Annotated in this window: 55 protein-coding genes and 1 pseudogene (2 of these 56 cut by a window edge); 28 read left to right on the top strand and 28 right to left on the bottom strand. The window is 73.1% G+C overall.

The features are described 5' to 3' along the window. Positions 1-40: the 5' end (the start) of a sensor histidine kinase KdpD gene (locus AD017_RS27070; protein ID WP_060575990.1), read on the bottom strand. The gene continues 992 nt to the left of window position 1, outside the view; the window shows 40 of its 1,032 coding nt (coding positions 1-40); its start codon is at positions 38-40; its stop codon lies beyond the left edge, outside the window. Continuing rightward, positions 37-735: a response regulator transcription factor gene (locus AD017_RS27065; RefSeq protein ID WP_060575989.1), complete on the bottom strand. Its 699-nt coding sequence runs from the start codon at positions 733-735 to the stop codon at positions 37-39. Before AD017_RS27065 ends, AD017_RS27070 begins: the two co-directional genes overlap by 4 nt. 165 nt (positions 736-900) lie before the next feature. On the opposite strand from AD017_RS27065, the gene AD017_RS27060 reads away from it, so the two are divergent. The 4 genes from AD017_RS27060 to AD017_RS27045 are packed head-to-tail and all read left to right on the top strand — an operon-like array spanning position 901 to position 4,018. Further along, a complete protein-coding gene (locus AD017_RS27060; RefSeq protein ID WP_060575988.1) occupies positions 901-2,169 on the top strand; it encodes a molybdopterin-dependent oxidoreductase in 1,269 nt (422 codons plus the stop codon). Next, positions 2,169-2,630, top strand: coding sequence for a hypothetical protein (locus AD017_RS27055; protein ID WP_010244032.1), 462 nt, complete (start codon positions 2,169-2,171; stop codon positions 2,628-2,630). The genes AD017_RS27060 and AD017_RS27055 overlap by 1 nt, the downstream gene beginning before the upstream one ends. After that, positions 2,627-3,325, top strand: coding sequence for a DUF2064 domain-containing protein (locus tag AD017_RS27050; RefSeq protein WP_082539092.1), 699 nt, complete (start codon positions 2,627-2,629; stop codon positions 3,323-3,325). Before AD017_RS27055 ends, AD017_RS27050 begins: the two co-directional genes overlap by 4 nt. A 27-nt stretch (positions 3,326-3,352) precedes the next feature. Next, positions 3,353-4,018, top strand: a complete 666-nt coding sequence (locus AD017_RS27045) for a class I SAM-dependent methyltransferase (protein WP_060575987.1) — start codon at positions 3,353-3,355, stop codon at positions 4,016-4,018. A 12-nt stretch (positions 4,019-4,030) separates the two neighbouring features. Here the strand turns inward: AD017_RS27045 and AD017_RS35540 are convergent, their stop codons facing one another. From AD017_RS35540 to AD017_RS27000, 10 genes are all read right to left on the bottom strand, one after another. Continuing rightward, complete coding sequence (locus tag AD017_RS35540; protein ID WP_168170474.1) at positions 4,031-4,192, bottom strand: hypothetical protein; 162 nt, start codon at positions 4,190-4,192, stop codon at positions 4,031-4,033. A gap of 129 nt (positions 4,193-4,321) precedes the next feature. Further along, positions 4,322-5,944, bottom strand: coding sequence for a sulfatase (locus tag AD017_RS27040; RefSeq protein ID WP_060575986.1), 1,623 nt, complete (start codon positions 5,942-5,944; stop codon positions 4,322-4,324). After that, the gene (locus AD017_RS27035; protein WP_060575985.1) at positions 5,941-6,765 is read right to left on the bottom strand and encodes an ATP-binding cassette domain-containing protein; all 825 of its coding nucleotides are present in this window, start codon (positions 6,763-6,765) and stop codon (positions 5,941-5,943) included. The genes AD017_RS27040 and AD017_RS27035 overlap by 4 nt, the downstream gene beginning before the upstream one ends. Next, positions 6,762-8,591, bottom strand: a complete 1,830-nt coding sequence (locus tag AD017_RS27030; RefSeq protein ID WP_227012602.1) for a dipeptide/oligopeptide/nickel ABC transporter permease/ATP-binding protein — start codon at positions 8,589-8,591, stop codon at positions 6,762-6,764. Before AD017_RS27030 ends, AD017_RS27035 begins: the two co-directional genes overlap by 4 nt. After that, positions 8,588-9,529 (bottom strand): ABC transporter permease, encoded by a 942-nt coding sequence (locus tag AD017_RS27025; RefSeq protein ID WP_060575983.1) that lies wholly within the window; start codon positions 9,527-9,529, stop codon positions 8,588-8,590. Before AD017_RS27025 ends, AD017_RS27030 begins: the two co-directional genes overlap by 4 nt. 30 nt (positions 9,530-9,559) lie before the next feature. After that, positions 9,560-11,032 carry an ABC transporter substrate-binding protein gene (locus AD017_RS27020; protein WP_145984079.1) on the bottom strand — a complete coding sequence of 491 codons (1,473 nt, stop codon included), beginning with the start codon at positions 11,030-11,032 and terminating at the stop codon, positions 9,560-9,562. A 267-nt stretch (positions 11,033-11,299) separates the two neighbouring features. Next, complete coding sequence (locus AD017_RS27015; protein WP_060576642.1) at positions 11,300-12,223, bottom strand: formylglycine-generating enzyme family protein; 924 nt, start codon at positions 12,221-12,223, stop codon at positions 11,300-11,302. A gap of 106 nt (positions 12,224-12,329) precedes the next feature. Then, the gene (locus AD017_RS27010) at positions 12,330-13,181 is read right to left on the bottom strand and encodes a sugar phosphate isomerase/epimerase (protein WP_010244051.1); all 852 of its coding nucleotides are present in this window, start codon (positions 13,179-13,181) and stop codon (positions 12,330-12,332) included. A gap of 59 nt (positions 13,182-13,240) precedes the next feature. Next, a complete protein-coding gene (locus AD017_RS27005) occupies positions 13,241-14,263 on the bottom strand; it encodes a Gfo/Idh/MocA family protein (protein WP_082398957.1) in 1,023 nt (340 codons plus the stop codon). Further along, positions 14,260-15,087, bottom strand: a complete 828-nt coding sequence (locus AD017_RS27000; RefSeq protein WP_060575981.1) for a sugar phosphate isomerase/epimerase — start codon at positions 15,085-15,087, stop codon at positions 14,260-14,262. The genes AD017_RS27005 and AD017_RS27000 overlap by 4 nt, the downstream gene beginning before the upstream one ends. Positions 15,088-15,288: 201 nt before the next feature. Between AD017_RS27000 and AD017_RS26995 the strand changes: the two genes are divergently transcribed. From AD017_RS26995 to larC, 4 genes are all read left to right on the top strand, one after another. Then, a complete protein-coding gene (locus AD017_RS26995; RefSeq protein WP_060575980.1) occupies positions 15,289-16,473 on the top strand; it encodes a Gfo/Idh/MocA family protein in 1,185 nt (394 codons plus the stop codon). 116 nt (positions 16,474-16,589) lie between these two features. Next, positions 16,590-17,591 carry a LacI family DNA-binding transcriptional regulator gene (locus AD017_RS26990; RefSeq protein ID WP_060575979.1) on the top strand — a complete coding sequence of 334 codons (1,002 nt, stop codon included), beginning with the start codon at positions 16,590-16,592 and terminating at the stop codon, positions 17,589-17,591. A gap of 86 nt (positions 17,592-17,677) precedes the next feature. Continuing rightward, the gene (locus AD017_RS26985) at positions 17,678-19,066 is read left to right on the top strand and encodes a mannitol dehydrogenase family protein (protein WP_060575978.1); all 1,389 of its coding nucleotides are present in this window, start codon (positions 17,678-17,680) and stop codon (positions 19,064-19,066) included. A gap of 3 nt (positions 19,067-19,069) precedes the next feature. Further along, positions 19,070-20,284 (top strand): nickel pincer cofactor biosynthesis protein LarC, encoded by a 1,215-nt coding sequence (gene larC / locus AD017_RS26980; protein WP_060575977.1) that lies wholly within the window; start codon positions 19,070-19,072, stop codon positions 20,282-20,284. Positions 20,285-20,291: 7 nt separating this feature from the next. Here larC and larB read toward each other — a convergent pair whose 3' ends face one another. Continuing rightward, a complete protein-coding gene (gene larB, locus AD017_RS26975) occupies positions 20,292-20,969 on the bottom strand; it encodes a nickel pincer cofactor biosynthesis protein LarB (RefSeq protein WP_010244065.1) in 678 nt (225 codons plus the stop codon). Next, a complete protein-coding gene (larE, locus tag AD017_RS26970; RefSeq protein ID WP_060575976.1) occupies positions 20,966-21,832 on the bottom strand; it encodes an ATP-dependent sacrificial sulfur transferase LarE in 867 nt (288 codons plus the stop codon). The genes larB and larE overlap by 4 nt, the downstream gene beginning before the upstream one ends. 123 nt (positions 21,833-21,955) lie before the next feature. On the opposite strand from larE, the gene AD017_RS26965 reads away from it, so the two are divergent. Continuing rightward, on the top strand, positions 21,956-22,963 hold the full coding sequence (locus AD017_RS26965) for a LacI family DNA-binding transcriptional regulator (RefSeq protein ID WP_010244069.1): 1,008 nt from the start codon (positions 21,956-21,958) through the stop codon (positions 22,961-22,963). On the opposite strand, the gene AD017_RS26960 is transcribed toward AD017_RS26965, so the two are convergent. Beyond that, positions 22,942-24,216 carry a lactate racemase domain-containing protein gene (locus AD017_RS26960; protein ID WP_082538310.1) on the bottom strand — a complete coding sequence of 425 codons (1,275 nt, stop codon included), beginning with the start codon at positions 24,214-24,216 and terminating at the stop codon, positions 22,942-22,944. The genes AD017_RS26965 and AD017_RS26960 overlap by 22 nt on opposite strands. A 99-nt stretch (positions 24,217-24,315) precedes the next feature. Here AD017_RS26960 and uxaC point away from each other — a divergent pair, with 99 nt between their 5' ends. Next, positions 24,316-25,728: a glucuronate isomerase gene (uxaC, locus tag AD017_RS26955; protein WP_060575975.1), complete on the top strand. Its 1,413-nt coding sequence runs from the start codon at positions 24,316-24,318 to the stop codon at positions 25,726-25,728. Between the two features lie 163 nt (positions 25,729-25,891). On the opposite strand, the gene AD017_RS26950 is transcribed toward uxaC, so the two are convergent. From AD017_RS26950 to AD017_RS26905, 10 genes and pseudogenes are all read right to left on the bottom strand, one after another. Further along, complete coding sequence (locus AD017_RS26950; RefSeq protein WP_060575974.1) at positions 25,892-27,349, bottom strand: amidase; 1,458 nt, start codon at positions 27,347-27,349, stop codon at positions 25,892-25,894. Next, the gene (locus AD017_RS26945; protein WP_139316779.1) at positions 27,346-27,594 is read right to left on the bottom strand and encodes a hypothetical protein; all 249 of its coding nucleotides are present in this window, start codon (positions 27,592-27,594) and stop codon (positions 27,346-27,348) included. The genes AD017_RS26950 and AD017_RS26945 overlap by 4 nt, the downstream gene beginning before the upstream one ends. Continuing rightward, positions 27,594-28,019: a nitrile hydratase accessory protein gene (locus tag AD017_RS26940; protein WP_060576639.1), complete on the bottom strand. Its 426-nt coding sequence runs from the start codon at positions 28,017-28,019 to the stop codon at positions 27,594-27,596. The genes AD017_RS26945 and AD017_RS26940 overlap by 1 nt, the downstream gene beginning before the upstream one ends. A 5-nt stretch (positions 28,020-28,024) precedes the next feature. Beyond that, positions 28,025-28,642, bottom strand: coding sequence for a nitrile hydratase subunit alpha (gene nthA, locus AD017_RS26935; protein WP_010244083.1), 618 nt, complete (start codon positions 28,640-28,642; stop codon positions 28,025-28,027). 50 nt (positions 28,643-28,692) lie between these two features. Next, a complete protein-coding gene (gene nthB / locus AD017_RS26930) occupies positions 28,693-29,376 on the bottom strand; it encodes a nitrile hydratase subunit beta (RefSeq protein WP_060575973.1) in 684 nt (227 codons plus the stop codon). 68 nt (positions 29,377-29,444) lie between these two features. After that, on the bottom strand, positions 29,445-30,917 hold the full coding sequence (locus tag AD017_RS26925; RefSeq protein WP_010244087.1) for an ABC transporter substrate-binding protein: 1,473 nt from the start codon (positions 30,915-30,917) through the stop codon (positions 29,445-29,447). A gap of 16 nt (positions 30,918-30,933) precedes the next feature. Continuing rightward, a complete protein-coding gene (locus AD017_RS26920; protein WP_010244089.1) occupies positions 30,934-31,293 on the bottom strand; it encodes a helix-turn-helix transcriptional regulator in 360 nt (119 codons plus the stop codon). A gap of 73 nt (positions 31,294-31,366) precedes the next feature. Beyond that, on the bottom strand, positions 31,367-32,905 hold the full coding sequence (locus AD017_RS26915) for an amidase (RefSeq protein ID WP_060576638.1): 1,539 nt from the start codon (positions 32,903-32,905) through the stop codon (positions 31,367-31,369). Between the two features lie 33 nt (positions 32,906-32,938). After that, positions 32,939-34,032 (bottom strand): annotated as a pseudogene (locus AD017_RS26910) (IS630 family transposase). Between the two features lie 144 nt (positions 34,033-34,176). Then, a complete protein-coding gene (locus tag AD017_RS26905; protein WP_060575972.1) occupies positions 34,177-35,694 on the bottom strand; it encodes a S10 family peptidase in 1,518 nt (505 codons plus the stop codon). A 166-nt stretch (positions 35,695-35,860) separates the two neighbouring features. On the opposite strand from AD017_RS26905, the gene AD017_RS26900 reads away from it, so the two are divergent. From AD017_RS26900 to AD017_RS26880, 5 genes are all read left to right on the top strand, one after another. Then, a complete protein-coding gene (locus AD017_RS26900; RefSeq protein WP_060575971.1) occupies positions 35,861-36,823 on the top strand; it encodes a LysR family transcriptional regulator in 963 nt (320 codons plus the stop codon). Positions 36,824-37,087: 264 nt separating this feature from the next. Then, on the top strand, positions 37,088-38,392 hold the full coding sequence (locus AD017_RS26895) for an ABC transporter substrate-binding protein (protein ID WP_060575970.1): 1,305 nt from the start codon (positions 37,088-37,090) through the stop codon (positions 38,390-38,392). After that, a complete protein-coding gene (locus tag AD017_RS26890; RefSeq protein WP_060575969.1) occupies positions 38,389-39,315 on the top strand; it encodes a carbohydrate ABC transporter permease in 927 nt (308 codons plus the stop codon). The genes AD017_RS26895 and AD017_RS26890 overlap by 4 nt, the downstream gene beginning before the upstream one ends. Continuing rightward, positions 39,305-40,105 (top strand): carbohydrate ABC transporter permease, encoded by an 801-nt coding sequence (locus tag AD017_RS26885; RefSeq protein ID WP_060575968.1) that lies wholly within the window; start codon positions 39,305-39,307, stop codon positions 40,103-40,105. The genes AD017_RS26890 and AD017_RS26885 overlap by 11 nt, the downstream gene beginning before the upstream one ends. A 1-nt stretch (position 40,106) precedes the next feature. Next, a complete protein-coding gene (locus AD017_RS26880) occupies positions 40,107-41,201 on the top strand; it encodes an ABC transporter ATP-binding protein (protein ID WP_060575967.1) in 1,095 nt (364 codons plus the stop codon). 67 nt (positions 41,202-41,268) lie between these two features. Here AD017_RS26880 and AD017_RS26875 read toward each other — a convergent pair whose 3' ends face one another. Further along, on the bottom strand, positions 41,269-42,060 hold the full coding sequence (locus tag AD017_RS26875) for an MBL fold metallo-hydrolase (RefSeq protein ID WP_227012601.1): 792 nt from the start codon (positions 42,058-42,060) through the stop codon (positions 41,269-41,271). 541 nt (positions 42,061-42,601) lie between these two features. Here AD017_RS26875 and AD017_RS26870 point away from each other — a divergent pair. The 3 genes from AD017_RS26870 to AD017_RS26860 all read left to right on the top strand — a co-directional run bounded on the left by AD017_RS26870 (position 42,602) and on the right by AD017_RS26860 (position 45,117). Next, positions 42,602-43,315: a response regulator transcription factor gene (locus tag AD017_RS26870; RefSeq protein WP_060575965.1), complete on the top strand. Its 714-nt coding sequence runs from the start codon at positions 42,602-42,604 to the stop codon at positions 43,313-43,315. Next, complete coding sequence (locus AD017_RS26865) at positions 43,315-44,589, top strand: HAMP domain-containing sensor histidine kinase (RefSeq protein WP_060575964.1); 1,275 nt, start codon at positions 43,315-43,317, stop codon at positions 44,587-44,589. Before AD017_RS26870 ends, AD017_RS26865 begins: the two co-directional genes overlap by 1 nt. Positions 44,590-44,691: 102 nt before the next feature. Next, positions 44,692-45,117 (top strand): hypothetical protein, encoded by a 426-nt coding sequence (locus AD017_RS26860; RefSeq protein WP_060575963.1) that lies wholly within the window; start codon positions 44,692-44,694, stop codon positions 45,115-45,117. Positions 45,118-45,142: 25 nt separating this feature from the next. Here the strand turns inward: AD017_RS26860 and AD017_RS26855 are convergent, their stop codons facing one another. Further along, positions 45,143-46,069 carry a LysR substrate-binding domain-containing protein gene (locus AD017_RS26855; protein ID WP_060575962.1) on the bottom strand — a complete coding sequence of 309 codons (927 nt, stop codon included), beginning with the start codon at positions 46,067-46,069 and terminating at the stop codon, positions 45,143-45,145. 141 nt (positions 46,070-46,210) lie between these two features. Between AD017_RS26855 and solA the strand changes: the two genes are divergently transcribed. The 5 genes from solA to AD017_RS26830 are packed head-to-tail and all read left to right on the top strand — an operon-like array spanning position 46,211 to position 51,560. Further along, on the top strand, positions 46,211-47,395 hold the full coding sequence (solA, locus tag AD017_RS26850; RefSeq protein ID WP_060575961.1) for an N-methyl-L-tryptophan oxidase: 1,185 nt from the start codon (positions 46,211-46,213) through the stop codon (positions 47,393-47,395). A gap of 29 nt (positions 47,396-47,424) precedes the next feature. Then, positions 47,425-48,747, top strand: a complete 1,323-nt coding sequence (locus tag AD017_RS26845) for an aromatic ring-hydroxylating dioxygenase subunit alpha (RefSeq protein ID WP_060575960.1) — start codon at positions 47,425-47,427, stop codon at positions 48,745-48,747. Further along, positions 48,744-50,183 (top strand): aldehyde dehydrogenase family protein, encoded by a 1,440-nt coding sequence (locus AD017_RS26840; protein WP_060575959.1) that lies wholly within the window; start codon positions 48,744-48,746, stop codon positions 50,181-50,183. Before AD017_RS26845 ends, AD017_RS26840 begins: the two co-directional genes overlap by 4 nt. Positions 50,184-50,193: 10 nt before the next feature. Next, entirely contained in the window at positions 50,194-51,132 is a 939-nt protein-coding gene (locus AD017_RS26835; protein ID WP_060575958.1) for a PDR/VanB family oxidoreductase, read from the top strand. Then, a complete protein-coding gene (locus tag AD017_RS26830) occupies positions 51,129-51,560 on the top strand; it encodes a cupin domain-containing protein (RefSeq protein ID WP_060575957.1) in 432 nt (143 codons plus the stop codon). The genes AD017_RS26835 and AD017_RS26830 overlap by 4 nt, the downstream gene beginning before the upstream one ends. A 9-nt stretch (positions 51,561-51,569) precedes the next feature. On the opposite strand, the gene AD017_RS26825 is transcribed toward AD017_RS26830, so the two are convergent. Beyond that, positions 51,570-51,794 carry a DUF3072 domain-containing protein gene (locus tag AD017_RS26825; RefSeq protein WP_010231609.1) on the bottom strand — a complete coding sequence of 75 codons (225 nt, stop codon included), beginning with the start codon at positions 51,792-51,794 and terminating at the stop codon, positions 51,570-51,572. 109 nt (positions 51,795-51,903) lie between these two features. Here AD017_RS26825 and ligD point away from each other — a divergent pair, with 109 nt between their 5' ends. The 5 genes from ligD to AD017_RS26800 form a co-directional block, all read left to right on the top strand. Beyond that, positions 51,904-53,868 (top strand): non-homologous end-joining DNA ligase, encoded by a 1,965-nt coding sequence (gene ligD, locus AD017_RS37535; protein WP_349675481.1) that lies wholly within the window; start codon positions 51,904-51,906, stop codon positions 53,866-53,868. 5 nt (positions 53,869-53,873) lie between these two features. Continuing rightward, a complete protein-coding gene (locus AD017_RS26815) occupies positions 53,874-54,647 on the top strand; it encodes a glycerophosphodiester phosphodiesterase family protein (RefSeq protein WP_060575956.1) in 774 nt (257 codons plus the stop codon). Between the two features lie 43 nt (positions 54,648-54,690). Next, positions 54,691-56,007: an MFS transporter gene (locus tag AD017_RS26810; RefSeq protein WP_060575955.1), complete on the top strand. Its 1,317-nt coding sequence runs from the start codon at positions 54,691-54,693 to the stop codon at positions 56,005-56,007. Positions 56,008-56,253: 246 nt separating this feature from the next. Next, complete coding sequence (locus AD017_RS26805; protein ID WP_060575954.1) at positions 56,254-56,595, top strand: RNA polymerase-binding protein RbpA; 342 nt, start codon at positions 56,254-56,256, stop codon at positions 56,593-56,595. A gap of 77 nt (positions 56,596-56,672) precedes the next feature. Beyond that, positions 56,673-57,003, top strand: partial view of a DUF885 domain-containing protein gene (locus tag AD017_RS26800; protein WP_060576636.1) — the 5' end (the start) only. It continues 1,412 nt past the right edge of the window; 331 of the gene's 1,743 nt are visible here — the first part of the coding sequence; its start codon is at positions 56,673-56,675; its stop codon lies beyond the right edge, outside the window.

Below are 57,003 nucleotides of genomic sequence, written 5' to 3'. Positions count from 1 at the left end.
GCGCGGCCGAGGCCGCCTCCAGCAGCTCGTCGGGCGTCATGGCCGGTCGGCAGGGTCGTAGCGGTAGCCGGTCCCCCAGATCGTCGCGATCCGCCGCGGCCGGTTCGGGTCGATCTCGAGCTTCTCCCGCAGACGTCGGACGTGGACGGTCACGGTGGACTGGTCGCCGTACTCCCAGCCCCACACCTCGGCGAGCAGCTCGGTCCGGGTGAAGGCACGCCCGGGATGGGCCACCAGGAACGCCAGCAGGTCGAACTCGCGGCCGGTGAGCGCGAGCGGGACACCGTCGAGGTGGGCCCGCTGCCCGGAGCGGTCGACGACGAGGCCGCCGTCCACGACCGGGCCCACGCTCGCCGCCTCCGGCGCCGACCGGCGCAGGACCGACCCGATGCGCAGGACCAGCTCGCGCGGGCTGAACGGCTTCACGACGTAGTCGTCCGCCCCCAGCTGGAGGCCACGAACCCGATCCTCCTCCTCACCGAGCGCCGTGAGGACGACGATCGGCAGCTGCGGGCGGCGCGCCCGCAGCTCCCGGCAGACCTGCAGGCCGTCCATCCCGGGCAACATGAGATCGAGCACGACCGCGTCCGGTGCGTGCTCGACGGCCCACCACAGCCCGGCCCGGCCGTCGGCGACCTCGAGCACGCCGTACCCGGCGTCGCCGAGGTAGCGGCGGATCACCTCACGCACGGTGTCGTCGTCCTCGACCACGAGCACCCGGGACGCCGACGGCATGGTGCCAGCCTAGGTCGTCGCGGCCGGGCCGGGCGTCACCGTCACCGTTCGGTAAGAAGTCCGCGCGGCACGAAGTCTTAGGGCTTTCTTACGAGATCGTCCGGCGCACCTCCGGGAACGCGATGCCTGCCTAACGTCCGGCGGCGACCCGCACTGGAGGACGTCGTGACACTCTCCCCCCATCGGCCCCGCTTCCGGAGCCCGCTCCGTGGTCCCTGGCTGACCTCGGTCCTCGGCCTGGTCCTGCTCGTCGGGCTGCCCGTCGTGGTGGTCACCGGGCTGCTCGACCACGTCGCCTACGGGCCTGGCCAGGGCATCCCGGGCGACGTCGGTCTGCTCCGGCTGCCGATCACCGAGTTCCCTACCGACCCCGCGTGGCTGTTCCGGCTCACCCAGGGGCTGCACGTCGGTCTGGGTCTGGTGCTGATCCCCGTCGTGCTGGCCAAGCTGTGGTCGGTCATCCCACGGCTGTTCGAGCGGCCGCCGGTGCGCAGCATCGCCCACCTCCTGGAGCGGGGTTCGGTGCTGCTGCTGGTCGGCAGCATCCTGTTCGAGACCGTCACCGGCGTCCTGAACATCCAGTACGACTACGTGTTCGGCTTCAGCTTCTACACCGCGCACTACCTGGGCGCGTGGGTGTTCATCGGCGCGCTCGTGGCACACCTCGTGCTGAAGCTCCCGACGATGGTGCGGTCGCTCCGTTCCCGCTCGCTGCGGACCGAGCTGCGGACGCCGCTCGCGGACACCCGGCCCGAGGAACCCGACGGGCACGACGGGGAGCCCGGCCTGGTCCCGACCGATCCCGCCGACCCGACCATGAGCCGACGGGGCGCGCTGGCGCTGGTCGGGGGCGGCTCGCCGCTGGTCGGGCTGCTGACCGCGGGCCAGACGATCGGTGGTCCGCTGCGGGACCTCGCCGTCCTGCTGCCCCGGGGGCGGGTGCCCGAGGGGATCCCCGGCAACGACTACCCGGTCAATCGCACCGCGGCCGCCGCGGCGATCGGTCCGGAGATGACGGGGGCGCGGTGGCGGATCGAGCTGACCGGTGGCCCGGCCGCGCTCCGCTACACGCGCGACGAGCTGCTCGCCGGGGTCGACGGCCTGCCGCTGCACACCGCCAGGCTGCCCATCGCGTGCGTCGAGGGCTGGTCGACCGTCGAGACGTGGACGGGGGTGCGGCTGCGTGATCTCGCCGCCCGTGCGAGCGTCCCCCGGCCCGGGTCGTCGTTCGTGGACTCCCTGGACGCCGGGCCGTTCGGGCGGGTGACGCTCACCGCGGCCCAGACGCTGCACGAGGACGCGCTGCTCGCGCTCCGGGTCAACGGGCACGACCTGAGCCTCGACCACGGCTTCCCGGCCCGGGTGATCGTGCCCTCGACCCCGGGCGTGCACTGCACCAAATGGGTGCGTTCGATCGACTTCCGGGAGGCCTGATGCGTGGGTTCCGAGCCCGCTACGGAGCCGGTCCGGGGCACCTGGCCCTGATGCTGGCCTGCCTCGCCCTCGCTGCGTACGCGGCGTCGTTCCTGCTCGGCGATCCGTCCGCGCTACGGATCGTGATCTGGTTCGTCGGGGCGGCGGTCGTGCACGACCTGCTGCTGTACCCGCTCTACGCGGCGGGCGACCGGTCGCTGACCGCGCTGCTCCCCCGCCTCCCCCGGCACGCGGTGCCGCTGGTCAACCACGTGCGCGTCCCCCTGCTGGGGGCCGGGCTGACGTTGCTGCTCTTCCTGCCCGGGATCGTCCGAACCGCCGAGCCGACCCACCTCGCCGCCACGGGTCTCGACCAGCAGCCCTACGCCGCGGCCTGGGGCGCCCTGGTGGCCGTGCTCGTGGCGACCTCGGCCCTCGTCTACGCCGTCCGCGTGCTGCTGGCGCGGCGGAGCCGGTCGTGAGCACCCCGGCGGCGCCGCCGCGCGCGGCGGTGCTGGTGCTGGCGAAGGCACCCGAACCCGGACTGGTCAAGACCCGCCTCTGCCCGCCCGCGACACCCGGACAGGCCGCCGGGATCGCGGCCGCCGCGCTGCTGGACACGCTCGACGCCACCACGCGCGTCCCGGGGTCGGCCACGGTGGTGGCACTCGCCGGGGACATCGGCCGAGCCGTCCGGGCGGACGCCCTGCGCCGCCGGCTGGGCCGGACGATGCGGATCGGCCAGTGCGGCGACGCGCTCGGACCGCGCATCGCGAACGCCCACGCCGACGTCGCCGCCCGGTGGCCCGGCCTGCCGACCGTGCAGGTGGGGATGGACACCCCGCAGCTGACGCCGGCGTTGCTCGACGAGGCGCTGACCCGGCTCGACCGGGCGGACGCGGCCCTCGGCCCCGCAGCCGACGGCGGCTGGTGGGCCGTCGCGCTCCGCGACCCCACCGCGGCAACGCTGCTGGCCGACGTCCCGACCTCCCGGTCCGACACCGGGGAGCGCACCATCGCCGCACTGCGCGCCGGTGGGCTGCGGGGCGCGGCGCTGCCCGAGCTGACCGATGTGGACACCATGGCGGACGCGCTGGCGGTCGCCGAGCAGGTCCCGGGATCCCGGTTCGCCGCCGCGGTCGGCGCCCTCACCGCCGGTCCGGTGACGTCCCCGTGAGCGGAGCGGAGGGGGGCGTCGTCGACGGTGTCCCCCCCGGTCCGCGCCGGCTTCGACCCGGTGCTGCGCGGGGAGGTGCCGCGCCTGGTCCGGGACGACGGCCGGGCGCTGTCCCTGGACCACGCCCGCTGGCTCGCCCGCGCGGACGGCGACGACGAGTGGCTGCTGCGTCGGTGCCGGGGACCGGTGATCGACCTCGGCTGTGGTCCCGGCCGGCTGACCGCCGCCCTGCACACCCGCGGGGTGCCCGCACTCGGGGTGGACAGCTCCCCCGTGGCCCGGGACCTCTGCCGCCGCCGGGGCGTGGCGATGGTGTGCGCCGACCTGTTCGGCGGGCTCCCCTCCGAGGGGACCTGGCGCCACGTCCTGCTGGCGGACGGCAACATCGGCATCGGGGGCGATCCCACCCGGCTGCTGACCCGCTCGGCCGCGCTCGTCCACCCGTCGGGCAGCGTGCTCGTCGAGGTCGACCCCGACCCCGCGGTCTGCTGGACGGGCACCGTGCGGTTGCACGGCGCCGCGGACGTCGGGTCGCTACCGTGGGCCGTCGTCGGTGCGGAGGGCCTGCGCCCGGCCGCCGCGGCGGCCGGGCTGCGGGAGGTCCGGCGGTCCCGCGTCTCGCCGGGCGGGCGGGCGTTCGTCGAACTCGTCCGGCCCCTCGAGGGCGGTGACCCGGTCAGGGGCTCGGACTGACACCGCTGTACGTCACGCGAGTCCGGAGCCGGGGGTCGCCGTCCATCGGGTCGACAACGGCGAACCCGTCGCCGCGGAGCTGAACCGGCGTTCGATCTGCGCCTGCTGCGGCTCGCCGAGGTACTGGGCGCCCGCTCCCCCGGCCTGGTCGACCCCGCGCCCGAACGCTGACACCCGGCGGCGGGCTACGCCGGCCGCTCCTGTCGTGACGTGGGTTCTGGGTCGTCGTTTCGTTGACGATTCGCTGGCGTCAATGGTTCATTGACACATGAAGGCTGCCGCCGGGCCCCGGACGGCACGACGTCACCCCGTCGCGACCTCCGCGCTGTCCACGAACCCCGGGCGGCAGGCCTTGACCCACACCCGACGGCCGGTGGGCGGCGGGGTCGCCGCACAGTGGATCCGCCAGTGCCGCCCGTCCTGCGGCGGGAGCCCGACGTCGTCGCCGGCTCCCCTGCCCGTGGCCTGCGGAGCAGGCGGTTCGTCGGTCCAGACGACGCACGCACCGGGCGTCGGTGACACCGGTACCCGGTCCGGTCCGGGTACCGGCACCGCCACTACCTCCCACTCCCCTGCCGGCCTCCACGCGGCGAGGAGATCGTCCTCGTCCTGCCCGGCGGCGTCACCGTGACGGGCGAGCCATCCGTCGACCGCCGCGCGGAACCGGGCGAGTATCGCCTCGTACTCCGGGAGACCGGCGAGGTTGCGCAGCTCGTGCGGGTCCGCGTCGAGGTCGTAGAGCTCCTCGGCGGGCTTCTCCGGCCCGACCAGCGCCCGCTGCGCGGGAGTGAGCAGGGTGCGCGGCTCTCCCTGTGTCCGCTGAGCGGACTCGTCACGCGCCAGCCGCCGGAGCTCGGCCCACGTGCCCAGCGCGTCCGGGTACTCCGAGTGCGGCATCGGGGGGCGTCCGGGATGGGTGTGCCGGACGTAGCGGTGGCGGTCGTCGCGGGCGCTGCGGCTGTGGTCCTCGATCTCCATCATCCGGTCGCGGCCCGCGAACACGTAGTCGTTCGGGCGGTCGACCAGCGACCCGTCCGGGCCCAGCAACGGGACACCGTGCATCGACGGGGGAACGCCGGCCCCGCACACCTGCAGCATCGTCGGGGCCAGGTCCATCAGGTGCACCGGATCGCCGTGCACCGCGCCCGGCGCCAGGTGACCCGGCCACCGCATGATCAACGGCTCGTGCAGCCCCGAGTCGTGGAGCCACCGCTTCGCGCGCGGCATCCCCGCGCCGTGGTCACTCCAGAACACCACCAGCGTGGAACCGGCGAGGCCGTCCGACTCGAGCTCGTCGAGCAGGCCGCCCACCCAGTGGTCCATCTCGGTGATCAGGTCCAGGTACCGCGCCCACGTCGTGCGGAACGCCGGGGTGTCCGGGTGGTAGGGCGGCAGCACGACGTCGTCCGGGTGGTGGCGGTCCTCCGGGCCGACGTGCGGGATACGGGCCTCGAACTGCTCGTCGTCCCCGTACAGGCGGGACTCGTGGGTGACGAGCGAGTGGAACGCCGCGAAGAACGGCACGCCGTCGGGCCGGTTCCGCCAGTGCGCGGACGGCGAGCAGTCGTCGAACGCCGACGGCGGCGTCGAGGTCTGGAAGTCGGTGAACCAGTTGTTCGTGGCGTAGTACCCCGCCTCGCGCAGGTACTCGGTCACGAACCGGACCTGGGGCGGCATCACCGCCTTCGTCCGCATGTGCATCGTCCCGATCGCCGTCGGGAAACAGCCCGTCATGATCGCCGACCGCGACGGCCCGCAGATCGGGGCCGCCGCGAACGCCCGGTCGAACCGCATCCCCCCGTCCGCCAGGGCGTCGAGGTTCGGGGTGCGCGCCTGCTCAGCCCCCGGATACACGCCCGCGTAGCAGCCCAGGTGCGGGTTGATGTCGTGGGTCGAGATCCACACGATGTTCGGGCGCCCGGTCATCGCGCGGCCGACGCGCGCCGCTGAGCTCGCCGCTCGGCCTGCCGGTCGGGGTCCGCCACCGGGGACGCGAGCAGCAGCGTCCGCGTGTACTCGTGCGCGGGATCGCGGGTGACCTGCTCCGCGTCGCCCTGTTCGACCATCTCGCCGCGGTACAGGACCGCGACCCGGTGGCTGACGTGGCGAACCACGTCGAGGTCGTGGGAGACGAACAGGTAGGCGACGCCGATCGCCTCCTGCAGCTCGAGGAACAGGTCGAGCACCCGGGCCTGGGTCGACAGGTCGAGCGCGCTGACCGGCTCGTCGCACACGATCAGCTTCGGACGCAGCGCCAGCGCCCGGGCGATCGCGATGCGCTGGCGCTGACCGCCGGAGAACTCGCGGGGCAGCCGGTGCATCGCGTCCTGCGGGAGATGGACGCGGTCGAGCAGCCCGGAGACCCGGCTGCGTGCCTCACCTCCCTCGATCCCCTGCACCTGCAGCGGCTCGGAGAGGGTGTCGCCGACCGTGCGGGCCGGGTTGAGCGAGCTGTACGGGTCCTGGAACACGACCTGCAGGTCACGGCTCAACGCCCGCCGGGTCCGGCGGTCGGCCGCCCCGATGTCGCGGCCGTCGAACCGGATCCGCCCCGAGGTCACCGGGGCGAGACCGAGGACGGCGCGCCCGATGGTGCTCTTCCCGGAACCGGACTCGCCGACCAGCCCGAGCGTCTCGCCGGCGCCGACCTGCAACGACACCCCGTGCAGGGCCCGGAAGGCGGGGCCGAGACGCTTCGTGCGGAACTCGACGACCAGGTCCTCGACGTCCAGGAGCGGGGTACTCATCGGGTCGCCTCCAGGTTCTCGTCCGCCGCCGCGGTCAGGCGGCCGCGCGGCGGCTTGTCGGCGAGCATCGCGTCGAGCAGCGACGCCGTGTACTCGTGGTCGGGGTCGCGCAGTATCCGTCGGACGTCGCCCGACTCGACCACGGTGCCGTCGCGCATGACCAGGACGCGGTCGCAGAGATCGGCGACGACGCCGAAGTTGTGGGTGACCAGGAGGACCGCCAGGCCGAGCCGCTCCTGCAGGTCCCGAAGGACGTCGAGGACCTCGGCCTGCACGGTCACGTCCAGTGCCGTGGTGGGCTCGTCGGCGATCACGAGGTCCGGTTCGCAGGAGATCGCACCGGCGATCAGCACCCGCTGGGCCATGCCGCCGGACACCTCGTGCGGATGGGACCGCATGACCCGGACCGGGTCGGCGATCCCGACGCTGCGCAGCAGCTCCTCGGCCCGGGCGGTGGCCTCGGCCCGGGAGACGCCGAGCAGGTGCGTCATCGGGCGCACGAGCTGGTACCCGATGGTGAAGGCGGGGTCGAGGTTGCTCATCGGTTCCTGCGGGATGTACCCGATGCGCCGCCCGCGCAGGGGGCGCAGCCGGTCCTGGTCGACGGCCACGTCCCCCGGTCCGACGGTGAGCTCGTCGTCGATCCGGATGGTCCCGCCGGTGATCAGCGCATCTCCGGGCAGCAGCCCGAGCACCGAGAACGCGGTCTGCGACTTGCCCGATCCCGACTCGCCGACCACGCCGAGGACCTCGCCGCGGTCGAGCGTGAACGACACCCCGTCCACCACCTGCTTCAGGGTCCCGTCCGCCTGCGGGTAGGCGATGCCCAGGTCACGCACCTCGAGAAGGTGACCGCCACCGTCCCGGGCGGTACCAGCCGACGCGGCGCGGCGACGCTCGACCGCCTGCCGGACGGCTCCGCCGGCACCGGCGGAGCCCGCACGGGCCGGGTCCTCCACCGCGTCGCGCACCGCGTTGCCGAGGAGCACCAGGGCGCTCGTCGTGACCGCGATCGCCAGGACGGGCCAGAGCAGGGTCATCGGGCCGTCGTAGACGCTGCGGAACCCCTCGTTGAGCATCACGCCCCAGGTGGGTACGGCGGCGTCGCCGAGGCCGAGGAACTCCAGTCCGGACTGGACGGCGATGGCGATCCCGCAGACCAGTGCGCCCTGGATGATCAGGGGCGCCCGGACGACCGAGAGCACGTGGCGGCGCAGGATGCGGGCGTCCGACAGCCCCGACACCCGGGCCGCGTCGATGTAGAGCTCGTCGCGCACCGCGCGTACCGCGGTGCGGGCCAGGCGGAAGAACCCGGGCGCCAGCATGATCCCGAAGACGATCATCGAGATCCACACCGACGGGCCCAGTGCGGCGCGCACCGCCAGCAGCACGATCATCGACGGCAGCGCCAGGATGATGTTCGTGACCCAGGTGCCCGCCCCGTCGATCCCACCGGCGTAGTACCCGGCGAGCAGCCCCGACGGTACGCCGACGGCGATCGCGACGGCCGCGCACAGCAGCGCCGCGAGCAACGTCGTCTGCCCGCCGTGCAGCAGCCGGCTGAGGATGTCGCGGCCCCCGCTGTCGGTGCCCAGCGGATGGTCGGCACCCGCGCCCGAGAGGATGTTGCGGATGTCGGCGTAGCCGGGCTCGAAGGGGGCCAGTACGTCCGCCAGCAGCACGCCGGCGACGATCAGCCCGAGGACGGTCGCGGCCGCCGCGCCGAGCGGGTTGCGGAGCAGCCGCCGGAGCACCTCGCCCCCTCGTCCGCGGGGTGCCGGGCCCGGTGCGGCGGGGGTGACGGGCGGGGTGGAGGGCTCGGTCATGCGACACGCACCTTCGGGTTGAGCCAGCCGTTGGCCAGGTCGACGAGCAGGTTGACCACGACGACGATCACCGTCGTGTAGGCGACGACCCCCATGACCAGTGGCAGGTCCCCCGTCGTGGTGGCCTGCACGGCGAGCGTCCCGACCCCGGGCAGCGCGAACACCTGCTCCATCACGACGACGGCGCTGAGCATGCCGATGAACTGCAGGCTCAGGACGGTCAGGCCGGCCGGGGCGGCGCTGCGCAGCACGTGCCGGACGAGGATCTCCCGCTCGGGCAGCCCGCGGCTGCGCAACGTGCGGACGTGGTCGCGGGACAGCTGGGTGAGCACCGCACCGCGCACCTGCTGGGCCGACGCGGCCACGCCGTTGATGAGCAGGGCGGTCATCGGCAGGGTCAGCGACACCACCCACGGTCCGATGCCGGCGCCGGGCGCGATCGTGCTCACCGCCGGGAACCAGGGCAGCGTCACCACGAACAGGCCGACGAGCAGCAGGCCGATGAGGAAGCTGGGCAGGGCGTCACCGATCGCGGCGCCGATCTGCACGGCGCGGTCGGCGCGGCCCCGGCGCACGGCCGCGGTCATGCCCAGGGCGGTCGCGATGACCCCGATCAGGACGATGGAGAGCAGGACCAGGGTCAGGGTGACCGGGAGCCGGGTCGCGAGCGCGGCGACGACCGTCTGGCCGTTGAACCAGGAGGCGCCGAAGTCACCGGTCAGGGCGGCCGCCCACCAGTCCACGAGACGTTCGAGGAGCGGTCGGTCGAGGCCGAGCTCGGCGTTCTTGGCGACGATCTGGTCAGGTGTCGCCTGCTCGCCGAGGATGTTCGCGGCGACGTCGTCGGTGGAGAAGAACAGCAGCAGGAACGTCAGGCAGAGGACGGCGGCGAGCACGACCACGCCCGACGCCAGCCTGCGGAGCAGGAAGGGCAGCACGGTGACCTCCGGGGTGCGACGGGGCGGCGGTCAGCCGGCCGGGTGGAAGTTGTAGATGGAGGGGACGACCTGGCCGATCTGCGGTTCGACGCGGACCTTCCCGCCGTCGAACGCGTAGGTGTTGCCCATCCGGGCCCACGGGGCGAACCAGGCCTGCTCGGTGACGTAGCGGGCCATCTCCCGCGCCTCGTCGACGGCGTCGGGCCCGGCCACGCGCAGACGGTCGAGGATCCCGTCGAGGCGGGGGTCCTCGGAGCGGAACGGGTTGTACAGCGTCTGCGGCACCAGCATCTGCTCCACCGCCATCCACGTCGGCCCCTGGAAGATCGGGAAGTAGGCGGCGGGCCAGCGCGCGCTGCCGATCTCCGACTGCGCCGCCTGGCCGGGCACGCTCGCGGCGCGCACGGTGATGCCGATGTCGGCGAGCGGCTGTACGACGAACGGGATGGCGTCGTTGGTGTTGGCGCTGAACGGCATGCTCAGGGTGAAGCCGTCGGGGTGGCCGGCCTCGGCCAGCAGCTCGCGCGCACGCTGCGGGTCGTAGCCGTAGTAGTCGTCGAGCGCGGGGTCGAAGGCCGTGCTGGCCTCACCGAAGACGTGGCTGGTCGGGGTGCCGTACCCGCCGAGCAGACCGTCGACGGCGACCTGCCGGTCGAAGGCGAGGTTGATCGCCTGACGCACGCGGACGTCGGCCAGCTCCGGGGCGACCGCGCCGTCGCGGTCGAACAGCATCAGCCCGGCCCAGTTGACGTCCCGGTTCACGATCTCGCGGCCGGCGTTCTCGGCCTGGGTGGTGTTGCGGGGCAGCAGCTGCGTCCCGTCGACCTGCCCGGCGACGAGCGCGTTGATCCGCGCCGTCGGCTCGGCGAGCACCTTGAGCACGACCTCGTCCCACTGCTGCAGCGAGGGGTCCCAGTAGCCGTCCCGGGCGCGGAACACGTACCGGTCACCGGTCACCGAGCGGGCCTCGTCCATGACGTAGGGGCCGGACCCGACCGGGGTGCGGTCGAGGGCGGGGTCCCCGAGCGCGGCGGGGCTCGCGATCATGCCCGCGGCCTGGCTGAGGTAGAACTCGAGCGCCGGGTTCGGCTGCGCGAGCTCGATCTCGACCCGGTACGGCCCGGTGACGCGCACCTCGGCGACGTCGGCCGTCTGGACGGCCTGCGGTCCGTTGGCGGTCCGGAAGTGCTCCAGGCTCGCCCGCACCGCCTCGGCGTCGAGCGCCTCGCCGTCGCTGAAGGTGACGCCCTCGCGGATGGTCAGCGCGAGTGTCGTCTGCGTGTCGTCGGTGTAGCCCCACGCGGTGGCGAGCATCGGCACGAGCGTCCCGTCCGGCTCGCGCCGGATCAGGGTGTCGTAGGCGGTCTGGAACGCGACCAGGCGGTGCCCGTTGTGGCCCTGCCCGGTGTCCCAGGTCGCGACGTCCTGGACCTGGCCGATGTTCAGGACACCGGCCGGCGAGGCCGGGGTCCCGATTCCGGCACACCCGGCTGCCGCCAGCATGCCCACCACCGTGACCAGGATGGGAAGAACTCTTCGGCCTGACCTCATCGTCAACAACCTCGTGTGGGTACTGAGGGTCCGGATGCCCTCTCGGGTTCGTGCGGACCGCGCGTCGGGGCGCGTGGGGGGATTACGGCACGGGATCGAACGGCGCTTCAACGGGTTGCCAGCAGTTGCAGGGCCGCGCCGCCGGTCCGCACGGGACGGCCCGCCACGGCGTCCACCGTGGCCGGCAGGCTCGGTCGCCCGGCGCCGGAGCTGCAGCGGTCAGCTGCCCGGAGCCCCCTCCGCAGGGCACGCGACGTCCCAGGCGACCCGCAGCCCGAGGTGACCGGCGGCGCTGTCCGGGGTGTTCGCGGTGCGGGCGGCGACCCGGTAGCGGTTGCAGTAGGACTCGTGGCACAGGTACGAGCCACCGCGCATCACCCGCGCGTCCCCGCTGCGCGGCCCGAAGTGGTCGGCGCACCATTCCCAGACGTTCCCGGCCGTGTTGTGGAGGCCGTAGCCGTTCGGGGCGAACGCCGTCACGGGCGCAGTGGCCCGGTAGCCGTCCTCGGCGGTGTTGCGGACCGGGAAGTCGCCCTGCCAGATGTTGCACCGGTGCTCGCCCGCCGGGGTGAGCTCGTCGCCCCACGGGTAGCGCGCGCCCTCCAGGCCGCCACGCGCGGCGTACTCCCACTCCGCCTCGCTGGGCAGCCGCCCGCCGACCCACGCGGCGTAGGCGCGGGCGTCGGCGTGCGACAGGTGGACGACCGGGTGGTCGGCCCGGTCGCCGACGGTGCTGCCGGGGCCCTCCGGCGCAGACCAGGTCGCGCCCGTCACCCCGGCCCACCAGGGGGTCTGCTGCGGGCGCGGGCTGGTCCGGCGCAGTGCCGCGGGCAGGAACCCCACGAACACGAACGACCAGCCGATCCGCTCGGTCTCCGTCACGTAGGAGGTGGCGGCGACGAACTCGGCGAACCGGGCGTTGGTCACGGCCACCGTGTCGATCAGGTACGGGCCGACCTCGACCCGCCGGGCGGGCCCCTCGCCGTCGGTGCCGTAGCCCTCGGCGGAGTCGGTGCCCATCAGGAACGACCCACCCGGGACCTCGACCGCGGTCTCGGGGACGTCGCGCGCACCGGAGCCCCCCGGCGGCGCGGGCGCCACGGAGGTGTCCCGCGGGCCGGGAACGCAGCAACCACCGCTCATGATCGCCTCATTGTGCACGGCGTCCGCACACACCACCGGCAGCGGTCCGTGGGCGCGAGACCTCCGACGGGAGGGTCCAGGTCCCCGCCGCGGGCGGCCGCACCGGTCAGATCAGGTGCCCGTAGCCCAGCGCGACGAGGTTCTCGCGGGAGGTCCGGAGGCAATCGTAGGGGTCGCGGCCGTACTGCTGGTCCTGCTCGATGAACAGGTACTCGGCACCCGAGTCCAGCGACTGGTCGATGATCTCGGCCCAGTCGAGGTTGCCCTCGCCGACCTCGGCGAACTGCACCACGTCGGTGAAGGAGCGCATGAACCCGGCCCGGTCGCCGTCGGCCAGGGCGTCGAACGCCGACGGGTCCAGCTCGCCGATGCGGTAGTCCTTGAGGTGGACCAGGTCCACCAGGCCGGCGTACTGCTGCAGCGTGCGGACCGGGTCGCGGCCACCGCGCTGCACCCAGTGCACGTCGATCTCGAGCCGCATCGTCGGCGCCTCGGCGCGGATGACGTCGAGCAGCGTGCTGCCTCCGCGCCTGGCGAACTCGACGTGGTGGTTGTGGTAGTAGAGGGTGATCCCCTCGTCGGCGAGCCGCGCGGACACCTTCTCGGCCCGGCCGCAGAACTCCAGCAGCGCCTCGTGCGAGGCCATCGCCGGGTACGGCATCATGCCGATGCGCAGCCGCGAGGCGCCCAGGGCCTTCGTGTCCGCGACGATCTTGTCGAAGTCGTCCAGGAGGGACTCGTTCGGGCCGCCGCCCATGCCGGCGGACAGCGCCCCGAAGTCGATGCCGAGCTCGTCACGGGCGCGGACCATCTCGGCCACGTTCTCCGGGGTCATCGCGATCTGGGAGACCTCGACCGCGGAGAAGCCGGACTCCGAGAGCCGGCGCAGGACCTCGTGGGGCCCGACGTCCTCGACGTGGTTCTTGAGCATCATCATCTGGACGCCGATCGTGGGCATGGGTTCCCCTTCAGCACGGAGGTCGGGTGGGGTGCGGGTGGGCGCGGCCGGGCCGGTCGTCAGCCGGTGGCGGTGTGCCGGATCCGGCCGATGCCGCTCCGGGCGTAGACGTCGGTGAGGATGCGCAGCGATTTCATCGCCTCGCGGGGGCCGATCCAGAACGGCTCGTCGTCGCCCAGCCGGGCGTAGAAGTCCCGGATCAGGTGCTCGTGGGACACCCCCCAGTAGGAGCGTCCGTTCAGCGCGGCCCGTCGTTCCGGCACGGTGTGCACCGTGCCGTCGGCCCGGGTCACGGTGAGGTCGCCGCGGATCGACAGGCTGCCCCGCTCGGCGGTGACGTCGATGGTGACCGGTGCGTGGACGACGTTCGCGAGGGAGCCGACGACGACGCTGCGGGCCCCGCCGTCGTGCGAGAGCAGCATCTCGGCGGTGTCCTCGACCTCGATGAGGTCGCCGTAGAGCCGGGTCGAGGCGCTGCCGGACACCTCGACGACGTCCCCGGCGAGCCACTGCACCAGGTCGATGGTGTGGATCGCCTGGTTGATGAGCAGCCCGCCGCCCGCGGTGGCCCACCGCCCGCGCCACGGCTTGGCACGGTAGTAGTCCGGGGTGCGGGTCCACATGACCGTCGCGACGGTGCCGAGCACCGCGCCCAGCTCCCCGGAGCGCAGCATCTCGTGCGCGGCCTGCGCGGTGGCGTTGTAGCGGTTCTGGAAGCACACCCCCACCCGGGCACGACCGCGCCCGGCGGCCGCGACGAGACGCTCGGCCTCGTCGACGGTGTGCGCGAGCGGCTTCTCGAGGAGTACGTGCACCCCGGCGTCGAGTGCGTCGAGGGCGACCGGGACGTGCTGGTCGTGCGGTGTACAGACGTGCACCACGTCCGGGCGAGCGCGGGCGAGCAGCGTGCGGTGGTCGGCGTGGCCCGGGACGCCGTGGCGCTCGGCGGTCGCCGCGCGGGCGACGGGATCGGTGTCGCAGACCGCCACCAGCTCGATGCCCGCCTCCCGGGCGATGGCGTCGAGGTGCACCGGCGCGACGTCGCCGCAGCCGATGACGGCCGCCGTGGTCACCGCGTTCACCGGTACTCGATGCCCTCGGCGCCGAGCAGCCCGGTGAACGCCTCCCAGGCCTCGATGAACAGCTCGGGTCCGGAGAATCCGCCGAGGCTGTGGGCCTGCGACAGGTGCGGTTCCAGGGAGAAGAAGCCGTCGAAGCCGTCCGAGCGGAGCGCGCGCAGGGTCTCGACCATCTCGCCGTCGCCGCGACCGGCGGGGCGGACCTCGCCGTCGGCCAGCAGCGCGTCCTTGATCTGGACGTACTCCAGGTAGGGGCGGACGGCGGCGTAGGCCTCGGTGAAGGGCCGCACGCCCACCTGGACGAAGTTGGCGGCGTCCCACGCGGCGCGCAGGTTCGGCGACGCGACGGAGGCGAGGATGTCGGCGCAGCGGCGCGGGACGTCGCCGTAGATCTCCTTCTCGTTCTCGTGCACGAGGATCACCTCGCGCTGCTCGGCCAGATCGGCCAGGGCCCGCATCCGGCGCAGCACCTCGTCGCGGTGGCGGTCCGGGTCGTCACCAGGGCTGACGAAGAAGGAGAAGACCCTGACGTAGGGGGCGCCGAAGTGATGGGCGACGTCGAGGGCGTGCCGGGCCCGGTCGAGGTGCGCGGTGAAGTCCTCCTCGACGTGGATCTTGCCGATCGGGGAGCCGATGCTCGACACGGCGAGTCCGGCGTCGTCGACGATCCCCTTCGCCCGGGACAGCGCGCCGGCGTCCAGGTCGAGCACGTTCGTACCCCAAGCGCTGCGGAACTCCAGGTGGGACATGCCGAGCTTGCCGAGTAGCGCCACCTGTTCGTCGAGGTCGGAGGAGATCTCGTCGGCGAAGCCCGAGAGTGTCCACATGTTTCCGGTTGCTCCTCACTGAGCGCTGTTCGGTCGCACGATCACCGTGACCGCTGCCCGGTGGCACCGCCCACTTGTTCCCACTTGTTGCATCGGTGCCTGGCTACGGTGCGACGGAACATGTGGCAACCCGTGGCCGTCCACCCCGCGCTCCCCCACCGTGGTCGCCGTCACGAAGCCGTGCACGAGGGAGGTCCACGCATGTCCGGAGAGGTCCGGCTCGGAATCATCGGATTCGGGGCGCAGGGATCGATGTACGCCTCCTTCATCCGGGACGGCAGGGTCCCCGGGATGGAGATCGGCGCGGTCGCGGACACCGACCCGGACAGGCGCGCGACGGCCTCCAGCGAGTACGGGGTACCGGTCCACGAGGACTACCGGGCGCTGCTCGCCGGCGGTGAGGTGGACGCCGTGGTCACCACGGTGCCGCACTACCTGCACCCCGAGATCGGCATCGCGGCCCTCGAGGCGGGCCTGCACGTGCTGGTGGAGAAGCCGGCCGGTGTCTACACCGGGCAGGTCGCCGAGCTCAACGCGTGCGCCGCCCGGCACCCCGAGCTGACGTTCGCGATCATGTTCAACCAGCGCAACAACCCGCTCTACCAGCGGATCAAGGAGATCGTCGACGCCGGCGAGATCGGCGCGATCCGCCGGACGAACTGGATGATCACCACCTGGTGGCGCCCGCAGGGCTACTACGACCAGTCCGCATGGCGCGCCACCTGGGGCGGCGAGGGCGGCGGTGTCCTGGTCAACCAGGCCCCCCACCAGCTCGACCTGTGGCAGTGGATCTGCGGGGTCCCGCGCTCGGTCTACGCCAAGGTCGCCTACGGCTTCCGCCGCGACATCGCCGTCGAGGACGAGGTCACCGCCGTCGCCGACTACGGCGACGGCGTCACCGGCACCTTCGTCACCGCCGTGCACGACATCGAGGGCACCGACCGGCTGGAGATCCTCGGCGACCGGGGCCGCATCGTCGTCGACGGGTCGAGGACGGCGACCGTCACGCGCCTGGTCGCCGACGAGCGCGAGCTGTCGGAGTCGATGTCGGCCGAGGACGTCCGCAAGCTCTTCACCGGCAAGCTGGACCGCAGCACGTACTACTCGCGCGAGGTCCTCGAGTTCGATTCGGTCTGGGGTGCGCAGCACACCGGCGTCCTCGCGAACTTCGCCGCCACCATCCTCGACGGGACACCGCTGCTCGCGGCGGGCAGCGACGGGATCGACGGCGTCCGGCTGGCCAACGCGATCCACCTGTCGAGCTGGCTGGGCCGGGAGGTCCCCCTCGACTTCGACGAGGACCTCTACCTCGCAGAGCTGAACAAGCGGATCGCGGCCGAGGGCTCGTTCCCCGAGCGCGCCGGAGGCGCCGAGCCCGCCCGGTGACCCCGGGTCGGCCCGGGTCGCGCGGTCCCGGGCTCTGATAGCTTCCCGGCGACCCACCCGCTCCGCGCAGCGACGGCGATCCGGCCCCAGCGCACCGACCAGCCGGAGGAGAAGGCTTGGGGACGCGGCCCACGATCTACGACGTCGCCGCCGCCGCGGGCGTGGCGCCCTCGACGGTGTCGCGGGCACTCGCCCGGCCGGGCCAGGTCAGTACCCGCACCGCGGAGAAGGTGCGCAGGTCCGCCGAGGAACTGGGCTATCGCCGCCTCGCCGTCAACGCCCCGATGGACTCCGCGCCGACCGGTGTGTTGCTCCTGGTCACCTCCGACATCAGCAACCCGTTCGTGTTCGAGCTCGTGCACGGTGCCGAGGACGCCGCATTCGATGCCGGACTCGCCATCGCGGTCGCCGACTCCCACGAGTCGGGCCCGCAGGAACGGGCGCTCGTCGAGCGGGCACTGCCCCGGGTGGACGCCGTCGTGCTCGCCAGCTCGCGGCTGTCGGACTCGGCGATCCGGGTACTGGCCAAGCAGAAGCCGACGGTCGTCCTCAACCGTGCGGTCCGCGACGTCGCGAGCGTGTCCACGGACTACGGGCCCGCGGCGCGGGCGACGATCACCCACCTGCGGGAGCTCGGCCACGACGCCGCCGAGTACCTGGGAGGCCCGGCCGCGTCGTGGGCCGACGGCGCACGGGGGCGGGCGTTGCTGGAGGCGTCCCGCGCGGCCGGGGTGACCCTGCACCGCAGCGGGCCGGCGGCGCCGACGGTCGAGGGCGGCATCCGTTTCGCCGAGGGCCTGTCCGACCGGCCGCCGACGGCCGTGATCACCTTCAACGACCAGATGGCGGTCGGCGTCGGGCGCGGGCTGGCGGCGGCGTCGCTGTCGGTGCCGGCCGACGTCAGCGTGGTCGGCTTCGACGACACCGTGCTGGCCGGTCTGGTCCTGCCGAACCTCACCAGCATCGCCACCCCGCTGCGCACGATCGGGCGGACCGCGGTCACCACCGCGCTGTCGTCGATCGACGGCACCGCCCCGGAGCCGCTGTCGGTCGAGATGCCCGCGCGGCTGGTGGTCCGGGAGTCGACGGGCCCGCGTCGCGCCCGCATGGCGGTGTGAGCAGCACGCCCCGGCAAGAGGTGGCAACCCGTTGCCCACGGGCCGCCGGGCGGGCGACGGTGGCCCCGGCGAGGACGGGAGCACAGGTGACCACCATTCAGACGCCGGGCCGCGGACGGCCCGGCAGCCGCGCCGCGGCACCGATCGGGATCGTCCACGTCGGACTCGGGAACTTCTTCCGGGCCCACCTGGCCTGGTACACCGAGCACGCCCCCGACCGGGACCGGTGGGGCATCGCGGCCTTCAGCGGGCGCAGCGTGGAGCTCGCACGGGCCCTGCAGGCCCAGGACGGGCAGTACACCCTGCTCACCCGGCACCCCGACGGTCCGTCGTTCGAGACCGTCTCCAGCCTCTCGGCCTGCCTGCCCGGCGCCGAGCACGACGGTTTCCTCCGGCTGGTCGCGGACCCGCGGACCCGGGTGCTGTCGCTGACGGTCACCGAGGCCGGCTACCGGCGCGGCCCCGGCGGGGGGCTCGACCACTCCGACCCGCAGGTGGCCGCCGACCTGGCGGCGCTCGCCCGGTCGTGGACCGCGCCGGTGGGCAGTGTGCCCGCACGGCTCGTCGCGGGCCTCGCCGCCCGGCGCGACGCCGGCGCCGGCCCCTGCAGCGTGCTGTCCTGCGACAACGTCGACGGCAACGGGGAGATGGTCGCCCGCGTCGTGCACGACGCCGCGGCCGCGGTCGACCCCGGGCTCGCCGACTGGATCTCCGGCACCGTCGCGTTCCCGTCGGCCATGGTCGACCGGATCACCCCACGCTCCGAGGAACGGGACCTCGACGAGGTGCACCGCGGCACCGGTGTCCGTGACCGGGCGCCGGTGAGCACCGAGCCCTTCAGCGAGTGGGTCCTCCACGACGACTTCCCCGGAGGCCGCCCACGCTGGGAGGACGCCGGCGCGGTCTTCGTGACCGATGTGACCGTCCACGAACGCCGCAAGCTCCTGATGCTCAACGGCGCCCACTCGCTGCTGGCCTACGCCGCACCGGCCCGCGGTCACGAGACGGTGGCCGAGGCGATCGCCGACCCGGTCGTGCGGGGGTGGGTCGAGGCCTGGTGGGACGTCGCCGGCCGGCACGTCCCGCTGCCCGGGGCCGAGCTCGCCTCCTACCGGGACGCCCTGGTGACCCGGTTCGCCAACATCGGCATCCGGCACCGGCTGTCCCAGATCGCCGCCGACGGGTCCCAGAAGCTGCCCGTGCGGGTGCTGCCGGTCCTGCGTGCCGAGCGCGCCGCCGGCCGGATCCCCGGGCCCGTGCTGCGGCCCCTCGCGGCCTGGCTGCTGACCCTGCGCCGTGGCACGGGCGCGGGCGACCCGATCGTCGGCACGCTCACCACCGCCGCCGCGGGCCCGATCCACGAGGCGGCACCGCGGGTGCTGGAGATCCTCGACCCCGGCCTCGCCCGCGACGAGGACCTGGTGGCGGCCGTCGTCGCCCACGTCGACGACCTCGCCGCATCGACGGGAGGCTGAGTCGTGCCCGTCGCGTGGATCGACGCGAGCTCCGGCGTCGCCGGGGACATGCTGCTCGGCGCACTGCTCGACGCCGGCGCCGACCTCGAGCGGGTACGCGGCCCGATCAGGTCGCTGATCCCGGGCGAGGTCACCGTCGACGTCGGCGAGGTGCGGCGCGGTGGGCTGCGGGCCACCCGGGTGGAGGTGCGCAGCACCGCCGACGACCACCCGCACCGGTCCTGGGCCGGCATCCGCGAGCTGCTCACCGGCAGCGACCTCCCACCGGACGTGCGGGAGCCGGCGCTGTCGGTGTTCTCGGTGCTGGCCCGGGCGGAGGCGCGGGTCCACGGGGTCCCGGTGGAGCAGGTCCACTTCCACGAGGTCGGGGCCTGGGACTCGATCGCCGACGTCGTCGGGACCTGCGCCGCCCTGGCGGACCTCGGGGTGTCGGCGGTGTCGGAGGTGACGGCGAGCCCGGTCGCGCTGGGCTCGGGCCGGGTACGCACCGCGCACGGTCTGCTGCCGGTACCGGTGCCCGCGGTGCTCGAGCTGAGCCGCGGCTGGCAGGTCGGCGGCGACGGCGACGGCGAGCTCGCCACACCGACCGGGATGGCGCTGCTGCGCGGGCTCGCCGGTGGCTGCGGCGCGATGCCGCGGATGACCGTCGGGCGCACCGGGTACGGCGCGGGGGCGCGGGACACCGACGGTCGGCCGAACGTCGTCCGCGTCGTCCTCGGCGAGCCCTGCCCGGCGACGCGCCCGGGCGGGCAGGACCTGCTCGTGCTGGAGACCAACGTCGACGACATGGACCCCCGGGTCTGGCCGGAGGTGCTGCGGTCGCTGCTCGAGCGCGGTGCCGCGGACGCCTGGCTCACCCCCGTGCTGATGAAGAAGGGCCGCCCGGCACACACGCTGCACGTCCTCACCGACCCCGGGCGGGCCGACGAGCTGCGGGCGTTCGTGCTGCGCGCCACCTCGACGCTGGGCGTCCGCCAGTGGCCCGTGGCCCGGCACGCGCTCGACCGGACCTGGGCGACGGTCACCGTCGAGTCGGCCCCGGTACGCATCAAGCTGGGCGTCGAGGACGGCCGGATCGTGCACACCGCACCCGAGTACGAGGACGTGGCGGCCCTGGCCGCGGCACGTGACCTGCCGCTGCGTCAGGTGCTCGAGGCCGCGGTGGCCGCCGCCGACGCGAGCGGGCTCCGGCCGGGCGGGCCCGTACCCGCCGGCTGACCGGCCCTCAGTGCGGGGCCGCGATCTGCGCGGCCAGGTGGCCCGCGCCGTAGCCGTTGTCGATGTTGACGACCGCGACACCCGGTGCGCACGCGTTGAGCATGGTCAGCAGCGCCGCCACCCCACCGAACGACGCCCCGTACCCGACCGAGGTCGGGACCGCCACGACCGGCGCCGACACCAGCCCGGCCACGACCGTGGGCAGCGCACCGTCCATCCCGGCCGCCACGACGATCGCGCGGGCCCCGCGCAGGGTGTCCTGATGGGCGAGCAGCCGGTGCAGGCCGGCCACGCCGACGTCGGCGACGAGCTCCACCCGACGGCCCAGGTGGGTCGCGGTGACGACCGCCTCGCGGGCCACGGGCAGGTCCGAGGTGCCGGCGGAGAGGACGACCACCCGTCCGCCGGCGGGCTCCGGCGGCTCCGCCGGCCAGGCCAGCATCCGGGCTTCCGGCTCGTGCCGGGCGTCGGGCGCGACGTCGAGGATCACCGCGGCGTGGTCGTCGCCGGCGCGGGTGAACAGCGTCGGCATGTCGCGGGCGACGATCTCGCGGGTGATCGCGCGGACCTGGTCGGTGGTCTTGCCCTCGCAGAACACGGCCTCGCCGTGGCCGCGGCGGGCCTCGCGGCCGACGTCGAGCCGGGCGAAGTCGCCGACCGGTGCGACGTGCTCGGGCCCGGTCACCGCGCGGACACCAGGGGAAGGGTGAAGGCGCCGGACTGCAGCCCGGCGAGGTCGACCGTGACGAACCGGAACCCGGCATCGCGCACGGCGGCGAGCACGTCGGTGCGACGCGGCCCCAGCGCGTCCGCGATCAGGTCCTCGGACAGCTCGACCCGCGCCACCTCGCCGTGGTGGCGCACCCGCACGTCGTCGAACCCGAGCGCGCGCACCGCCCGCTCGGCGCGCTCGATCTGCGCCATCTTGTCCTCGGTGACCTGCTCGAAGTGCGGGATGCGCGACGCCAGGCAGGGTGCGGCGGGCTTGTCGGCGTTCGGCAGGCCCATCGCCCGTGCGATCCGGCGCACCGCCGGCTTGTCGAGCCCGGCGGACGCCAGTGGACGCAGGACGCCGTGCTCGGTCGCCGCGCGGGCACCCGGCCGGTCGGCACGCCGAGTGTCGTCGAGGTTCTCCCCGTACGCGACGACGTCGAGGTCGTGCTCGGCGAGGACGGTCTCGTCGATGGTGGTGAACAACGTGTCCCGGCACGCGTAGCAGCGGTCCGGGCCGTTCGCCCGGTAGTCGGGCCGGTCGAGCTCGGCCGTCGCGACCTCGACGAGCTCGACGCCGGTCGCCGCGGCGACCCGGTGGGCGGTGGCCCGTTCGTCGGCGGCGAGGCTCGCCGAGACCCCGACGAGTGCACGGACTCGTTCCGGCCCGAGGGCGTCGGCGGCGAGGGCGAGCAGCGTGGACGAGTCGACACCGCCGGAGAGTGCGACCCCGACGCGGCCGGCGCCGCGCAGCTCGTCGCCCACGCGGCCTGCCGCCGCCCGGTCGGCGGCGCCGAGGCTGTCGCGCCACCCGTCGGTCACCCTGTCGTGGCTCATCCACCTGCTCCTCGCCCGGCGTCCGCGGCTACGGCTCACCGTCCATTGAGGCAGCCCGCGGGTGCCCGCGGCAACGCGTTGCCAGCAGTTGCCGCGGGTGCCCCGGGGCTAGACTCGCCCGCCGTGACCACGCGGCCCACCATCTACGACGTCGCACGCGCCGCGGGGGTCGCGCCGTCGACGGTGTCCCGGGCGCTCGGCCGTCCCGCGCGGGTCAGCGCGCACACCGCCGAGCTCGTCCGGCGGGTCGCGACGGAGCTCGGGTACAGCAGGCAGGCCCGGACGGCGTCGGCGGACCGGTCGTCGATGGTGGTCGCGCTGGTGATGTCGGACATCACCAACCCGCACAGCGCCGAGATCGTCCGCGGCGCGGAGCAGGAGGCCGCCGAGGGCGGATACACGATGCTGCTGTGTGACACCCGCGAGTCGGTGACCCGCGAGGCCGACGTGCTGCGCCGGGTCCTTCCGGTCGTCGACGGCGTGGTGCTGGCGAGCTCGCGCCTGACCGACGACGAGGTGGCCGCCGTCGCCGCGACCCGGCCGACCGTCGTGCTGAACCGCTCGGCGGTGTCGGTGCCGAGCATCGCACTCGACGACGCGCGGGCCGCGCTGCTGGTGGTCGAGCACCTGCACGGCCTGGGGCACCGCACGATCGCCTACGTCGGCGGCCCGCGGAACTCCCCGGTCGAGGCGGAGCGCCGTGCCGGGGTCGAGCAGGCGGCGGACGCGCTGGGCGTCGGCCTGGTCGGTCTCGCCGCGGCGGGCCCGACGCTCCGGGCGGGCGCCGGTCTCGCCGACGACGTCGCGGGTGCCGGGGTCAGCGCCGTCGTGGCCTACAACGACCTGCTCGCGATCGGCCTGCTGCAGGCGCTGCGCCGCAACGGGACCCGGGTCCCCGAGGACATCGGCGTCGTCGGGTTCGACAACATCCCGCTCGGTCGGCTGGTCAGCCCGCAGCTGACGTCGGTGGGCGCACCGCTCCAGGCGATGGGTGCCTCGGCGATGCGCAACCTGCTCCAGCAGCTGGCCTCGACCGGACGTGCGACGGTCCGCTCGGCCCGGCTACCGGTCCGGCTGGTGGTGCGCCAGTCGACCGGCCCCGCGCCCGCTCACGGCTCGCGCAGGCGGTAGAGCACCTCACCGGCCGGGTCCACGACGAGCGTGCCGGGATCGCGGCGCTCGCGCTCCAGGTCGATGCCGGCGGGATCGGCGTGCTGCAGGTTCACGCGCTCGACCGTCTCGCGCGGGATCCCGGTCGCCAGCGTGACCCGGACCCGCAGCCGCTCCCCCTCGACCGGGTCGTAGGTGCCCGCGCCGCGCAGGTGCGTCGAGTGGGCGAGCACCCCCCACCCGACGTGGCGGAAGCGTTCCCACTGGGCGGTGAAGTAGTCCCGGCAGTGGTAGCCGATCTCCTCGATCTCCGGGTGGCTCACCGACACCGTCGTGATCCCCGGCGCGTAGATCACGACCTCGCCGCCGTCGGCCACGACCGGTTCGAGCTTGTAGAAGCCCTTCGCGGCGGTCCAGATGTCGTCGTACTTCTCCGGCATCACCGACACGACCCGGCGCACCGGGCGGTCCAGGTACTGCACGTGGGTCCCGGCCGAGACGGCGGCGGCCGCGGCCCAGGCCTGCTCCGGCGGGCCGGACGCCACCGCGTGCAGGTCGACGGAGCCGGACCGCACCACCAGGCACAGCGCGTGCCGCTCCACCGGGATCATCGCGGCGGCCTCGTCGATCAGGGCACGGACCGGGGTGATCCCGAGGGTGCCGATGATCTCCGAGCTGGAGATCAGCGCGCCGAGCCAGTGCGACAGGTCGATGATCTCCGGGCCCGCGACGCCGGGGAAGAAGTACTTGTTGCCGCCGGAGAAGCCCACGACCTCGTGCGGGAACACCGGCCCCACGACGAGCGCGAGGTCGGCCTCGACGACGTGCCGGTTGATCCGGACGTCGACCTCCTGGTGCAGCCTGCCCTCGGAGAGCTCGTGGACGCGCTCGGCGGGGACGACACCCACCGACACCAGGGTGCCGGGGTCCCACCACTCGTGGTTGAGCACCGTCGTGCCCGGATAGGTCTGCGCGAGCGAGTCGCCGTCACAGCCCAGGTGGGACGCGAGGCCGTCGTCCGTCATCGGCTGGTGGGTCCCGAGCGCGATCAGCACGACCAGCCGCTCGGCGCGTCCGGCCAGCGACCGGTGGATGCGGTCGACCAGCAGCGGCAGCGGGCAGCTCCGCGTCCCGTCCGGGACGATCACGCACACCGACCGGCCGTCGACAGGGAGCCGTTCGAGCCGCTCGGCGACGAAGGCGCTCACCGCCTCGGGGGCGAGGACGGTGTCCGCGGATCCGATCATCGGCACCGCCGGGCTCACGCTGACCATGGCGCCACCGTCGCCGGATCCCGGCCCGGCCCACAACGGCGGGCGCAAGCGATGGCAACAGCTTGCCCGCCGCGCCGGCCCGCTCGGAGGGTGTGGGCCATGCCAGCCCTGCAGCTGCACCCGGACCGCCTGTTCCCGCCCGACCCGGCCACCCGAGACGTCGCGCGGGAGCTGTACCGGTCCGTCCGGGACCTGCCGATCATCTCCCCGCACGGGCACGTCGACCCGCGGATCCTCGCCGAGGACACCCCGTTCCCGGACCCGACGTCGTTGTTGATCAGCCCGGACCACTACGTCACGCGGCTGCTGCACTCGTCCGGTGTCGGGCTCGACGAGCTCGGCGTCGCCGCCGGTTCCCCGCTCGACGAGGGCACCGCGCGCAAGGCCTGGCGGATCTTCTGCGAGCGGTGGCCGGTCTACCGCGGCACATCCGTGCAGTACTGGTTCGAGTCCGAGCTCCACGACATCTTCGGTGTACGGGAGCGGCCCGCCCAGGCGAACGCCGACGACCTCTTCGACCGGATCTCGGCCGCGCTGCGCACCCCGGAGTTCCGGCCGCGGGCGTTGTACCGCCGGTTCGGCATCGAGGTGCTGGCCACGACCGACGACCCGGCCGACGACCTGCACTGGCACCGCGTCCTCCGCGACGACCCGTCCTGGGACGGGCGGGTGGTCCCCACGTTCCGGCCCGACCGCTACCTCGAGGCCGGCGACGACGCGTGGCCCGAGGCCGTGGCGTCCCTCGGGGTGGCCGCGGACACCGACACCGGCGACTATGACGGTTTCCTCACCGCGCTGCGGCGGCGACGCCGGTACTTCGTCGACCACGGCGCCACCTCGGCCGACCACAGCCACGCCGACGTGGGCACCGAGCCGCTCGACGAGACCGTCGCCGCGGACATCTTCGCCCGGGCGCTGCGCCGCGAGGCCTCCACCGACGAGGCGACGGCGCTGCGCCGGCACCTGCTGTTCGAGATGGCCGCCATGTCCGCCGAGGACGGGCTGGTCATGACCCTGCACCCCGGCATCCTGCGGAACCACCACCGGCCCACCTACGAGCGGTTCGGCCCGGACCGCGGGCACGACATCCCGACCGGCATCGAGCTGACCGAGGCGCTGCGTCCGCTGCTGCAACGGTTCGGCACGAGCTCCGGGTTCCACCTCGTGGTCTTCACGACCGACGAGACCGTGTTCTCCCGGCAGCTGGCGCCGCTGGCCGGGTTCTACCCCTCCGTCTACGTCGGGGCGCCGTGGTGGTTCCTCGACGCCCCCGACGCGATCGGACGCTGGCGCTCCGCGGTCACCGAGACGGCCGGTTTCAGCCGGACCTCGGGCTTCATCGACGACACCCGCGCGTTCTGCTCGATCCCGGCGCGCCACGACATGTCCCGCCGCCTCGACGCCGCCCACCTCGCCGACCTCGTCGTGCGGCACCGCCTCGCCGAGGACGAGGCGGGCGACACGATCCGGGCTCTGGTGCAGGACAACCCGCGCGCCGTGTTCAAGCTGTGAGCAGACGCGGCGGGGCGAGCCGGGTGTACCGAACGGCTCCACGTACCGTCGCCGCGACCACCGAGTGCCTGCACCTGGCCCGCGAGAACGGCCAGGAGTTCGAAGTGGCGCACCTGGGATTCCGCCTCGCCGTCTACGGCCGCCTCGACGCCGAGCAGTGCAGCTACCGGGCTCGGTCCCGCCCGACCCGGGGGGCCGCAGTGTGGAACCCGGTGCCCGCCTGGAACCCGGCCGCGGCCCGCAGCAGTGTCGACTCCGCGAACGGACGGCCGATCAGCTGCATACCGATGGGCAGTCCCGCATCGTCGAAGCCGCAGGGCACGCTGATCGCCGGCAGACCGGTCAGCGACGGCAACCCGGTGAACTGCATGATCGCCGAGAGCATGTCCTCCGGTCGTCCCGGATCGATCTCGACGGTCACCTCCCCGAGCGGGGTCGCGGTGAAGGGCAGGGTCGGACACACCAGCAGGTCCACCCGCGACAGCGCGGCGAGGGTCTGCGAGCGCAGCAGCGTCCGGTAGCGCTGGGCCTGCAGGTACTGGGTGGCCGGCAGCATCTCCCCCGCCTCGAGCAGGAGCCGGACGTCGTCGCCGTAGTCGTCGGGGCGCTCGCGCAACCAGCGCTGGTGGTAGGTGCTGGGTTCGCACGCCTCGACGGTGAGCTGGGCGGAGATGTTGCCCTCGATGTCGGCGATCGAGACCTCGCTCGTGCGGGCGCCGCCGGCGACGAGGACGTCCAGTGCCGCGCGCAGCGCCTTGTCGACCGCGGGCTGGACGTGGTGCAGGGAGTAGCCCTCGATGATCCCGACCCGGAGCCCGTCGAGCCCGGCACCGAGATCGCGGGAGTAGTCCTCCCCCGCCCGGTCGGCCGAACCGGCATCGGCCGGGTCGTGACCGGCCAGCGCGGTGAACATGACCGCACAGTCCGCCGCGGTGCGGGCCATCGGACCGACGGTGTCCATGCTCCAGGCCAGTGGGATCACGCCTGCGTTGCTGACCCGCCCGATCGTCGGACGCAGCCCGGTGATGCCGTTGAGCGCCGCGGGCAGCCGGATCGATCCGCCGGTGTCGGTACCGAGCGCACCGAAGCAGGCTCGGGTCGCGACCGCGACGCCGGAGCCGCCGCTGGATCCACCCGGCATCCGGCCGGTGTCCCACGGGTTGGTGACGAACCCGTAGTGCGGGTTCGCCGAGGTCCCGCCCCACGCGAACTCGTGCATGTTGGTCTTGCCGACGATGATCGCTCCCGCCGACCGCAGTCGGCGGGTGACCGTCGCGTCCTCGGCCGGGCGGTGGTCGGCCAGGATGGCGCTGCCCGCGGTCGTGGGCTTGTCGCGGACGGAGACGTTGTCCTTGAGCGCGACCGGGACGCCGTGCAGCGGTCCGATCCGGTGACCGGCGGAGATCATCGTCTCGCTCGCCCGGGCCACGGCCAGGGCGTCGTCGGAGTCGACGGAGATGAACGCGTTGGTCCCGGCGATCTGCTCGATCCGCCGCAGCGACCGCTCGACGAGCTCGACCGGGGACACCTCGCCGGCAGCGACCAGGTGGGCGACCTCGGTCAGCGTGCGGTCGAGGAGATCGTCACCCGGCGCCCGGTCGTCCGCCGCTCCGTCGTTCACTGCCCGCCCTCCTCGTCGTGGATCCCGGGACGGGTGAACACCACGGCGGGCATCAGCCCGTCGAGTTCGGCGGACTGCATCCGGGCACTCAGCGCGTTCGCACCGGGGATCCAGGCCGAGAGCAGCGCGGCCACCGGCGCGAGGCGGGAGGGCTCCAGCGGGAGCCCGGCCAGCGCTGCGATCGCGGCGACGTGATGAGCGTTCACGGCGCCCTCGTCGATGTCCTCGGAGAGGTCGTCGGCCATCACCGTGCCCCGGTGATCACGGCGACCGGTTCGCGGACGGCATGCTGGTGCATGTAGTTCGCCGGGAGCGCGAGGATCTCCTCGGTCCGCTGCTCGAGCTCCGTCTGCGAGACCCAGCCCTTGCTGCGCGCGAGGACCTCGAGTGCGGCCATCCACCGCTCGTAGTAGCTCCAGTGCTCCAGGTCGGGGCGCCCCGACTCGAACTCCTGGATGGCGGCGACGAGCCTGTCCTGGAACTCCGCCCACGGGAAGCCGAGCTCCTCGTGCAGGGCCACGGTCATGCTGAAGGCCCGGATCTCCCAGGCGTGGTCGAACGCGACATCACCCGAGCGGCGCGGGATCGCCTCGTTGAAGGGCAGGGCCTCGACCAGCGAGTCGACCCGCGGCTTGGTCTCCGGTGACGGCGTCCGGTTCAGTCGCTCCATCCCGATCACGCCGCGGCCGGGCCGGTGACGTCCGCGACCCCGATCAACGAGTCGCGGGTGACCAGCTCGGCGAGCCGGTCCTCGGACCACCCGTCGGTGCCGGCGGGGCGCCGGGGCAGCACCCAGTAGCGCAGCTCGGCGCTGGAGTCCCACACCTGCACCTCGACGCTCTCGGACAGGTCCAGGCCGAACTCGGCCATCACGCCGCGCGGATCACGGACCGCTCGGGCCCGGTAGGCCGGGTACTTGTACCAGTTCGGGGGGAGTCCCAGCACCGGCCACGGGTAGCACGAACACAGCGTGCAGACCACGAGGTGGTGGACGGTGCCCGTGTTCTCCAGGACCACCATCTCCTCGCCCTGCATGCCCGAGACACCCAACTCCTTGCACGCCTCGGTGGCGTCGGAGAGCAGGCGGGACCTGAACTCCGCGTCGACCCACGCCCGCGCGACGATCCTCGCCCCGAGCTGCGGGCCGACCTCGTTCTCGTAGACCGAGGACATGTAGTCGATCGCGTCCGAGCCGATGATTCCCTTCTCGACCAGGATCGCCTCCATGGCCTTGACGCGAGCGGCGATCCGGTCGTCCTCGGTGATCGTCGAGTGGTCGTGGTGCAGTGACATGATCGTCCTCTGATGTGCTCGGTGTCAGGGGGAGGAAGGGAGCGAGCGGTTCAGACCGCGGTGAGGTAGGGCTCCCACAGATCGATGTGGTTGACCGCGTTCGCCGCGCCCGGTTCGCCCGCGCCCCACAGCTCCTCGGAGCGGAATCGCACCGTGTAGAGGTGGTGGGGGTCCTCGCCCAGTCCCGCGGCGTTGCTGTCGGGATAGACGTAGGCGCCGTGGGTAGCGACGATCTCTCCGGTCCGTCCACGCACGTAGCCGGCACGGCGGGTGTGCATGGTCGAGACGTGGTCCAGCACGCGGACCCGGTCGCCCACGCCGAACGCGGGCCCGGAATCGGTCTCGCGACGGTAGTCGGCGCCGGTGGGGATCAGCTGCCGCAGCGCCTCGGTCAGGTCGGCCTTCGCCGCCTTCGGCGCGGCCTCCTCGGGGTGTTCCAGGTAGTGGCGGGTGCGACGTTCGAGATCCTCGGGATCGAAGATCCCCGCCTCGATGCCCCAGTGGATCATCGAGTGCATCCAGTGCTCGTAGTAGGTCGAGGCGAGATACTCCGCCGGCGGGATCTGCTCCATCCCGTACCGGAACTGGTCGAGATTGAACGCGCCCGCTCCGGCCATCGCCGGGAACATCACCAGCACCCGGCGCTCCCAGTCGGAGTGGAACACCGGCTCGTCGGCCTCCGGATCGATCGGCCCGAAACCCTGCCGGCCACCCAGATCGTGCACGCCGTCCATGTCGCAAGCACCTTCCGTCGCCCGGTGTGGTCGCCGACACTAACCACGGGCAGACATAATGTCGATATCTATCGACACATAGAGGTGTTACGAGTGGATGTCCCCGACCCGGCCTCCTCGAAGACACTCACCCCGTCCGCGCCGACCCGCGCGAGATGGAGCGCGGGCGCGAGCAGGTTGCGGGTACCGATCGCCCCGCCGTCGACGCCTTCGAGGTGTTCCACCAGCGCCCGGGCGGACAGCGGATCGCCGTCGTTCCCACGGCGCCGGGCCGCCTCGGCGTACTGCACGATCGCCTCGTAGGCCGTCTCCGAGATCGTCGAGACCGGCGGGGCCCACTGCCCGAACCGCTCCCGGTACCGCGCGAGGAGCCGGTCGTTGCCCTCGGCCGCGACGTCCTGGAAGTAGGCCATCGCCGTCCAGATGCCCTCGGCCGCCGAGGCGCCGATGTGCTCACGGGTCGGCTCGTCCATCACCAGCGACAGCGTGCGCGTGGTGTCGCGCAGGCCCGCCCGGGCGCACTGGCGTTCGAACTCGACCTCGTCGGCGCCGATCAGTGACGACATCACGACGTCGGCGCCCGAGCGCTGGATCTGCTCGATCACCGGCGAGAAGTCGGTGGTCCCCACCGAGGTGTAGGACTGGCCGACGAGGCGGCCGTTCACCCGCGGCACCGCGATGCGGGCCGCCCGGTGCGCACCGTAGGACCAGCTGTAGCGCTCTCCGACCAGAAACCAGTCGCGAGCCCCGGTCGTGGTCATCAGCCGGTCCGCGATCACCGCGATCTGGGCGTCAGGGCGCTCCCCCAGCTGCACCGCCGCTCCGCGCCGGCTGTTGCCCCGCTCGTTCATGACCGAGTGGACGACCAGGACGTCGCGGCCGACCGCGGCGTCGATCGCCGCGAAACTCTGGCTCGTCGTGCTCGCGAAGACGGCATGACACCCCGCGCGGCGGAGCCTGCCCGCCTCGATCGCCGCGATCTCGGGGTCGGTCTCGTCGTCGGCGACGACGAGATCGAGCATCCGCCCGCGTACTCCCCCGCCCTCGTTGACCTCCTCGACCGCCAGCCGGGCCAGGTACTCGGTCGCCATCGAGTAGACCGCCGCCGGCCCCGACTTGCTCGTGACGAGACCCACCCGGAGCGTCTGCTCGCCCGCATCGGGAAAGGGCAGGATGATCCCGCGGTGCCGCACCAGCCATCCCACGCCGGACTCGGACACCTCGGCCCGGACCCGGACCCTGGTCACGCCCGGCGCCTGCGGCACGAAACTCAGCCGGATCCGTCCCGGCCACGGCTGGACGTGGTCGATCACGATCGCCCGGCCGGGACGCACCGCGGACATCGTGCCCAGCAGCTCCACCCGGCGCCGGTCCGGGTCGGCGTCGATCGGCAGGGTCATCCGGACCGGCGCACCCACGGCCACCGAGTCACAACGGGCGTCGAACAACCAGTTCGAGCCCTCGGCACTACCGAACAGGGAGAAGGCCTCGTGTGGCGGCAGATCGACGACCGACTCCGCGGTGAGCGTCGCAGTACTCACACGAGGCACCTGCCATCTAGGACACGTCGCGGCGAACGTCGGACGCGGGACGGGACCCGAAGTCTGCGACCTGCTCGTCCGCCTTGTCGAGTGCGACCCCGGCCTGCATCAACGACTGCAGGTACAGGAACGCGTCACGCACCGCACCGTCGGGATTGAGCATGTAGTAGCGACGCCGGCCGTCGCGACGTTCGGACAGGATCCCCGAGGTACGCAGGATCCGCAGGTGGCTCGACACCGTCGTACGCCCGACGCCGTCGACGGCGTCGGCGATGTCGGACACCGTGAGCTCACCCCGCTCGCCGAGCACCGAGAGGATCTGCCGGCGCACCCGGTCCGAGAGGGCGTCGAAGGCGACATTCTCGTTGGCGCTCACGCGGAGACCCTACATCAGTCGACAGCTGTCGACATGTTCCGATTTCGACCCGGGCGTCCACCCTTCCCGAGGGTCACCGGGTCGCCGAGGCCTCGCTCCTCGGCGCCGGGAACCCGCCGACCAGCTGCTCGTGGGCGTTCGCCACCCGCAGCACGGTCGCGTCGTCGAACCGCTTGCCGACCACCATCATCCCGACCGGCAGCCCCTCGACCAGGCCCGCCGGCACGCTGCACGCCGGATGCCCGGTCACGTCGAAGGGCGCGGTGTTGCCGATCATGGACAACGCGGTGTCGAGATAACCCGCGAGCGGGACGTCGGAGGGCGGGAGCTCGCGCGCCACGTACGGCAGGGTCGGCATCACGAGCACGTCGTAGGTCGACAGCGCGTCGTCGTAGGCCGCCCGGAGCTCGTACGACAGGTTGCGGGCCATCGCGTAGTAGCGACCGCCGCCGAGCTCGTAGGTGTAGCGCCCCGAGAGCCCGACCAGCTTGACCGTCTTCGACAGCTCGGAACCGCGCTCGAGGCGACCGCGTGCGTAGTGGGCGATCAGCTCGGGATCGTAGAGGCCGAAGGCCCCCATCCCGTAACCGTTGCCGTCGATCATCTGATAGGCCGCACCCTCGGTGGCGATCACGTTCCACACCGCCATGGCGTCGCGGTGCCACGGGATCGAGACCTCCTCGGCGGACAGCCCGGCCGCGGACAGGGCGTCGACCGCAGCGCGGACGGCGCCATCGACACCGGGCACCGAGACCGGGGTGCCGAAGCCCTCGGCCACCACTCCGATCCGCAGACCCGCCCCACCCTGCTCGAGCGCCGCGAGGTGGCCGGCCGGGGCGAGAACCGTCGGCTGACGCGAGTCGTAGCCGTCGACGCCCGCCATGACGTCCAGCATGCGGGCCGCGTCGGCCACCGTGCGGGTCATCGGACCGAGGTGGTCGATGGTCTGCTCGATCGGGAAGGCGCCGGTGTAGGGCACCAGCCCGAAGGTCGGTTTGTGCCCGACGATCCCCGTGAACGACGCCGGGATCCGCACCGACCCGCCCTGGTCCCCACCGACGGCGAGGTCGACCTCGCCCGTCGCGACCAGCGCCGCGCTGCCACTCGACGACCCCCCGGCATTGCGCGCCGGATCCCACGGGTTGCGCACCGGCTCGGGCCACGAGGTGAAGCTCCCACCCGAGAAGCAGAGGTTCTCGCAGACCGACTTGCCCGACACGGTGGCTCCGGCGTCGAGCAGCCGCGTCACGACGGTGGCATCGCGGGCCGGCACGAACCCCTCCAGCGAGGAGGAGCCGTTGAGCATGGGCACGCCCGCGACCGCGACGTTGTCCTTGACCGCGACCGTGCGCCCGGCCAACGGTCCGCTCTCGGACCCGGTGATCGCCGTACGTACCGCCCACGCGTTGAGCGGGTTCTCCGGCGGGGCCCAGGTCTCACGCTGCGGAGGCGTCGGCGCGGTGCGCGCATACAGCTCCTCCACGCGCTCCGACGCCGCCAGCGTGGCGCCGACCGCCGGATGGAACTCGGCCACCCCGGACTCGTCCAGGCCGAACCGGAAGTGCTCGGCCAACGCGGCGAGGCGGGCATGATCAGGCACGGGGATGGTCACGAGCACTCCTCCGGGACGGCTGGTGCGACGAACCTAGTGTCCTGAGTCAGGGATTCGCTTCAGATATCGGGTGAGTCGTTCGAGAATCTCGTCCGCGGTCTTGGTCCACGCGAAGGGCTTGGGGTTGTTGTTCCAGCCGGCGATCCAGTCGCGGATGTCGGCTTCGAGGGCGGGGACCGAGGTGTGCACGCCGCGGCGGATCTTCTTGGTGGTCAGCTCGGCGAACCAACGCTCGACCAGGTTGAGCCACGACGATCCGGTCGGGGTGAAATGCAGGTGGAACCTCGGGTGAGCCACCAGCCAGGTCTTGATAGCCGGGGTCTTGTGGGTGGCGTAGTTGTCCAGCACCAGGTGCACGTCCAGCTCGGCGGGGACCTCGCGGTCGAGCCTGGTCAAGAACGTGCGGAACTCGCTCGCGCGATGGCGGCGATGCAGCGACCCGATCACCTTCCCGGTCGTGACCTCGAGCGCGGCGAACAACGTCGTGGTTCCTGCCCGCACGTAGTCGTGGGTCAGTCGCTGCGGGATGCCGGGCATCATCGGCAGCACTGGTTGGGACCGGTTCAAGGCCTGGATCTGGGATTTCTCGTCCACGCAGAACACCAGCGCCCGCTCGGGCGGGTCAAGGTAGAGACCGACGACGTCGTGGAGTTTCTCGATGAAGTACGGATCGGTGGACAGCTTGAACGTCTCGGCTCGGTGCGGGGCCAACCCGAAGGTGCGCCAGATCCGCGAGATCGTCGATTGGGACAACCCCGAATGCTCGGCCATCCCGCGGGTCGACCAGTGCGTCGCATCAGCCGGTTTGGACTCCAACGTCGTGGTGATCACCTCGGCGACCTGAGCGTCGGTGACCGTGCGCGGACCGCCCGGACGGGGCAGGTCCCCCAGCCCGGCGATCCGGTGAGCAACGAACCGGGCACGCCACCGGCCCACCGTGTGCGCAGCCGACCCCGTCTGCGCCGCGACTTCCTTGTTCGTCGCGCCCGAAGCGCACGCCAGGATGATCCGACACACCGCAGCGCCCACGCCTGCGGAGTCGACCCGCGGCGAATCCATTCCTCCAACGCTGACCGCTCATCGTCGGACAGGATCAGCTCGGCCTTGGGTCGTCCGGTCCGCGCCACCAGACCACCTTACAAATATGTCGCGAACTCGCGACTCATGACACTAGGAACGCTCCGACAACATGTCAACGTATGTCGACATTAAGATGATGTTGCCGGGAGCCGTCGCCGGCCCCCATCGAGCGGATCCGGCGAGGGCGGACCTCAGGACGCGGCGGGCCGGTGCGACGCCGTCGACTCCGCGACGAAGTCCGCGATCGCCGAGGTGAAGTCCTGCCGGCTGCGGGTCCAGGCGTAGAACATGTGGCCACCGTCGAAGTGGCGCACCGTGAGACGCTCGGCCGTCGCCGGGTCCAGGCGCATCAGGTTGTGCAGCCGGTCGGCCGCGTAGTAGGGCGTCTGCAGGTCGTGGACTCCGTGCGTGATGAACGCACGCAGCCGGGGGTTCAACGCCATCCCGTAGCGGAAGTCGTCGGTCGCGCCCTGCAGGGGCTGCAGGTACAGGCTCGCGCCGTCGTCCTTCCACTTCTGCACCACGTCGGTGTTGAGCAGCAGGTACTCACGATCGGTCGCCAACCCGATCTCCGAGCGCAGCAGGTGGTTCACCGCGGTGGTGTAGACCGGTGCCGCCCCGGTCAGGGTGGGGTCGCCGCCGGTGAACACGTCCCGGTCCGGGAACGGGTCCGACGTGGTGACGGTCGCGTCGAACCGCCCCACCACACGTCCCTGCTCGCGCAGCAGTTCGCGCGCGAACTGGTGCACCCGGACCCGGCCCTCCGCGCGGGCCACGAACTCCGGCGGCAGCCCGAGCAGGTCCGCCAGGCGCCCGATGACGCGTTCGCGCTCCCCCGCCTCGCCGGAGGCACCACGGGTGAGGAACACGGCGTAGTCGCCGGTCGCGAACTGCTCCGCCGCACGACGCACCTCGTCGACCGAGACATCGGGACCGAACGCCCGGGAGCGCCCGTGGTGGTGGGCGGCCAGGGCCATGGTGGGCAGCACGTCCACCCACGGCAGCACCTCGTAGTCGCCACCGAAGACCCCGGCGCCGATGCCCGCGAACTCCAGCGCCGGGGAGATGAGCACGGCGCCGGCGAGGCCGATCCCGGCGCTCTCGCCGAGCATGCGGGTCAATCGCCCGGCGCGGTAACCGCCGTAGCTCTCCCCCGCGACGAACACCGGCGAGCTCCATCGCCGGTGCTCGCTGAGCCAGCGCCTGATGAACTCGCACAACGACTGCAGGTCACGTTCGGTGCCGAAGTAGGCGTCCGCGTCCTGCTCCTGCTTCTCCGTACCGTTCTTCTCGATCATCCGGCTGAACCCGGTGCCGACCGGGTCGATGAACACCAGGTCGGTGAACGCGAGCCACGACTCGTCGTTGTCCACCAGCCGCGGCGGTGAGGGCGGCATCGAACCGTCACCGGGGAAGTCGACCCGCCGCGGGCCGACCGCGCCGAGGTGCAGATATGCCGACGAGGCACCGGGGCCGCCGTTGAAGACGAAGGTGACGGGCCGGGGCTCGCCGGAGCCGGCGAGGTAGGCGACGGAGAACATCTCCGCGGTGGGCTTGTCGTCCTTGCGCAGCACCAGCCACTGCGCCGTCGCCCGGTACTCCATCCCGTTCCACGTGCCGGTGCTCGACGCACCCGCGGGCGGCTCGTGCGTCGTCCCCGTCGTCGTTGCTGCTGCGGGGGTGTCGTGGTCGACGTCGGCGCGGGTCATCCGGGGCTCCTCCAGCTGTGGGGTGGTTCGTCCCGACCATCACAGTCCGTGCCGTCGCGGCACGGTCAAGCCTCGTCACAGACCTGCCCCGGCCGTGTTCGGTCGTCGTTCACGCCGCGTTGCGCCGGCTCACCTACGGTCGGCTGACCACGGCCGAGGAGACCACATGGAACTGCGGCATCTGCACTCCTTCCTCACGTTGTCCGAGGAACTGCACTTCGGCCGGGCAGCACGACGCCTGCATCTCGCCCAACCCTCGCTGAGCCAGCAGATCCAGCGTCTCGAACAGAGTGTCGGCACCCGGCTGGTCAGCCGCTCCTCGCACGAGGTGGCCCTGACCGCCGCGGGCCGGGCATTCGTCACCGAGGCCCGCGGGGTACTGGACCGGGTCGAGCGGGCGCGCGATGCCGCCCACCACGCCGCCGCGGGCCGGGCCGGGACGGTGCGGGTCGGCTGCAACCTCCCGGCGGCACAGGGCGTCCTCCCCCGCGTGATCGCCAGGTTGCGCGCCGAGCTCCCCGACGTCGTGGTCGCCCCGCGCGAGATGTGGACCGGGCTGCAGCTGCGGGCCCTGCACTCCGGGGACCTCGACGTCGCGATGATCTACGGCCCGCCGGCCGACGCCGGCCTCGGGCACCAGCGGTTGTTGCGCGTCCCGCTGGTCGCACTCGTCGGGGATCGCCATCCGTGGGCCACGCTGCGGCAGGTGTCGTTCAACGATCTCCGGGGGCAGCCGTGCCTGCTGTTCCACCGTGAGCAGAGCCCCGCGATGTACGACGTGCTCACCCACACCGCCGGCGCCGCGGGATTCACCCTCGACGTGGTCGACCACGTCGAGGATCCCGTCGCCACCTCCATCGTCGTCGCCGCCCGCAACGTGATCGGGTTCTGCTCGGCGGCACGGGCGGCCGCGGTCTGCGCCTCCGCGGTGGGCATCAGACCGGTCACCGTGTCCCTGGTCGACCCGGTGCCCACTCTCGACCTGTACGCCGTGTGGCGATCCGACGTGGACAACCCGCTGGTCGAGGAGTTCGTCCGGTGTCTCAGGGCCGACGCTCCGTCCGGTCCGACACGCACGACACGCGCGGCACGCCGATCGGCTCCGGCGCGCAGTGCGGTCGGCGCCTGACCCTGGTGGCCTCGGCGCGTCCCGCCGCACGGCCGGGCCAGGGCCCGACCCGCTCCCGCACATCCCGGACCTCGACGGCGCCGGTCGTCCCGGCGGCCGGGCAGCGCCCGGCAATCGGACCTCATCGGGAGGCACCGCCGCCCCGGTCGAGAGGCACCACCGATGGACCGATCGGAACGTCCTGATCGTGGCCGACCGCCGCACCCGGCACCGCGACGATCACGCTGGGCGGGCGCCCCGCCGCAGCCGAACAGAGGATGGACGATGAACCGGATAGCGCGGAGCGCGGCAGCGCTGCTCGCCGCAGTGGGACTGGCAGCCACCGCCGCCTGCGGTGCGAGCAACGGAACGGCCCCGGAGGGCACCGAGCCGATCGAGCTGACCTTCCTCGGCTACAGCATCGGGACCCCCGACCTCGGCGGCCAGGCCATGCAGGGGTTGATCGACCGCTTCCAGGAGCAGAACCCCGGGATCACCGTGCGCACCCAGCCGGTCGCGGTCGCCGACGTGCTCACCAAGCTCAAGGCCGACACCGCGGCCGGCAGTCCACCCGATGTCGCCCAGATCGGGTGGAGCAAGATGGCCGAGGCCTACGCCGATCTCCCCGTCGCCCCCGTCCAGGAGATCGCCGGGGACCAGTGGGCCGCTCACGCCGAGGGCATGGCACCGAACCTCATGGCAGCGGTCGCCGACGACGGCGTGGTCAAGGCGATGCCGTTCACCATGTCGATCCCCACGCTCTACTACAACGCCGACCTGTTCCGGGCCGCGGGCCTGGATCCCGACACCCCACCGACGTCGATGGCCGAGGTCCGCGAGGCCGCCCTGGCCATCGCCCGCAGCGGTCGGGCGGGCGCCTACCTCGCCGTCGCCGACGTCGGCAAGTCCGACTACCTGACCCAGTCGATCATCAACACCGCGGGTGGATCGATGGTCGGGCCCGGTGGGGAGATCACCGTCGACAGCCCGCGGGCCGTCGACGCGCTCAGCCAGGTCCAGGAGCTCACCACCGCCGGAGCGCAGCCGGCCGTCTCCACCGCCGACGCCCTCTCGCTGTTCGGCTCCGGGCGGCTGGGGATGCTGCTGGCCAGCACCGGCGCACTCGTCTCGCTGGAGACGGCCTCGACCGGCACGTTCGATCTCCGCACCGCGGGATTCCCCACGTTCGGCCGGGGCGCGCCGAAGCCCACCTACTCCGGCGCCGGTCTGGCCGTGCTCACCGACGACGAGGACCGCCGGCAGGCGGCGTGGAAGTTCGTGCGGTTCATGTCCAGCGCCGAGGCCTACACCGTGTACGCGGAGAAGATCGGCTACCTGCCACTGCGCCCGGCACTGGCCGAGGACCCCGCCTACCTCGGGGACCACTTCGCCCGGAACCCCCGGCTGCTGCCCGCGGTGAAGCAGCTCGACACCGTGGAGCCCTACCAGGTCTTCCCCGGCGGACAGGCCAACCGCGCGGTCGTGACACTGCAGGACGAGGCGGTGGAACCCATCGTCCTGCGCGGCGCGGACCCGGCCACGACCCTGCGGGCCGCGGCCGAGAAGATCCGCGGGCTGTCGACGCGGTGAACGCGACAGTCGACGCGGAGGCCACGGCGGCGCCGCCCCCTGCCCCGCGTGCGGGCCGGCGGGCCCGCCCCTGGCTCTACCTCGGACCGCTGATCGCAGCCCTGGTGATCTGGGTCTACGGCCCGTTGCTGTGGACCGGCGTGCTGTCGGTACTGGACTGGAACCTGATCTCACCGGACCCCGAGTTCGTCGGCGTGGAGAACTACGTCGAGCTGTTCGGCCGGCCGGAGACCACGAACGCGATCGTGCGCACCGGGTTCTACGTCCTGGGCATGCTGCCGTTCGCCACCGTGTTCCCGATGACCTTGGCGTTGATGCTGTGGCGCCGCCCCGGACGCGCGGCCGAGGCCTACCGGGCCCTGCTGTTCTCGCCGGTGGTGCTGGCTCCGCTGGCCACCGCGATCTCCTGGAAGTTCCTGCTGAGCCCGGAGCAGGGGCTGGTCGACACCGTGCTGTCCGGGTCGGGGCTGCCGAGCCCGAACTGGCTGGGTGACCCGCGCACGGCGCTACCCGTCATCGTCGTGATCACCGCGGGCAAGATCGTCGCACTGAACATGGTGCTGTTCTCGGCAGCACTGGCCGGCATCGACCGCCGCTCGATCGAGGCGGCCCGCATCGACGGCGCCACCGGCTGGGAGACGACGCGGTACGTCGTGTTGCCCCAGCTCGCCCGCACGGTCGTCCTGCTCACCGCGCTGTGCGTGGTCGTGGCCGGGCAGTGGGTGTTCACCAACGTCGCCGTCCTGACCCGGGGCGGGCCCGACGGGGCGACGGACAACATCTACTACCGGCTCTACGCCGAGGGCTTCGACTTCTTCGACGCCGGCGCCGCGTCCGCACTCGCGGTCACCATCACGGCGACCCTCGCCGTGGCGTTCGGCGCGATCGCGTCGGCACGGAGAAGGAGCCACGATGCGCGCTGAGCTGCGCTGGCACGCACCGCTCGCGATCACCGGGCTGGGTGTGTCGTTCCCCCTGATCTGGACCCTGCTGACCTCCTTCCGCGCACCGAACGCGATCTTCGAGATCGGCCCGTCACCGGTGTCGGCCGCCAACTACCTCGACGCCCTCACCCTGTTCCCGATCGGTCGGCTGCTGCTGAACTCCCTGGTGACCGCACTCGGGGTGACCGCGGCCCAGCTGCTGGTCGCCGTCCTCGCCGCCTACGCCATGCTGAGCCTGGGTGTGCGCAGCCGGCGCCTGGTCCTCGGCGCGGTCACCGTGTCGCTGATCGTGCCGCTCCAGGCGATGGTGATCCCCCAGTTCCTGATCGCGACGGGCCTGGGGTGGCGCGACACCTACCCGGGCCTGATCGTGCCCCAGCTGGCCTCCTGCGGTCTGGCCGTGCTGCTGATGTGGGAGCACGTGCGATCCCTGCCCGCCGACCTGCTCGGCGCCGCGGCGATCGACGGGGCGCGGCCGGCGGAGACGCTCTGGTACGTCGTGCTCCCCCAGCTCCGTCCCGCGCTCGGCGCGGTCGGGATCCTCGTGTTCATCACGACCTGGAACGAGTACCTGTGGCCCGCTCTGGTCGCCCCCAGCCCGGAGAACACCACGATCCAGCAGGGCCTGGCCCTGTTCGACAACCAGGAGGGCGGCAACCCCGGCCCGCTGCTCGCGGCCTCGGTGCTGGCGTGCGCGCCCGTCATCGCGGTCTACGCCGTGTTCTCGCGACGGATCACCGCCGCGTTCCTCCGAGCCGGAAGGCGCTGACGTGACCCTGCAGAAGGAGACCGCGGACCCGGGGCAGCCCACCGTGCCCGCCGTCACGACCGCAGCGGGCATCGAGCTGCTCGGGGTACGCCACCGCTACGGCCCCACACTCGCCCTCGACGTCGACGACCTCGCTGTCCCGCACGGTTCCCTGACCGTGATCGTGGGCCCCTCGGGCTGCGGGAAGTCGACACTGCTCTCGGTCGTCGCAGGACTGCTCTCCCCCGGCGAGGGCCGCGTGCGCATCGGCGGGACCGACGTCACCGACACCGCTCCCGGTGGACGTGGACTCGCGATGGTCTTCCAGGACTACGCGCTCTACCCGCACCTGTCGGTCGCGGCGAACATCGGGTTCGGCATGCGGCTCGAAGCCCGCCACTCGCGCGGTGCGGGCCCCGGGCGCGCCGAGATCGACCGGCGGGTCGACGAGGTGAGTGCCCAGCTCGGTCTGGCAGGTCTGCTCGAACGGCGCCCGGCGCAGCTGTCGGGTGGCCAGCGGCAGCGGGTCGCACTCGCCAGAGCGATCGTGCGCCGCCGCCCGGTGCTGCTGCTCGACGAACCGCTGTCGAGCCTCGACGCCCAGCTCCGCGCCCAGGCCCGGACCGAGCTGGCACGGCTGCACCGCGAGCTCGGCGCGACCCTGGTCATGGTCACCCACGACCAGTCCGAGGCACTGTCGATCGCCACGCACCTGATCGTCATGCGGGCCGGGCGAGTCGTGCAGGCCGCCGCACCGGACGAGGTCTACCGACGCCCACACGACGAGTTCGTCGCGACCTTCGTCGGCAGCCCGCCGATGAACGTGCTCGATCACGACCGCGCCCGGTGGGGGTGGCGCCCGGCGGACGGAGTCGTCCTCGGTGACGGCGACACGCCCGAGGTCGACGCGATGGTGCTCGACGGCACCGTCGACGTCGTCGAGTTCGCCGGCCACGACAGGCTCGTGCACTGCCGCAGCCGCGAAGGCCGGTGGTCGTTCACCGAGCCGATCGCGAGCGGGCGCGCGGTCGGTGACCACGTGCGGGTCTCGATCGCAGCGCGCGACCTGCACCGCTTCGATCCCGGGACCGGGCGGCGCATCGGGTCCCGCGCCTGACCTGTGGGTGGGCCGGGACGATCACTCGCCCCGCCCCGGCCCACCCACAGGTTCCGGGAGTGCGTGCTCAGCAGACCGGGAACACACGCTCCGGCGCGGCGAGATGCACCGGGCCGGCGAACGACTCGCACGCCTCGGCACGGCGCGCATCGAGCCAGGTGGGATCCGCGGTGACGAAGTGGGTCAGCACCAACTGGCCCACCTCGGCCGCGGCGGCCACCCGCCCCGCACGAGCCGCACTCATGTGCCCGTCGGAGGTGTCGTCGGGCAACTCGAGGGTGGACTCGCACAGCAGCAGGTCCGCTCCGCGGGCGAGCTCGCTCAGCCCGGCGACGTCCGAGGTGTCGCCGCTGTAGACCAGGCTCGACCCCGCGGGATCGGTCACGCGGACACCGCAGTTGGACATCGTGTGGTGCAGCGGCCGCAGCACGACGCGGCAGTCGCCGATGGTCAGCTCCTCTCCCGGCTCGTACTCCCGGATCTCCAACGCCGCCCCGAACGCACGGTCGAGCTCGGGCCGGCTGGGGATCCGGAACACCGCGGCGAGGCGCTCCAGCGCCGCCCGGCCGCCCTTCGGGACATGGAGCGGGATCGGACGGTCACCGGGCGCTGGCCCGGCCGTCGGCAGGGTCGGGAAACGGTCGTTCCCGAGCATCCGGGACGTCAGCAACGCCTTGCCCAGCGGCAACACGTCGTAGCAGTGGTCGGTGTGCAGGTGGCTGATGACGATCCCGTCGAGCGCTGCGGGCGTGGAGACCGCGCCGAGCGCGGTCACCGCCCCTGGTCCGCAGTCGAGCAGGACACGGGTCGAGTCGGTGGACACGAGGTAGGCCGAACTGGCCTGTCCGTCGGCGGGCATCGCCGCACGGCATCCGAGCACAGTGAGCATCACGACTCGATCCTGATGCCGCCCACGGCGCAGGCCACCTCCGTTCGCGAATCCGACGTGCGCGATCATGCGGATCAATCGCCGCACCGGATCCGTGCATCGGGGCTGGTAGGAACGACGAGCGATCATGGAGTCGCACCCCGGTGCGACCACCGCCGTCTCGTGGTCATCACCTCCGCCGCGAACCGCCAGGATCGACAGAGCCGGCGAGACAGGACGATGTGCCGGCGGGCGGCGGCCTCCGTGCGTGGTACCCGTACGCGTCGCCCGGATCTCCTGCCGGATCGACGTCGTCCGGGCCGTTCCTGCCGTGTCGCGGACCGTGGCCCGGCTCCGGCTGCCGCCGTCGTGACGGGGTCGTCGGTCGTCGTTTCGTTGACGATCTGCTGGCGTCAATGAAACATTGACATCTGAGGAGGGCGCCGGACGTCCTCCGCTCCGGTAGCGTCCCGGCCTGGAACTCTGGTGACCGCCGACACAGGGCAGATCACGGGAGGAGTGCGAGCAGCCGATGACGTCCGAGCCGCGGGTCCTCGTGGTCGAGGACGACCCCACGATCGGTGACGTCCTCGTCGGTGCCCTGAGCGAGCAGGGTTACGACGTGGTCTCCGCCCCCGACGGCGGTACGGCACTGGCCGCCGCCGACCGGCAGCCGGTCGACCTGGCGCTGCTCGACCTGGGCCTGCCGGATCTCGACGGCAACGAGGTCTGCCGACGGCTGCGGGACCGGTGCCCGGAGGCGATCGTGATCATCCTGACCGCGCGGGCCGAGGAGATGGACGTCGTCGTCGGTCTGGAGGCCGGGGCCGACGACTACCTGACCAAGCCGGTACGGCTGGCCGAGCTGCTGGCCCGTGTGCGTGCCCACCTGCGGCGCGGCGGCATCGTCGGCGTCACCCGCCGGATCGAGATCGGTGACCTCCGCATCGACACCGGGAGCCGCCGCGTCCGCGTGGCGGGGCACGAGATCGACCTCCGCGCCCGCGAGTTCGACCTGCTCGAACGGCTCGCCCGCGAGCCGGGCGTCGCGGTGAGCCGCGACCGGCTCATGGCCGACGTGTGGGACGAGCACTGGTTCGGATCGACGAAGACGCTGGACGTCCACGTCGCCGCCGTGCGGCGACGGCTGGCAGGCCGTCCGGGCGCGCAGGTCCCGACCATCACGACGTTGCGCGGGCACGGCTACCGCCTCGACCCACCGGGTCCCGCCGGTGACCACGGCTGATGCGCTCCCGGATCGTGCGGCTCGCCGTCACCGCCGCCGCGGCGGCACTCGTCCTGTTCGGGGTGCCGCTCGCCCTGGGCCTGCAGCAGTACGCCACGGCGGACGAACGGTCCTCGCTCCAGCGACTCGCCGAGTTCGGCGCCCTGTCGGTGCAGGAGGACATGAGCCACGACCTCGATCCCACGGAGCTGCCGGCCGGGCCCGACGACACCTCGGTCGCGCTCTACGACGAGGACGGCGACCTCGTCCTCGGCGCGGGCCCGCCGGTCGGGGACGGACCGGTCGACCGCGTCCTGCGTGGCGGTCTGGTCTCCGGTCCCCCGGACCAGCTCGTGGTGGCAGCACCGGTGTCCGACACCCACGACGTCGTCGGTGTGGTCCGCGTCGCGAGCCCGGCCGGGACCGTCACCGCCATGCTCCTCCCGATCTGGTCCGGCATGCTCGGCCTGGCCGCGCTGATCCTCGCCGCGGTCTGGCTGTTCGCGCGCGGTCTCGCCCGGCGGCTCTCCCGTCCGATGGAGACGCTCGCCGCCGAGGCGACCCGGCTCGGTGACGGCGACTTCGCGGTGCGGCCCGAACCCACCGGCATCCCCGAGGTCGATCTCGTGGGCACCGCCCTCGCGGGGACCGGGCGCCGTCTCGACGAGCTGCTGGCCCGTGAGCGCGCGTTCTCGGCCGAGGCCTCGCACCAGCTACGGACACCGCTGGCGGGTCTCCGGCTGCGGCTGGAGTCGACGCTCGACCGTCCGGACCGGCTGACCCGCGCGACCGTCGAGGACGGCCTCGCGTCCATCGACCGGTTGGAGCGCACCATCGACGAGCTGCTCACGCTGGCCCGCGAGCGACGGGGACGGTCCGCCCCGGTCGACCTGGTGCGGTTGCTGGCCGAGGCCGAGGCCGAGTGGCGCGACCGCCTCGCCCGTGCGGGGCGCGTCTTCACGACTCGCCGGCCCGACGACCTCCCCGACCCGGCCGCGGGGGCGGCGGCCGTCCGCCAGATCGTCGGCGTCCTGCTCGACAACGCCGCCCAGCACGGCGCCGGTGCCGTCTCCCTCGTCGCCCGTGAGGCCGGGCCGAGCGCGGTGGCGCTCGACGTCACCGACGAGGGCGGTGGTGTCCCGGAGTCCGCGCTCGCCGGCAACGGGTCCGGCATGGGTGTCGCACTCGCCCGTCGCCTCGCCGAGTCCGAGGGCGGCCGCCTGACGATCCGGCGGTCACCGTCGGTGGTGACGCTGTTGCTCCCCGTCGCCGAGCAGGCGACCGACGGCCACTGACGGAGAGCGCTTCTTACCGTCCGCTTACCCGCCGCTGGGCCGGCGCTGGTGCCCGTCGTCCTACCGTTGCCGGTGAGACCACGGCGACGAGGGAGCAGCCCGATGCGTTCTGTCGTACCGAACCGGCACCGTGCCGAGCTGGCACGCGACCGTGCCTTCCTCGCCCTGGCCGGTGACGACGGGCTCGCCGGGCACGGATACCACTACGGCACCGTCCGGGTGCTCGTCCCGGACGAACCGGCCGAGCCCCGGTACACCACCGACACCCTGCTGCTGTCCTGGTCCGCACCGGAACCGACCCCGCGGGGGACCGTGCGGCAACGGCTTTGGCTGCACGTGACAGGACCTGACGGGCAGCACGCGCACCGGGCTCCGGGCGACGTGCTGCGGCGCGCCGGCGAGGTGCTGCTCGACCGGAACTCGGCTCTCGCCGGCTGCGCGACGGTGGAGACGGCCCGGCCACGGATCCTCCGCAAGGTCGGTGACCAGCTGGTGACGACGGCGTTCGACGTGCACGTCCCACTCTGACGTCTCCCCCGGGCGACCCGGGCCGTCATGCCGCGGCGAGCCGGTCCGCCAGCGACCGGCACACCGCACGCAGGCTGTCGAGACCGGCGGCGACGGCGGGCTGGTCCTGCGCGCCCGCGCGGACCGCGGCGATCACCCGGCGGATCGGCACCGGTGGCGTGCCGATGCGCAGCCGGCGCGTGTCGTGCCGGGCCGGCAGGTCGGCCAGCCGGGGTACGAGCGCCACCCCGAAGCCGCGGGCGACCAGGGCGGCACCGGTGTCCCACTCGTCGGCGTAGTGGGCGATGTCCGGGGCGAAGCCCGCGCTGGAGCACGCCATCGTCACGAGCTGGTGGTAGGCGCGCCCGGGGCTGCTGCAGATCCACCGGTCACCGGCCAGGTCGTGCAGCGCCACGTCCGGCCGCTCGACCAACGGGTGGTCGGGGCCCACGAGCAGGTCCAGGGGCTCGTCGAACAGCGCACGCTGGTCGAACGACGGGTCCGACGCCGGGGGGATGGCCGACGTCGCGACGACCACGACGATGTCGGCCTCGCCCGCGGCGAGCAGGTCGAACGCCCGGGCCGGCTCGCACTCGCGGAGCGCGACCTGCAGGGCCGGGTGGCTCTCACGCAGCCGCCCCATGACCTCGGGCACGACGGCCGCCGCCGCGGTGGAGAACCCGCAGAACCGGACGACGCCTCCGACGTCCCCGTCGCGGTGCGCCGCCAGCTCGGCGCGGGCCCGCTCCCACTGCGCGGCCAGCGTCTCGCCGTGCGCCAGGAGGGTCCGGGCGGCCGCGGTGAGCCGCACGCCCCGCCCGTCGGGCTCGAGCAGCGTGACCCCCAGCTCCCGCGCCAGGCCCTGCATCTGGTGCGACGCCGAGGACGGGGTCATCCGGCAGATCTCGGCCGCGGCGGTGACGGTCCCGTGCCGCGCGATCGCCGCGAGCACCCGGAGCCTCCGATCGATCATTCGAAAAACGTACATGATCGCGAGTTCAAATCTTCGATGGACGTGTAACGACGTCCGCACGCATCCTGTGGCCGGCACCACATGCACACCCCCTCACCAGCGATCCGAGGGTGTCCTCGGCACGGCAGGAGTAGTAGCGACATGACGACCTACCGCGCGATCGTCGTCGGCCTCGGCGGACTGGGCTCGGCGGCACTGCACCGCCTGTCCGCCGAGCTGGGGCCGGGTGTGCTGGGCCTCGAGCAGTTCGAGCTCGGGCACCACCGGGGGGCCTCGCAGGACCACTCCCGCATCATCCGGCTCGCCCAGCACCAGGAGCACTACGCCGCACTCGCCGCTCCGGCCTACAAGGCGTGGGCCGAGGTCGAGGCCGAGTCCGGGCAGCAGATCCTCACCCGCACCGGCGGGCTGGTGATCGAGGACCGGATCGCCCGCCGGGGCGCGGCGACCGGCACCCGCAACATCGAGGGCTACACCGCGATGTTCGACCGTTTCGGCGTCGGGTACGAGCTGCTCGACGCCGACGAGCTCACCGCCCGCTGGCCGCAGTTCCGCGTCGAGGGTGGCGAGCAGGCCCTCTACCAGGCGGACTCGGGCATCGTCGACGCCGCACGGGCCAACGCGGTGCACATCGCGCTCGCCAGGGCACACGGTGCCGAGGTCCGCCCGCACACCCCGGTCCGGGCGATCCGCGCCGACGGTGACGGCGTCACCGTCGTCACCGACGGGGAGACCCTGCGCGCCGACCGTGTCGTGGTGGCCGCCGACGCCTGGACCAACCAGGTGCTCGCCGGGACCGGTGTGCAGCTCCCGCTGACCGTCCTGCGCGAGCAGATCACCTACTACTCCACCCCGCACCTCGCCGAGTTCTCGACCTCCCGGTTCCCGGTGTTCATGTGGCACGGACGGCACAACTTCTACGGGTTCCCCGTCTACGGCGAGGTCGCCACGAAACTCGGCCAGCACATGGGCGGCGAGGAGACCACCGCCGAGGACCGCTCCTTCGAGCCGGACCCGGTCCGCCGTGACCGCTACGACGACTTCCTCGTCCGGCACCTCCCGCGCTTCCGCGGGCCGGAGCTGTACTCCCGGACCTGCCTCTACACCGTGCCGCCGGACCAGAACTTCATCCTGGACAGGCTGCCCGGATCCCCGCAGATCGTCGTCGCCAACGGCGCCGGCCACGCCTACAAGTTCGCCGCACTGATCGGCGGGCTGCTCGCCGACCTCGCCCTGGACCGCGAGCCCGCCCACGCCGTCGACGCGTTCTCCGCCGGCCGCCCCGCGCTCACCGACCCGGCGTTCCCCCGCAGCTTCCACGTCTGAGCCCGCCCCCACCCGAAGGGAGACACACGATGACACTCGACGTCACGGCGACGACGGCCCCGGCCACCGCCCCGGGCGACGCGCTGCCGGCCCGGCCCGTCGATCCCGCGCTGTTCACCGAGGAGTCCACCTACCGCCACACGCGCCTCCCGGTGGAGCTGGCCTCGACCCTGCTGCCCGACGCCTACACCTCGCCGGCGTTCTTCGCGCTCGAGCAGGAGAAGGTGTTCGCCTCCGGCTGGGTCGCCGTCGGCTTCGTCGCCGACGTGGAGACGGCGGGCGCCTGCGTCGTCGTCGACGTGGCGGGACGCTCGGTCGTCGTCACGCGCAACCGGCACGGCGAGCTGCGCGGCTTCCACAACGTGTGCCGACACCGGGCCACGAAGCTGCTCGACGCCGGTGCCCGCGAGGTCGGCAGGCGCGGCCGGATCCGGTGCCCGTACCACAACTGGACCTACGACACCGACGGCACGTGCCTGGGCACGCCGCTGTTCGAGGGCTCCGACGTGCCCCCGGGCCAGGAGGCCGTCTTCGACACCTCGGGCGCGAAGGGATTCGACCGCGCCGACTACGGCCTGCTCCCCGTCGCGGTCGAGGCCTGGGGCTTCCTCCTGTTCGTCAACCTCGCCCCCGACCCCGCACCGCTGCGCGACCACCTCGGAGACCTCCCCCGGCGATTCGCCGACCACCGGCTGCAGGACTGGACGCCGCAGCGCCGGTCCTCCTACGACGTCGCCGCGAACTACAAGCTCGTCGGGGAGAACTTCATGGAGTACTACCACCTGCCCTGGGTGCACCCGGAGCTCAACCAGGTCTCGCAGGTCTCCGACCACTACCGCTGGCAGGGGCCCGGCCGCTACACCGGGATGTGCACCACGCCGGTGTCGCGCAACACCGAGGCCGGCGGCTGGGACGGGCCGGCCCCGCTGAGCACGCTCGGCCCCCAGGACCGCGAGGCCGGCCGGTTCGTCTGGCTGTTCCCCAGCTGCGCGCTGGTCGTGCTGCCGAACCACGCGTTCGTGCTGCTCAACCGGCCCGTCGCCGCCGACCGCACGATCGAGACCGCGGTCCTGCTCACCCACCCCGAGTCGACCGGCTCCCCCGGCCTGCAGGAGGGCCTCGACCAGCTCGAGAAGTTCTGGGACCTGGTGAACCGCCAGGACGTCGAGATCGTCGAACGGGTCCAGGAGGGTATGGCGGACCCCGCCTACCGCGGCGGGCGGATGTGCTTCCGCTTCGAGGAGCCGCTGCACCGCTTCCAGAACATGGTCGTCGACAGGATGGTCGGCATCGACCGGGTCCCCGGCGGCGACGACGAGGTCATGACGCCCATGTTCGGGGACCCGGCATGACCGCCGCGCTCGACGTCCACCCCGCCCACCACGTCGACGGTGCCTGGGTCGCGGCCCGCGACGGGCGCACGCTCGCCGTGGAGGACCCCTCGACCGGCGCGACCGTCGCGCACGTCGCGCGTGGCGGTGCCGCCGACGTCGACGACGCCGTCCGTGCCGCCCGGGCCTGCGCGCGCACGATCCGCGGGACCACCCCGGCCGACCGCGGCCGGGCCCTGCGGGCGCTCGCCACGGCACTCGGGGACCGCCGCGAGGAGTTCGCGCGCCTCGAGACCCTCGACACCGGCAAGCCGATCTCGCTGTCGCGCTCCGAGGTCGCGGGCTGCGTCGACTACCTGCACTACTACGCCGGCGCCGCGGACAAGCTCCACGGCGAGACCATCCCGCTCGGGCCCGGGTCGCTGGCCTTCACCGTCCGCGAGCCGGTCGGGGTGAGCGCCCACGTCGTCCCGTGGAACGCCCCGCTGTCGATGCTGTGCCGCAGCCTCGCCCCGGCCCTCGCGGCCGGCAACACCGCTGTCGTCAAACCCGCCGAGCAGACCCCGCTGACCGCGTTGCGCCTCGCCGAGCTCGTCACCGCCGCCGGCTACCCGCCCGGGACCTGCAACGTCGTCACCGGCCTGGGCACCGAGGCCGGGCGGGCTCTGGCCGGCCACCCGGGGATCGGGTCGCTCACCTTCACCGGGTCGGTCGCCACCGGCCGGGCGGTGCTGCGGGCCGCGGCCGAGCACATCACCCCGGTGGTGACGGAGCTGGGCGGGAAGTCGCCACAGATCGTGTTCGCCGACACCGACCTCGACGACGTGGCCGACCAGGTCGTCGCCGGTTTCACCGCCAACAGCGGCCAGTACTGCGACGCCGGGTCCCGGCTGCTGGTCGAACGCTCCGTGCACGACGACCTCGTCGAACGGGTCGCCGCCCGTGCCGCGGCGCTCACCATCGGACCGGGGGCCGACGACCCCGACCTCGGGCCGCTGGTCTCGGCCCGGCACCACCGTCGCGTGGCCGGCTACGTCGCGCTCGGGCACGCCGAGGGACGCCTCGTCGGCCGGCCACGACCGGTCCCGCCGGACGGCCACTACCTCGCCCCCGCCGTGTTCACCGGCCTCGCACCGGACGCCCGGATCGTGCAGGAGGAGATCTTCGGGCCCGTACTGGCCGTCCTGGCCTTCGACGACGAGGACCACGCGGTGCGCCTCGCCGACGGCACCGACTACGGCCTGGGCGTGGGCATCCACACCCGTGACATCGACCGGGCACTGCGCGTGGCCGGCCGCGTCGACGCCGGTTACGTGATGATCAACGAGTACTTCGGGGGCGGCACCGCCGTCCCCTTCGGCGGCACCAAGCTCAGCGGCACCGGCCGCGAACGCGGGCTGGTCGCGCTGGAGAGCTACCTGAGCACCAAGACCGTCGTCGCCCGCACGAGCGGATGAGGAGGCCACGATGGACCTGATGGTGGAGGACCGCCGGGACGAGGCCGACGGCGTCGTGTCCCTGACGCTGGTCCGCGCCCGAGGCGGTGAGCTCCCGCCCTGGACACCGGGTGCGCACGTCGACCTCCGCCTCGCCGACGGGCTCGTGCGCCAGTACTCACTGTGCTCCGATCCCGCCGACCGGACCCGCTGGCGCATCGGGGTACGGCGCGAGCCCGACGGCCGCGGTGGGTCCCGGCACGTGTTCGACAAGCTCCACGGCGGCGACATCGTCGACGTCGGGGACCCCCGCAACCACTTCGAGCTGGTGGCGGCGGCGCACTACGTCTTCGTCGCCGGGGGCATCGGGATCACCCCGCTGCTGCCGATGATCGACCGGGCCCAGCGGGCCGGAGCCGGGTGGTCGCTGCTCTACGGCGGGCGCAGCCGGTCCTCGATGGCCTTCGCCGACGAGCTGGCCCGCTACGGCGACCGGGTCGTGATCGCCCCGCAGGACGAGGTCGGCCTGCCCGACCTCGCGACCCCGCTCGACGGCGCCCCGCACGGCACCCTCGTCTACGCCTGCGGCCCGGAGGCACTGCTCGACGCCGTCGCCGCACGGACGGCGGCGTGGCCGGCCGGGAGCCTGCACGTCGAACGCTTCGCCCCGAGGACGTCCACACCCGCCGGCCGGGACGGGACCTTCGAGGTCGAGTTCGTCGCCAGCGGGGTCACCGCCGTCGTGGGGCCGGACCGCAGCGTCCTCGACGTCGCGGAGGAGGCCGGGATCCGTGCCGACTGGTCCTGCCGGGAGGGGACCTGCGGAACGTGCGAGGCCGGGCTGCTCGGCGGCCGCGCCGAGCACCGGGACTCCGTGCTCGACGACGACGAACGCGCCGCCCAGGACTGCATGATGATCTGCGTCTCGCGCGCCGAACAGGGCTGCCCGGCGTTGCGGATCGACCTGTGACCACCCACCACCGGAGCCGGTTCCACGTCCGGGCCGCCGAGGAGCCGGTCGTCGACCAGGGCGACCCCTCCGACAGCACCTGGGTCGCCGCCGGCGGTGACCCGCGCGACCGGGGCAGGCTCGTCGAGCTGGTGTCCGAACAGCTGGTCGGTTCCGAACGGCTGATGGTCGGCCTGGCCTGGCTCGGCCCCGGTGAGCGGCACCTGCTCCACCACCACCCGCACGCCGACGAGTGGTACTACGTCATCGCGGGGGCCGCGCGGTTCACCGTCGGCGACGAGACCGTCCGGGGCGAGCCCGGCTCGGCCCTCTGGATCCCCGCCCACGCCCCGCACGGCATCCACAACGACACCGGCGGGACGCTGGAGTTCCTCTGGGGGTTCGACCGGCCCCGCCTGGACTCGGTCGGCATCGTCTGGGACGAGTAGCGCGGCCCCTCACTGCCCGCGGCCGGTGGCCTCCTGCAGCTCGTCGATCCGGCGGGACGCCGCGGCCTTGCTGAGCCCGTCGAGCTCGGCGGTCCCGTGGCCGGCCTCCTGCAGCAGCGTCTCCAGGTACGAGCGCTGCGGCCCCGTCATCGGCTCGTCGCCGGTCGTCCAGTCGCCCGGGTCCTTCTCGGCGGTGCCCGGTTCGGTGTCGTCGGTCGTGTGGTCGTTCGTCATGGGATCGAACGTATCTTCGATGCGCGCTCCCCGCGCGGTGGACACCCGCCGGCACCGTCATCGCGTCGCACGGCAGGTCCGTGGGCCCCGCGATCGCTAGGCTCCCCGTGTGCCGCTCGACGAGTACCGCCGCAGGCGCGACCCGCGGCGCACCCCGGAGCCGGTGCCCGACGGCGACCCGGAGTCCGGTGGCGACGACCGGTTCGTCATCCAGGAGCACCACGCCACCGCGCTGCACTGGGACCTCCGGCTGGAGCGCGGCGGGGTGCTCGCGTCCTGGGCGGTGCCGAAGGGCCTGCCCGAGGACAGCGAGACCGTCCGGATGGCCGTGCGCACCGAGGACCACCCGCTGGAGTACCTCGACTTCCACGGGGACATCCCGCGCGGCGAGTACGGCGGCGGGCACATGACGGTCTGGGACTCCGGGCGTTACGACACCGAGAAGTGGAACGACAACGAGGTCGCCGTCGTGCTGCACGGCGAACGCGCCCGCGGCCGGTTCGTCCTGCTGCACCGGGACGGCGGGCAGGGGGCCGGCCGGGCGGACCGGTGGCTCCTGCGCCGCACCCGCGACCAGCCCGCCGGTTCCGCGCCTTCCGGGGCGCCGCTCCCCCACGACCCCGTCGCCGCGGTCCCGACGGCGGCCCGCCGGCTGCCTGCCGGGGACGGCTGGCGCGTCCGCCCCGTCTTCGGCGGCCGCCGGATGCTGGTCCGCAGCGACGGCGGCCGGCTCACCCTGCGCCCGATCGGCGACGACGGCTCCCCCGGCGACCCGGTCGACACACCCGCGGCGCTCCGGGACCTCGGCCCGGAGCTCGGCGCGGGCGGGCACCTGCTCGACGCCGAGCTGACCGGCCGCGGCGAGCTGTGGATCGCCGACGTCCTGCACACCGGCGGCCGCGACGTCCGTGCGCTGCCCCTCGACGAGCGCCGGGCGCTGCTGGAGGCGCTCCCCCTCGACGGGCCGCACCGCAGGCCCGTCCCGCTGTACCCGAACGCGGGCGCGCGGCTGCTCGACGCCGTCCGGCAGCAGGGCCTGCCGGGCGTCGTCGCCGTCCGGGAGGGGTCGCCCTACCCCGAGGGGCCGAGCGACGACTGGCGGGAGGTGCCGGTGACCGGGAGACGGGACACCACGCGCAGGAGCAGCGGGGCGGCGCACCGCGACGGCTACGGCCGCGCGTCGCTGACCAACCCGGACAAGGTGCTGTACCCGGCCACCGGCACGACGAAGGCCGAGGTCCTCGGGCACTACCTCGCCGTCGCCGAGGCGATGCTGCCGCACCTGGAGAGCCGCCCCGCCACGCTGAAGCGCTGGCCGGACGGGGTGGAGTCGTCGTCGTTCTTCGAGAAGAACGTGTCCCGGCACGCGCCGTCGTGGCTGCGCACGGCACGGGTCGGCACGCCCGGCGGCCGGTCCGAGTCGGCCGACTTCGCGGTGATCACCGACGCCGAGGGGCTGGCCTGGGCGGCGAACCTCGCGGCGCTGGAGCTGCACGTCCCGCAGTGGCGGCTCGGCCCGCGCGACGGCAGGCACCCACCGGACCGTGTCGTGTTCGACCTCGATCCCGGTGAGGGGACGACCGTCGTCGACTGCTGCCGGATCGCACTGCGGCTGCGCGCGCTGCTCGACGAGCACGGGCTGCCGGTGTACCCGTCGACGTCCGGCGGCAAGGGCATGCAGCTCTACCTGCCGGTGCGGGTCACAGAGCCCGAGCGCACCTCCGAGTTCGCCCGGGAGGTCGCCGAGCGGCTCGCCGCCGAGCACCCGCGGGAGACGATCGCGGTGATGACCCGCGCCCGTCGCCGGGGAAAGGTGTTCGTCGACTGGAGCCAGAACAACACGGCCAAGACGACGATCGCCTCGTACTCGCTGCGCGGGCGCGAGCGGCCGACCGTGGCCACCCCCGTCACCTGGGACGAGGTGGACGCCTGCCGCGAGGCCGGGGACCTGGTGTTCACCTGCGACGACCTGCCCGGCCGGCTGGACACCCACGGTGACCTGATGCGTCCCCTGCTGGACACCGAGGGTTTCCGGCTCCCCCGTGGTGGGGCGATCTTCGAGGTGCCAGGCTGACCGCCGTGCCGCACCCGTACCTGGACGGTCCGTACCCGCGCGCCTACGCCCACCGGGGCTGGCACCTCGGCGAGCTCGACGGCTGCGAGAACACGGTCGCCGCGTTCGTCGCGGCCGCCGACCACGGACTGCGCTACGTCGAGATGGACGTCCACGCCAGCGCCGACGGCGTGCCGTTCGTGCACCACGACCCGACCCTGGACCGCACCACCGGCACGACCGGGCGGATCGACGCACTGCCCGCCGCGGAGCTGGACACGGTCCGGGTGCGGGACCGGGAGCCGCTCCCGCGGCTCGCCGACGTCCTCGCCGCGCTGCCCGGCGTGCGGATCACGATCGAGCTGAAGTCCGACCACGTCGTCGGCCCCGCGCTGGCGGTGCTCGACGCGGCGGACGCCTGGGACCGGGTCTGCCTCGGCTCGTTCGACGACCGCCGCCTCGCACGCGCCCGGTCGCAGGCCGGCCCGAGGCTCTGCACCTCGATGGGGCAGCGGGCGGTGACCGGGCTGCGCGCCCGCGCCTGGGGTGTCCCGGGCCTGCTGCTCCCGGGGATCGGCGGAGAGTTCGCGCAGGTGCCGACCCACTTCGGGCCGATCCCGGTCGCGTCCGACCGCCGGTTCGTCGCGGCGGCCCACCGCAGCGGCCACGAGGTGCACGTGTGGACGGTCGACGAGCCGGCGGAGATGCACCGGCTGCTCGACCTCGGTGTCGACGGGCTGCTGTCCGACCGCCCGGACCTGCTGCTGCAGGTGCTCGGCGAGCGCGCCGGGTCTGCGTGATCGCACGGAGGCCGGCCCCGGTGTCCGCCGATACCCTCGCCCGGTGACCGCAGCAGTACTGCCCGAGACCGGGCCCCGCCGATCCCGCGTGTGGGCCTGGGGGCTCTGGGACTGGGGCTCGTCGGGCTTCCAGCACATCGCCCTGACCTTCGTGTTCTCGGTCTACCTGACCGACGCCGTCGGTGCCGGCCTGCCGGGCCCGGTCTCCGCGAACAGCTGGCTCGCCTGGTCCACCGCCGCAGCCGGCGTCCTCATCGCGCTGATGGCGCCGGTGATCGGGCAGAGCGCCGACCGCGCCGGGCACCGGCTGCGGTCCACCGGGATCTGGACGGCGCTCGTCGTGCTGTCGATGGCCGCGATGTTCGCCGTCCGCGACGACTGGTCGTACCTGTGGCTGGGCCTGCTGCTGCTCGGCCTGGCGTCGATCTTCGCGGAGCTGGCGTACGTCTCGTACTACGCGCTGATGGCCCAGGTCTCGACCCCGGCGACGGTCGGGCGGGTGTCGGGGTTCGGCTGGGCGCTCGGCTACGTCGGCGGGATCGTCCTGCTGCTCCTGGTCTACGTGTGCTTCCTGTCCGGCGACGGCGGCCTGCTCGGCGTGCCCACCGACGGCGGGTTCGACGTCCGGATCTCGGTAGTGGTCGCCGCGGTCTGGTTCGCGGTCTTCGCGGTCCCGATGTTCCTGCTGCTCCCCGAGACGCGGCCCGCGTCGCCCGGGTCACCACGGCTGGGCGTGGTGGGCTCCTACCGCCGGCTCGTCACCGACCTGGTCGCCCTCTACCGGTCGAGCCCGCACACCGTGTACTTCCTGGGCGCCAGCGCGCTCTACCGCGACGGGCTCAACGCGATCTTCGCCTTCGGCGGGGTGCTCGCCGTGACCGTGTACGGGCTCGACCCGGGCCAGGTGCTGATCTTCGGTGTCGCGATCAACGTGGTGGCCGCGCTCGGCGCGCTCGCCGGTGGCCGGCTCGACGACCGGTTCGGTCCGAAGGCGGTCGTCGCGGGCTCGCTCGCGGGTCTCACCGTGGTCGGCGTCGTGCTGCTGTTCGTGTCCGGCCCGACCATGTTCTGGATCTTCGGGCTGGTGCTGGGGGTGTTCGTCGGACCGGCCCAGGCGTCGTCCCGGTCGTACCTGCTGCGGATGTGCCCGGAGGGCCGGGAGGGGCAGCTGTTCGGGCTCTACGCGACCACCGGGCGGGCCGTCTCGTTCCTCGCCCCGGCGCTGATCGGTCTGTTCACCTACCTGTTCGGCTCCGACCGGGCCGGCACGATCGGCATCGTCGTCGTGCTCCTGGCCGGGTTCCTCGCGCTGCTGCCGGTCCGCTCCCCGGCCCGTGCACAGGCACGATCGGGCACGTGAACACTCGTCGACCCTGGTGTGAGTGCCATCACACATGGCTGACACGTCACATCAGCGTGTGTAACGGGCTCCGGTAGGGAACACTGGCCCATCGGGCGCAGAGAGGGTTACCCCCGGGTAAGAACCGGGGTGATCCGCCTGCCCCGCCGCCGGAATAGCGTAGCGCCACGAACGTTACACCCGGTGGCGGCGACGTAACCGTCGAGGTGCCGCCGCCTCGACAGATCGCAAGGAGGGTGACGACGCATGGCCGACCGCGTTCTGCGTGGCAGCCGGCTCGGGGCTGTCAGCTACGAGACCGACCGCAACCACGACCTGGCGCCGCGGCAGATGGTCCGGTATGTGTCCGAGTCCGGTCACGAGTTCGAGGTGCCGTTCGCGAACGACGCCGAGGCTCCGGCGACCTGGGAGTCGCCCCAGGGCGGCGTCGGGCGCCGGGTCGACGGTGTCGAGCCCGAGCAGAAGAAGCAGAAGCCCCCGCGTACCCACTGGGACATGCTTCTCGAGCGGCGTTCCATCGCCGAGCTGGAGGAGCTGCTCAACGAGCGGCTGGAGCTTCTGCACGAGCGGCGCGCCGAGATCGCCTGAGCTCGGAGCACAGTCGTACGGAGCCCGGACCCCCGCGCGGGTCCGGGCTCCGTCGTGTCCGGGGCATGATGGCGGCGATGAGCGATCACAGCAGCAGCGCCTCCCGCCCCGGCGGAGCCGACCGGGCCGTCCGGGACCTGGCCGACGACCACGTCCGCCGCCTCGCCCGCCTCGACCCGATCCTCGCCGGGGACCTGGGGTACACCGAGCGGCAGGACGAGCTGCCCGACCTCTCCCCCGACGGGACCGCCGCCGTCGTCGCCGCCTGCCGGGACACCCTGGACCGGCTCGCCGCGCTCCCCGACCCGGCCGATCCCGACGAGCGGCGCTGCGCCCGGCTGCTGACCGAGCGGCTCGGCGCCCAGATCGACCACGCCGCGTCCGGCGAGCCGCTGCGCGCGGTCCAGG

The sequence above is a fragment of the Pseudonocardia sp. EC080619-01 genome (assembly GCF_001420995.1).
In the GTDB taxonomy this organism is placed as follows: domain Bacteria; phylum Actinomycetota; class Actinomycetes; order Mycobacteriales; family Pseudonocardiaceae; genus Pseudonocardia.
The sequence above is the reverse complement of the archived record's forward strand: the minus strand, read 5'-3'. Positions and strand labels throughout refer to the sequence as shown.

Bases quoted from the DNA above. Each gene is read 5' to 3' on its own strand.
- AD017_RS27065 (WP_060575989.1), bottom strand. From the start codon at position 735: ATGCCGTCGGCGTCCCGGGTGCTCGTGGTCGAGGACGACGACACCGTG.
- AD017_RS27055 (WP_010244032.1), top strand. From the start codon at position 2,169: ATGCGTGGGTTCCGAGCCCGCTACGGAGCCGGTCCGGGGCACCTGGCC.
- AD017_RS27040 (WP_060575986.1), bottom strand. From the start codon at position 5,944: ATGACCGGGCGCCCGAACATCGTGTGGATCTCGACCCACGACATCAAC.
- AD017_RS27035 (WP_060575985.1), bottom strand. From the start codon at position 6,765: ATGAGTACCCCGCTCCTGGACGTCGAGGACCTGGTCGTCGAGTTCCGC.
- AD017_RS27030 (WP_227012602.1), bottom strand. From the start codon at position 8,591: ATGACCGAGCCCTCCACCCCGCCCGTCACCCCCGCCGCACCGGGCCCG.
- AD017_RS27020 (WP_145984079.1), bottom strand. From the start codon at position 11,032: ATGCTGGCGGCAGCCGGGTGTGCCGGAATCGGGACCCCGGCCTCGCCG.
- AD017_RS27015 (WP_060576642.1), bottom strand. From the start codon at position 12,223: ATGAGCGGTGGTTGCTGCGTTCCCGGCCCGCGGGACACCTCCGTGGCG.
- AD017_RS27010 (WP_010244051.1), bottom strand. From the start codon at position 13,181: ATGCCCACGATCGGCGTCCAGATGATGATGCTCAAGAACCACGTCGAG.
- AD017_RS27000 (WP_060575981.1), bottom strand. From the start codon at position 15,087: ATGTGGACACTCTCGGGCTTCGCCGACGAGATCTCCTCCGACCTCGAC.
- AD017_RS26995 (WP_060575980.1), top strand. From the start codon at position 15,289: ATGTCCGGAGAGGTCCGGCTCGGAATCATCGGATTCGGGGCGCAGGGA.
- larE (WP_060575976.1), bottom strand. From the start codon at position 21,832: ATGAGCCACGACAGGGTGACCGACGGGTGGCGCGACAGCCTCGGCGCC.
- AD017_RS26960 (WP_082538310.1), bottom strand. From the start codon at position 24,216: ATGGTCAGCGTGAGCCCGGCGGTGCCGATGATCGGATCCGCGGACACC.
- uxaC (WP_060575975.1), top strand. From the start codon at position 24,316: ATGCCAGCCCTGCAGCTGCACCCGGACCGCCTGTTCCCGCCCGACCCG.
- AD017_RS26945 (WP_139316779.1), bottom strand. From the start codon at position 27,594: ATGGCCGACGACCTCTCCGAGGACATCGACGAGGGCGCCGTGAACGCT.
- AD017_RS26940 (WP_060576639.1), bottom strand. From the start codon at position 28,019: ATGGAGCGACTGAACCGGACGCCGTCACCGGAGACCAAGCCGCGGGTC.
- nthA (WP_010244083.1), bottom strand. From the start codon at position 28,642: ATGTCACTGCACCACGACCACTCGACGATCACCGAGGACGACCGGATC.
- nthB (WP_060575973.1), bottom strand. From the start codon at position 29,376: ATGGACGGCGTGCACGATCTGGGTGGCCGGCAGGGTTTCGGGCCGATC.
- AD017_RS26905 (WP_060575972.1), bottom strand. From the start codon at position 35,694: ATGACCCGCGCCGACGTCGACCACGACACCCCCGCAGCAGCAACGACG.
- AD017_RS26900 (WP_060575971.1), top strand. From the start codon at position 35,861: ATGGAACTGCGGCATCTGCACTCCTTCCTCACGTTGTCCGAGGAACTG.
- AD017_RS26895 (WP_060575970.1), top strand. From the start codon at position 37,088: ATGAACCGGATAGCGCGGAGCGCGGCAGCGCTGCTCGCCGCAGTGGGA.
- AD017_RS26885 (WP_060575968.1), top strand. From the start codon at position 39,305: ATGCGCGCTGAGCTGCGCTGGCACGCACCGCTCGCGATCACCGGGCTG.
- AD017_RS26875 (WP_227012601.1), bottom strand. From the start codon at position 42,060: ATGCCCGCCGACGGACAGGCCAGTTCGGCCTACCTCGTGTCCACCGAC.
- AD017_RS26870 (WP_060575965.1), top strand. From the start codon at position 42,602: ATGACGTCCGAGCCGCGGGTCCTCGTGGTCGAGGACGACCCCACGATC.
- AD017_RS26865 (WP_060575964.1), top strand. From the start codon at position 43,315: ATGCGCTCCCGGATCGTGCGGCTCGCCGTCACCGCCGCCGCGGCGGCA.
- AD017_RS26860 (WP_060575963.1), top strand. From the start codon at position 44,692: ATGCGTTCTGTCGTACCGAACCGGCACCGTGCCGAGCTGGCACGCGAC.
- AD017_RS26855 (WP_060575962.1), bottom strand. From the start codon at position 46,069: ATGATCGATCGGAGGCTCCGGGTGCTCGCGGCGATCGCGCGGCACGGG.
- solA (WP_060575961.1), top strand. From the start codon at position 46,211: ATGACGACCTACCGCGCGATCGTCGTCGGCCTCGGCGGACTGGGCTCG.
- AD017_RS26845 (WP_060575960.1), top strand. From the start codon at position 47,425: ATGACACTCGACGTCACGGCGACGACGGCCCCGGCCACCGCCCCGGGC.
- AD017_RS26840 (WP_060575959.1), top strand. From the start codon at position 48,744: ATGACCGCCGCGCTCGACGTCCACCCCGCCCACCACGTCGACGGTGCC.
- AD017_RS26835 (WP_060575958.1), top strand. From the start codon at position 50,194: ATGGACCTGATGGTGGAGGACCGCCGGGACGAGGCCGACGGCGTCGTG.
- AD017_RS26825 (WP_010231609.1), bottom strand. From the start codon at position 51,794: ATGACGAACGACCACACGACCGACGACACCGAACCGGGCACCGCCGAG.
- AD017_RS26805 (WP_060575954.1), top strand. From the start codon at position 56,254: ATGGCCGACCGCGTTCTGCGTGGCAGCCGGCTCGGGGCTGTCAGCTAC.